The organism is Rugamonas fusca (assembly GCF_014042365.1).
Taxonomy (GTDB): domain Bacteria; phylum Pseudomonadota; class Gammaproteobacteria; order Burkholderiales; family Burkholderiaceae_D; genus Rugamonas; species Rugamonas fusca.
The window spans coordinates 1-57671 of sequence record NZ_JACEZS010000004.1 but is presented as its reverse complement, the minus strand read 5'-3'; the positions used below and the strand labels follow the sequence as shown (position 1 = coordinate 57671).

Annotated in this window: 46 protein-coding genes (1 of these 46 running past the window's edge); 20 read left to right on the top strand and 26 right to left on the bottom strand. The window is 66.1% G+C overall.

From position 1 onward, the window contains the following. A protein-coding gene (locus tag H3H36_RS06550; RefSeq protein WP_182215467.1) for a slipin family protein crosses the window boundary here: on the top strand, positions 1-220 show its end. It extends 563 nt beyond the left edge of the window; the window shows 220 of its 783 coding nt (coding positions 564-783); its start codon lies off the left edge, out of view; its stop codon occupies positions 218-220. An 87-nt stretch (positions 221-307) separates the two neighbouring features. On the opposite strand, the gene H3H36_RS06545 is transcribed toward H3H36_RS06550, so the two are convergent. From H3H36_RS06545 to H3H36_RS06535, 3 genes are all read right to left on the bottom strand, one after another. After that, positions 308-1612: a replication-associated recombination protein A gene (locus tag H3H36_RS06545; RefSeq protein WP_182215464.1), complete on the bottom strand. Its 1305-nt coding sequence runs from the start codon at positions 1610-1612 to the stop codon at positions 308-310. Positions 1613-1684: 72 nt separating this feature from the next. Then, positions 1685-2329: an outer membrane lipoprotein chaperone LolA gene (gene lolA, locus H3H36_RS06540; RefSeq protein ID WP_182215462.1), complete on the bottom strand. Its 645-nt coding sequence runs from the start codon at positions 2327-2329 to the stop codon at positions 1685-1687. A gap of 23 nt (positions 2330-2352) precedes the next feature. Next, the gene (locus H3H36_RS06535) at positions 2353-4707 is read right to left on the bottom strand and encodes a DNA translocase FtsK (protein WP_182215460.1); all 2355 of its coding nucleotides are present in this window, start codon (positions 4705-4707) and stop codon (positions 2353-2355) included. Between the two features lie 270 nt (positions 4708-4977). Here H3H36_RS06535 and trxB point away from each other — a divergent pair, with 270 nt between their 5' ends. The 3 genes from trxB (at position 4978) to H3H36_RS06520 (ending at position 7321) form a co-directional block, all read left to right on the top strand. Beyond that, positions 4978-5931, top strand: coding sequence for a thioredoxin-disulfide reductase (gene trxB, locus H3H36_RS06530; RefSeq protein ID WP_182215457.1), 954 nt, complete (start codon positions 4978-4980; stop codon positions 5929-5931). Between the two features lie 5 nt (positions 5932-5936). Next, positions 5937-6608 carry a Smr/MutS family protein gene (locus H3H36_RS06525; RefSeq protein WP_182215455.1) on the top strand — a complete coding sequence of 224 codons (672 nt, stop codon included), beginning with the start codon at positions 5937-5939 and terminating at the stop codon, positions 6606-6608. An 89-nt stretch (positions 6609-6697) separates the two neighbouring features. Further along, positions 6698-7321, top strand: a complete 624-nt coding sequence (locus H3H36_RS06520) for a trimeric intracellular cation channel family protein (protein WP_182215453.1) — start codon at positions 6698-6700, stop codon at positions 7319-7321. Positions 7322-7402: 81 nt separating this feature from the next. On the opposite strand, the gene H3H36_RS06515 is transcribed toward H3H36_RS06520, so the two are convergent. Both H3H36_RS06515 and H3H36_RS06510 read right to left on the bottom strand, forming a co-directional pair. After that, a complete protein-coding gene (locus tag H3H36_RS06515; protein ID WP_008447011.1) occupies positions 7403-7741 on the bottom strand; it encodes a P-II family nitrogen regulator in 339 nt (112 codons plus the stop codon). A 268-nt stretch (positions 7742-8009) separates the two neighbouring features. After that, on the bottom strand, positions 8010-10058 hold the full coding sequence (locus tag H3H36_RS06510; RefSeq protein WP_182215451.1) for an NAD(+) synthase: 2049 nt from the start codon (positions 10056-10058) through the stop codon (positions 8010-8012). Between the two features lie 101 nt (positions 10059-10159). Between H3H36_RS06510 and H3H36_RS06505 the strand changes: the two genes are divergently transcribed. Next, on the top strand, positions 10160-11368 hold the full coding sequence (locus tag H3H36_RS06505) for a GNAT family N-acetyltransferase (RefSeq protein WP_182215448.1): 1209 nt from the start codon (positions 10160-10162) through the stop codon (positions 11366-11368). On the opposite strand, the gene H3H36_RS06500 is transcribed toward H3H36_RS06505, so the two are convergent. The 8 genes from H3H36_RS06500 to hemC form a co-directional block, all read right to left on the bottom strand. Then, positions 11334-11672 (bottom strand): DUF5335 family protein, encoded by a 339-nt coding sequence (locus tag H3H36_RS06500; RefSeq protein ID WP_182215445.1) that lies wholly within the window; start codon positions 11670-11672, stop codon positions 11334-11336. The two genes, H3H36_RS06505 and H3H36_RS06500, sit on opposite strands and share 35 nt — an antisense overlap. A 208-nt stretch (positions 11673-11880) precedes the next feature. Next, a complete protein-coding gene (locus H3H36_RS06495) occupies positions 11881-13380 on the bottom strand; it encodes a peptide MFS transporter (protein ID WP_182215443.1) in 1500 nt (499 codons plus the stop codon). Between the two features lie 149 nt (positions 13381-13529). Next, the gene (locus H3H36_RS06490) at positions 13530-18620 is read right to left on the bottom strand and encodes a diguanylate cyclase (protein WP_182215441.1); all 5091 of its coding nucleotides are present in this window, start codon (positions 18618-18620) and stop codon (positions 13530-13532) included. Between the two features lie 208 nt (positions 18621-18828). Continuing rightward, on the bottom strand, positions 18829-19371 hold the full coding sequence (gene ppa / locus H3H36_RS06485; RefSeq protein WP_182215439.1) for an inorganic diphosphatase: 543 nt from the start codon (positions 19369-19371) through the stop codon (positions 18829-18831). Between the two features lie 241 nt (positions 19372-19612). Next, the gene (locus tag H3H36_RS06480) at positions 19613-20809 is read right to left on the bottom strand and encodes a heme biosynthesis protein HemY (RefSeq protein ID WP_182215437.1); all 1197 of its coding nucleotides are present in this window, start codon (positions 20807-20809) and stop codon (positions 19613-19615) included. Between the two features lie 2 nt (positions 20810-20811). Continuing rightward, positions 20812-21948, bottom strand: a complete 1137-nt coding sequence (locus H3H36_RS06475; protein ID WP_182215435.1) for a uroporphyrinogen-III C-methyltransferase — start codon at positions 21946-21948, stop codon at positions 20812-20814. After that, positions 21945-22739 (bottom strand): uroporphyrinogen-III synthase, encoded by a 795-nt coding sequence (locus tag H3H36_RS06470; RefSeq protein ID WP_182215433.1) that lies wholly within the window; start codon positions 22737-22739, stop codon positions 21945-21947. Before H3H36_RS06470 ends, H3H36_RS06475 begins: the two co-directional genes overlap by 4 nt. Positions 22740-22744: 5 nt before the next feature. Beyond that, positions 22745-23788, bottom strand: a complete 1044-nt coding sequence (gene hemC, locus H3H36_RS06465; RefSeq protein ID WP_375539578.1) for a hydroxymethylbilane synthase — start codon at positions 23786-23788, stop codon at positions 22745-22747. Positions 23789-23879: 91 nt separating this feature from the next. On the opposite strand from hemC, the gene ppc reads away from it, so the two are divergent. Continuing rightward, the gene (gene ppc / locus H3H36_RS06460) at positions 23880-26702 is read left to right on the top strand and encodes a phosphoenolpyruvate carboxylase (protein WP_182215428.1); all 2823 of its coding nucleotides are present in this window, start codon (positions 23880-23882) and stop codon (positions 26700-26702) included. 277 nt (positions 26703-26979) lie between these two features. Here the strand turns inward: ppc and H3H36_RS06455 are convergent, their stop codons facing one another. After that, on the bottom strand, positions 26980-28344 hold the full coding sequence (locus H3H36_RS06455; protein ID WP_182215426.1) for a S41 family peptidase: 1365 nt from the start codon (positions 28342-28344) through the stop codon (positions 26980-26982). An 86-nt stretch (positions 28345-28430) separates the two neighbouring features. Further along, positions 28431-28664, bottom strand: a complete 234-nt coding sequence (locus H3H36_RS06450; protein WP_182215424.1) for a hypothetical protein — start codon at positions 28662-28664, stop codon at positions 28431-28433. A gap of 602 nt (positions 28665-29266) precedes the next feature. On the opposite strand from H3H36_RS06450, the gene H3H36_RS06445 reads away from it, so the two are divergent. Beyond that, positions 29267-30577, top strand: coding sequence for a sensor histidine kinase (locus H3H36_RS06445; RefSeq protein WP_229219790.1), 1311 nt, complete (start codon positions 29267-29269; stop codon positions 30575-30577). Between the two features lie 7 nt (positions 30578-30584). On the opposite strand, the gene H3H36_RS06440 is transcribed toward H3H36_RS06445, so the two are convergent. The 8 genes from H3H36_RS06440 to nosZ all read right to left on the bottom strand — a co-directional run bounded on the left by H3H36_RS06440 (position 30585) and on the right by nosZ (position 39850). Beyond that, positions 30585-31640, bottom strand: a complete 1056-nt coding sequence (locus tag H3H36_RS06440; protein WP_182215419.1) for an FAD:protein FMN transferase — start codon at positions 31638-31640, stop codon at positions 30585-30587. 83 nt (positions 31641-31723) lie between these two features. Next, positions 31724-32041 (bottom strand): c-type cytochrome, encoded by a 318-nt coding sequence (locus H3H36_RS06435; RefSeq protein ID WP_182215417.1) that lies wholly within the window; start codon positions 32039-32041, stop codon positions 31724-31726. 81 nt (positions 32042-32122) lie between these two features. Next, positions 32123-32653, bottom strand: a complete 531-nt coding sequence (locus H3H36_RS06430) for a nitrous oxide reductase accessory protein NosL (protein ID WP_182215415.1) — start codon at positions 32651-32653, stop codon at positions 32123-32125. Then, positions 32650-33474, bottom strand: a complete 825-nt coding sequence (locus tag H3H36_RS06425; RefSeq protein ID WP_220459671.1) for an ABC transporter permease — start codon at positions 33472-33474, stop codon at positions 32650-32652. Before H3H36_RS06425 ends, H3H36_RS06430 begins: the two co-directional genes overlap by 4 nt. Beyond that, positions 33458-34378: an ABC transporter ATP-binding protein gene (locus tag H3H36_RS06420; RefSeq protein WP_182215413.1), complete on the bottom strand. Its 921-nt coding sequence runs from the start codon at positions 34376-34378 to the stop codon at positions 33458-33460. Before H3H36_RS06420 ends, H3H36_RS06425 begins: the two co-directional genes overlap by 17 nt. Continuing rightward, positions 34359-35627: a nitrous oxide reductase family maturation protein NosD gene (locus tag H3H36_RS06415; protein WP_375539581.1), complete on the bottom strand. Its 1269-nt coding sequence runs from the start codon at positions 35625-35627 to the stop codon at positions 34359-34361. Before H3H36_RS06415 ends, H3H36_RS06420 begins: the two co-directional genes overlap by 20 nt. 44 nt (positions 35628-35671) lie before the next feature. Then, positions 35672-37891 (bottom strand): 4Fe-4S binding protein, encoded by a 2220-nt coding sequence (locus tag H3H36_RS06410; RefSeq protein ID WP_182215411.1) that lies wholly within the window; start codon positions 37889-37891, stop codon positions 35672-35674. Between the two features lie 15 nt (positions 37892-37906). After that, positions 37907-39850 (bottom strand): TAT-dependent nitrous-oxide reductase, encoded by a 1944-nt coding sequence (gene nosZ / locus H3H36_RS06405; protein WP_182215409.1) that lies wholly within the window; start codon positions 39848-39850, stop codon positions 37907-37909. Positions 39851-40213: 363 nt separating this feature from the next. On the opposite strand from nosZ, the gene H3H36_RS06400 reads away from it, so the two are divergent. The 7 genes from H3H36_RS06400 to H3H36_RS06370 all read left to right on the top strand — a co-directional run bounded on the left by H3H36_RS06400 (position 40214) and on the right by H3H36_RS06370 (position 46701). Next, positions 40214-40411 carry a hypothetical protein gene (locus H3H36_RS06400; RefSeq protein ID WP_182215406.1) on the top strand — a complete coding sequence of 66 codons (198 nt, stop codon included), beginning with the start codon at positions 40214-40216 and terminating at the stop codon, positions 40409-40411. A gap of 130 nt (positions 40412-40541) precedes the next feature. After that, positions 40542-41570: a sensor domain-containing diguanylate cyclase gene (locus tag H3H36_RS06395; protein ID WP_182215403.1), complete on the top strand. Its 1029-nt coding sequence runs from the start codon at positions 40542-40544 to the stop codon at positions 41568-41570. Positions 41571-42098: 528 nt separating this feature from the next. Then, positions 42099-43046, top strand: a complete 948-nt coding sequence (locus H3H36_RS06390) for a hypothetical protein (protein ID WP_182215400.1) — start codon at positions 42099-42101, stop codon at positions 43044-43046. Positions 43047-43115: 69 nt separating this feature from the next. After that, the gene (locus H3H36_RS06385) at positions 43116-43646 is read left to right on the top strand and encodes a nuclear transport factor 2 family protein (protein ID WP_182215398.1); all 531 of its coding nucleotides are present in this window, start codon (positions 43116-43118) and stop codon (positions 43644-43646) included. 28 nt (positions 43647-43674) lie between these two features. Beyond that, positions 43675-44676: a lipase secretion chaperone gene (locus H3H36_RS06380; RefSeq protein ID WP_182215395.1), complete on the top strand. Its 1002-nt coding sequence runs from the start codon at positions 43675-43677 to the stop codon at positions 44674-44676. A 20-nt stretch (positions 44677-44696) separates the two neighbouring features. Further along, positions 44697-45467 carry a DsbC family protein gene (locus H3H36_RS06375; protein WP_182215393.1) on the top strand — a complete coding sequence of 257 codons (771 nt, stop codon included), beginning with the start codon at positions 44697-44699 and terminating at the stop codon, positions 45465-45467. Further along, positions 45451-46701 (top strand): MFS transporter, encoded by a 1251-nt coding sequence (locus H3H36_RS06370; protein WP_182215391.1) that lies wholly within the window; start codon positions 45451-45453, stop codon positions 46699-46701. Before H3H36_RS06375 ends, H3H36_RS06370 begins: the two co-directional genes overlap by 17 nt. Positions 46702-46749: 48 nt before the next feature. Here the strand turns inward: H3H36_RS06370 and rpoD are convergent, their stop codons facing one another. Further along, entirely contained in the window at positions 46750-49239 is a 2490-nt protein-coding gene (gene rpoD, locus H3H36_RS06365) for an RNA polymerase sigma factor RpoD (protein ID WP_182215389.1), read from the bottom strand. A gap of 471 nt (positions 49240-49710) precedes the next feature. Between rpoD and H3H36_RS06360 the strand changes: the two genes are divergently transcribed. The 4 genes from H3H36_RS06360 (at position 49711) to H3H36_RS06345 (ending at position 53109) form a co-directional block, all read left to right on the top strand. Next, entirely contained in the window at positions 49711-50187 is a 477-nt protein-coding gene (locus H3H36_RS06360; protein ID WP_182215387.1) for a ProQ/FINO family protein, read from the top strand. Between the two features lie 4 nt (positions 50188-50191). Then, positions 50192-50962: a 3'-5' exonuclease gene (locus tag H3H36_RS06355; RefSeq protein ID WP_182215384.1), complete on the top strand. Its 771-nt coding sequence runs from the start codon at positions 50192-50194 to the stop codon at positions 50960-50962. 145 nt (positions 50963-51107) lie between these two features. Beyond that, the gene (locus H3H36_RS06350; RefSeq protein ID WP_182215381.1) at positions 51108-51827 is read left to right on the top strand and encodes a c-type cytochrome; all 720 of its coding nucleotides are present in this window, start codon (positions 51108-51110) and stop codon (positions 51825-51827) included. A gap of 4 nt (positions 51828-51831) precedes the next feature. Further along, positions 51832-53109 carry a c-type cytochrome gene (locus H3H36_RS06345; RefSeq protein ID WP_182215378.1) on the top strand — a complete coding sequence of 426 codons (1278 nt, stop codon included), beginning with the start codon at positions 51832-51834 and terminating at the stop codon, positions 53107-53109. A 36-nt stretch (positions 53110-53145) separates the two neighbouring features. Here H3H36_RS06345 and H3H36_RS06340 read toward each other — a convergent pair whose 3' ends face one another. Both H3H36_RS06340 and H3H36_RS06335 read right to left on the bottom strand, forming a co-directional pair. Next, a complete protein-coding gene (locus H3H36_RS06340; RefSeq protein WP_182215376.1) occupies positions 53146-54267 on the bottom strand; it encodes a type IV pilus twitching motility protein PilT in 1122 nt (373 codons plus the stop codon). Positions 54268-54401: 134 nt separating this feature from the next. After that, entirely contained in the window at positions 54402-55052 is a 651-nt protein-coding gene (locus H3H36_RS06335) for a class I SAM-dependent rRNA methyltransferase (protein ID WP_182215374.1), read from the bottom strand. A gap of 267 nt (positions 55053-55319) precedes the next feature. Here H3H36_RS06335 and H3H36_RS06330 point away from each other — a divergent pair, with 267 nt between their 5' ends. Next, complete coding sequence (locus H3H36_RS06330) at positions 55320-56123, top strand: head GIN domain-containing protein (RefSeq protein ID WP_229219773.1); 804 nt, start codon at positions 55320-55322, stop codon at positions 56121-56123. A 102-nt stretch (positions 56124-56225) separates the two neighbouring features. Next, complete coding sequence (locus H3H36_RS06325) at positions 56226-57530, top strand: Xaa-Pro dipeptidase (RefSeq protein WP_220459670.1); 1305 nt, start codon at positions 56226-56228, stop codon at positions 57528-57530. Positions 57531-57671 lie beyond the last annotated feature (141 nt).

Here is a 57671-nt window from a genome sequence, read left to right as displayed (position 1 = left end):
CATCCATGCGGAAGGCGAATTGCAGGCGTCAGAAAAACTGTATGAAGCGGCCAAGATCCTGTCCCGACAGCCCCAGGCCATCCAGCTGCGCTACCTGGAAACCCTGACCGTGATCGGTGCGGACAAGAACACCACCATCGTGTTCCCGTTGCCGATGGAACTGGCCGGCTTCCTCAAGCGGGCGTCCGACCCGGCGGAGGGGGCGCCAGCGGAAGGCTGAGCGTCCATGTGGCAGGCCCGGCACCGGATGCCGGGTGCCGGCCAGCACGCTCCATTCCTGGCCCTATTCCTTGCCTTATTCCTTGCCTTATTCCTTGCCGGCATCCTCATCGAGCTTGCGCAGGAACGCCATCTTGTCGGCGATCTTGCTTTCCAGCCCGCGTGGCACGGGTTGATACCAGCCTGGCTCCCCTATCCCATCGGGCAGGTAGGTCTCGCCGGCCGCGTAGGCATGTGGCTCGTCGTGCGCGTAGCGGTACTCGTGGCCGTAGCCCAGTTCCTTCATCAGCTTGGTCGGCGCGTTGCGCAGGTGCACCGGCACTTCGCGCGACTTGTCTTTCTTCACAAATGCCATGGCCTGGTTGAACGCCATGTAGCCGGCATTGCTCTTGGCCGCGATGGCCAGATAAATTACTGCCTGCCCCAGCGCCAGCTCCCCTTCCGGCGAGCCATGCCGCTCGAAAGTGGCGGCCGCGTCGTTGGCCAGCTGGATGGCGCGCGGATCGGCCAGGCCGATGTCTTCCCACGCCATGCGCACGATGCGGCGCGACAGGTATTTGGCGTCCGCGCCGCCATCGAGCATGCGGCACAGCCAGTACAGGGCCGCGTCCGGGTTGGAGCCGCGCACGGATTTGTGCAGGGCCGAAATCTGGTCGTAGAAATTGTCACCGCCCTTGTCGAAGCGGCGCGCGTTCAAGGTCAGCGCGTTCTGGATGAACTCGGGCGTGACGACGTTGGTGCGGGCCGCGTTGGCGGCCGTGCTGGTCTGTTCCAGCAGGTTGAGCAGGCGGCGCGCATCGCCGTCCGCGTAGCCGACCAGGGTGTCGATGGCGGCGTCCTCGATCTGCAGGTGGGACAGCACTTTCTCGCGCGCCTTGGCCACCAGTTGCTTGAGCTCGTCCTCGTTGAGCGATTGCAGGACGTAGACCTGCGAGCGCGACAGCAACGCGGAGTTGACTTCGAACGAAGGATTTTCCGTCGTCGCACCAATCAAGGTCACGAGGCCCGATTCCGCGTAGGGCAGCAGCGCGTCCTGCTGCGACTTGTTGAAGCGGTGAATCTCATCAACGAACAGGATGGTGTGCTTGCCCATCGCCAGATGCTGTTCGGCCTGCTCCATGGCGGCGCGGATATCCTTCACGCCCGAGAACACGGCCGACAAGGCGATGAACTGGCAGTCGAAGGCGTTGGCCGTCAACCGCGCCAGCGTGGTCTTGCCCACGCCGGGCGGGCCCCACAGGATCATCGAATGGGGCTGGCCCGATTCGAACGCCAGGCGCAGCGGCTTGCCCGGCCCCAGCAGATGGCTTTGGCCGATCACTTCGTCCAGGGTCTTGGGCCGCAGCGCTTCCGCCAGCGGCTGGCGCGGTTCGTTGGAGAAAAGGTCTGCCATACTCGTTTGCCGTATCAAAGGAAAAAGCGCCGCTGGCGTTCGCCGCGGCGCATGTCGTCGTGCCGTCCAGCCTTAATTATTGAAGACGTCCGCGCCCTTGGGCATGACGAACTTAAAGCTCGTCGCATTTAAAGCGGGATTACGCTCGATCTTCTTGAATGCCAGCACGGACAACTGGCCGAACGTGTCCTTCAGCTCCATCGCTTCGGGCAAGCCGTTGCGCAGGCCGATGGTGATTTCCTCGAAACTGGTGTCCTTGGCCTTGGGCACGGCCTTCAGCCATTCCACGCCATCCTTGGCGCCCGCTTCGGACAGGGTGAAATTCTTTTCCAGGTCATTGCTGCCGAACAGGATGGCGGCCGGCGAGGAACCGAGCGCGTTGCCCAGCTTCTTGACGGTGACCTGGTTCAAGTCCTTGTCGTAGATGTAGAGCTGGTCGCCATCGGCCTGCAACACTTGCTCGTACGGTTTCACGTACGTCCAGATGAATTTGCCGGGACGGGCGAACACGAAGGTGCCGGTGGACGACGTGGAAGTCTTGGTGCCGCCACTTTCCAGTTTCTTGACCTGGTGCTGGGTGAATTCGCCCTTGGCCGACTTGGTCGTGGCCACGAAGCTCTTGAACTGTTCCAGCGCGCTGGCATGGGCCGCGCCCGCCAGCAGCAGGCCGCAGGCCAGTGCGGCCACGGTTTTGACCATGGCTTTGCTATGTTTCATACTGTTTATCCTGTTTATCCTGTTCATTCCGCGCTGGCGGTCGGCGCCAGAATGTCGCGGTTGCCGTTCGATTGCATCGGCGACACCACGCCGCTCTGCTCCATCTGCTCCAGCAGTCGCGCCGCGCGATTGTAGCCGATGCGCAAATGGCGCTGCACCAGCGAAATGGACGCGCGGCGGTTCTTGAGCACCACCTGCACGGCCTGGTCGTACATCGGATCGGCCTCGCCGCCGCCCTCGCCGGCCGCCGCGCCATCCGCGCCGCCCTCGCCTTCCAGCGTGCCGCCTTCCAGGATGCCCTCGATGTAATCGGGTTCGCCGGTCGCCTTCAAGTGCTTGACGACACGGTGCACCTCGTCGTCGGACACGAACGCGCCGTGCACGCGCACTGGCAAGCCGGTGCCGGGCGGCATGTACAGCATGTCACCCATACCGAGCAGGGTTTCCGCGCCCATCTGGTCGAGAATGGTGCGCGAGTCGATCTTGGACGACACCTGGAACGCGATCCGGGTCGGAATATTCGCCTTGATCAGGCCCGTGATCACGTCCACAGATGGACGCTGCGTAGCCAGAATCAGGTGCAGGCCGGCCGCGCGCGCCTTTTGCGCGATACGGGCAATCAATTCCTCCACCTTCTTGCCGACCACCATCATCAGGTCGGCCAGCTCGTCGATGATGATGACGATGGTAGGCAGTTTTTCCAGCGGTTCCGGCGAGTCCGGCGTCAGGCTGAACGGATTCGGGATGTGTTCCTCGCGCTTGCGCGCTTCCTCGATCTTGGCGTTGTAGCCGGCCAGGTTACGCACGCCGAGCTTGGACATCAGCTTGTAGCGGCGCTCCATCTCGTTGACGGCCCAGTTCAGCGCGTGGCCGGCCTGGCGCATGTCCGTCACCACGGGCGCCAGCAGGTGCGGAATGCCTTCATAGACCGACATTTCCAGCATCTTCGGATCGATCAGGATCATGCGCACGTCCAGCGGATCGGACTTGTAGAGCAGCGACAAGATGGTGGCGTTGATGCCGACCGACTTGCCGGAGCCGGTCGTGCCGGCCACCAGCAAGTGCGGCATCTTGGCCAAATCAGCCACCACGGCCTTGCCGGCGATGTCCTTGCCCAGCGCCACGGTCAGGCTGGACGGGTTGTCGTTGTAGACCTTGGAGCCGACGATTTCGCTCAGGCGCACGATCTGGCGCTTGGGATTGGGCAGCTCCAGCGCCATGTAATTCTTGCCCGGGATGGTTTCCACCACGCGGATCGAGGTCAGCGACAGCGAACGGGCCAGGTCGCGCGCCAGGCCCACGATCTGGCTGCCCTTGACGCCGGTGGCCGGCTCGATCTCGTAGCGCGTGACCACGGGACCGGGATAGGCCGCCACCACCTTGGCTTCCACGCCGAAGTCGGACAGTTTTTTCTCGATCAGACGGCTGGTGAATTCCAGCGTTTCGACCGACACGGTTTCCTGCACCGGCGGCGGTTCGTCCAGCAGCGACAGCGGCGGCAGATGGCTGCCGTCGGCCAGGTCCTGGAACAGGCTGGCCTGCTTCTCCTTCTCCACGCGCTCGGACTTGACCACCGTGACCACCTGCGGCTCGATCTTGACGGGCGGCGCGGCCACGTGTTTTTCCACGTGCTTGGCGCGCTCGCTGACCACCACTTCATCGCGCTTGACGGCCGCCACTTCGCCCTGGCGGCGGTCTTCGCGGTACTGGTAGCGCTGGATGAACCACTCGATGGCCGTCTCGATGCCACCGCCGATGCGCTCGGCCACGGCCAGCCACGACACCTGGAAGAACAGGCTGAAACCGAGCCCGAACAGCAGCAACAGCAGCAAGGTGGCGCCCGTGAAGCCGAGCGCCACGTGGGCCGAATGGCCGATCAACTGCCCCAGCACGCCGCCCGGCGCGCGCGGCAATTCCACCTTGAGCGACCACATGCGCAGGTATTCCAGCCCCACGCTGCCCAAAAACAGCAGCACGAAGCCAATGATGCGGATGATGTATTCGTGCTGGTGTTCCGGCTCCGGCTCTTTGGACAACACGAATTGCTGGGTCAAGCCCGTGTATCCCTTCCACACGAGGCGCAGCAGGCACAGGCACAGCCACCACGCGGAAAATCCGAAGATAAACAACAACAGGTCGGCCAGCCAGGCGCCGGCCCGCCCGCCCAGATTGTGTACCCGCGGCACCACACTGGCATGCGACCAGCCCGGATCGCCCTTGGAATAACTGATCAGGATGAGCACGAAATACACGGCCAGCGCCGCCAGCGCGAGCCAGCGCGCCTCCGACAACAGGCGGACCAGCCGGTTGGGCAAAGGTTGACGTTCAGTCACATTGCGGGTGTAGCTGGATGGTGTCGAGGAGCTGGATTTCGTCATACGTTAGGGGACTCGTGCTGCTGCCGGCGCCGCCGGCTTTTAAGCGTTATTGCAATATTATCGACCAAGAAACAGTCATCCCATCTATTCTACGGCATACAGCCCCTGCCCGGCCCCCTGATTCGTGCCGAATCGCCGCTTGGACTATAATCCTGCATTGCTTAACCGCGTGCAAGAGCTGGCGCCCCTTCGCCGCCCTTGCTGTAGCGGAATTAGCCCCCAATTCGGATACGTTATCCTTCGTCCAACCTCTGAATAAGAAGCCATCCCATGACCACTCCAAAACACGCCCGCGTCTTGATCCTCGGTTCCGGCCCCGCCGGCTACAGCGCCGCCATCTACGCCGCGCGCGCCAACCTGAATCCGATGCTGGTGACGGGCGTCGAACAGGGCGGCCAGCTGATGACCACCACCGACGTGGAAAACTGGCCGGCGGACCCCATGGGTGTGCAAGGCCCGGACCTGATGCAGCGCTTCCTGCAGCACGCCGAGCGCTTCAACACGGAGATGGTGTTCGACCATATCCACACCGTCAAACTGAACGAAAAGCCGCTGCGCCTGATCGGCGACAGCCATGAATACACTTGCGACGCCCTGATCATCGCCACCGGCGCCTCGGCCCAGTACCTGGGCCTGCCGTCCGAGCAGGCGTTCATGGGCAAGGGCGTGTCGGCCTGCGCCACCTGCGACGGTTTCTTCTACCGCAACCAGGAAGTGGCCGTGGTCGGCGGCGGCAACACGGCCGTGGAAGAAGCGCTGTACCTGTCCAACATCGCCAACAAGGTCACCCTGATCCACCGCCGCGACAAGTTCCGCGCCGAGCCTATCCTGGTCGACCGCCTGAACGCCAAGGTCGCCGAAGGCAAGATCGAGATCAAGTACAACCACACCCTGCATGAAGTGGTGGGCAACGACAGCGGCGTGACGGGCGTGAAGATCGCCTCCACCACCGACGGCGCCATCACCGACATCGCCGTGCACGGCCTGTTCGTGGCGATCGGCCACAAGCCCAACACGGACATCTTCGAAGGCCAGCTGGAAATGCACAACGGCTACATCAAGACCCGCACCGGCACCGAAGGCATGGCCACGGCCACCAACATCCCCGGCGTGTTCGCGGCCGGCGACGTGCAGGATCACGTCTACCGCCAGGCCATCACCAGCGCCGGCACCGGCTGCATGGCCGCGCTGGACGCCCAGCGCTACCTGGAAGCCCAGGAATAAGCGGCATGGCGCTGAAGGACTTCGCCGACCTCAAATCCCTGAGCAAGCAGCTCAAGGAACAGGCCGAGGCGCGCGCCGTGGCCAAGGCCGAAGCGGCCAGGCAGGCCAAGGTGCAGGCGGTGGAAGCGAATCTGTTCCACGCCAGCGTGGGCGGCGTGAAGCGCCTGCCGGAGCAGAACCGGCTGGCGCCGGGTGCGCCAAAATCGGCGAGCTTCGCACCAGCCGCTCCCACCCGGCCCCGCACCCAGGCCGAGGATGATGCGGCCGTGCTGCGCGAATCGATGTCGGACCAGTTCGATGTCGAACACTTGCTGGAGACGGAACCGACCGTCAGCTTCCTGCGCAACGGCGTGGGCCAGGACGTGATGCGCAAGCTGCGCAAGGGCCACTGGCCGGTGCAGGATGAGCTGGACCTGCACGGCATGCGGCGCGACGCCGCGCGCGACGCCATCGGCGCCTTCCTGCAGCAGGCCAAGCGGCGCAACGCGCGCTGCGTGGCCGTCATCTACGGCAAGGGCTACGGCTCCGTCAACGGCGAGCCCGTGCTGCGCTCCATGGTGCACAGCTGGCTGGAACAGAAGGAAGAAGTGATCGCCTTCTGCGCCGCCCGCCCGCTGGACGGCGGCGAAGGCGCGCTGATGGTGCTGCTGCGCGCCGCCCTGCAAACGCCGCGCTGACGGCAACAAAACCTCCCCCACGACTGGCTGGCGCGTGCGAGGCGTGTTAACCTACGCGCACCGGCCACTCCGTCATTTCTTTTCCAAGCATGAAGCACATCCCGCACGTCTCCCTCATCACCGTCATTGAAATCGTGGCGATCCTGGTGGGAGCGATGTCGGGCTTCGTGGAGGCGCGCCGCAAGCGCATGGACCTGGTGGGCGTGTTCACGGTGGCCTTCATCACGGCCTTCGGCGGCGGCACGCTGCGCGACATCCTGCTCGATGTACGGCCTTTATTCTGGGTCGAGCACCAGGGCTATGCGATCCTGATCTTCGTGCTGGCCCTGGTGGCCACGCCGCTGGTGCGCACCATCCGCCAGATCGTCTCGGAGCGCATCATCGTGGTGGCCGACGCCATCGGCCTGGGCCTGTTCGCCGTGGCCGGCGTATCGCAGGCGCAGGCGGCCGACATGCCGGTGTTTATCGCGGCCATGATGGGCGTGATCACGGGGATCTTCGGCGGCGTGTTGCGCGACATCGTCTGCAACGAGGTGCCGATGGTGTTCCGCGACGGGAAACCGTACGCGATCTGCGCCTTCTTCGGCGCCTGGCTCTACATCGCGCTGCAGCACACCCACGTGTCGAACGACTTCGCGCTGTGGTTCAGCGCCGCCTTCATCACGCTGCTGCGGCTGCTGACGTGGAAATTCGACATGCGCATCAACCGCTAACGCCAGGAAAAATCGGGGACGTAACACGGTTTTCCCGTGCGGAAAAACCGTGTTACGTCCCCGATTTTGGGGGTGGGCAACTTAGACGGCGTCGGCGCCCGTTTCGCCCGTGCGGATGCGGATCACCTGTTCCACGTTCTGCACGAAGATCTTGCCGTCGCCGATCTTGCCGGTGCGGGCGGCCTTGATGATGGCGTCCACCACCTGCTCGGCCACGCCGTCATCCACCACCACTTCCACCTTCACCTTGGGCAGGAAGTCGACCACGTATTCGGCCCCGCGATACAGTTCGGTGTGGCCCTTCTGGCGGCCAAAGCCCTTCACTTCCGTCACGGTCAGGCCGGTGACGTTGACTTCAGCCAGCGCCTCACGCACTTCGTCCAGCTTGAATGGTTTGATCACTGCGGTAATCTGTTTCATGACATCTCCTCGAATGTAAATCGTATTGCGTAAAACCGGTGCGTCAACGGGAAGGCGCCCGCCGGCGGCGGTGCGGTCCCGGATCTTGAGCAGGCTGGTAACCCATGCCGCGCCGCGCGGCGGGTAGCCGGCGGCCATGACGGCGGCGATCGGACGATGTAATGCACGGTATCCAGACCGCATTGTAAGCTACCCGGCGCCGCTCTCCTACCCACGCGCGCCGATACCGAGGCGCCACTCGGTTATGGCGCCGGCCGTGCACCCCGCCTCAGACAGGAATCCGTTGCAAATCCTGCATCCAGACCACGCTTTGCCCGTCGGTGGGCGCACGCCAGTCGCCGCGCGGCGACAGCGAACCGCCCGTGCCGACCTTGGGCGCGTTCGGCACGCAGGTGCGCTTGAACTGGCTGGTGCGGAAGAAGCGGTCCAGGAAGATACCCAGGTTCTTCTTGATGGTCGCCAGGTCGTACTCGTTGCGCGCCACGTGTTCGCCGTCCGGCCAGCGGCCCAACTCCTTGTCGTGCCACGCGGCCAGCGCCAGGAACGCCACCTTGGCAGGCGCAAAGCCGAAGCGCAGCACGTAGTACAGGTTGAAATCCTGCAGCTCGTAGGGGCCGATGGTGCTTTCCGTGCGCTGTTCCGGCTGGCCGCCGGCCGTGCCGGGCACCAGTTCGGGGCTGATTTCCGTGCCCAGGATATCGAGCAGCACCTGCGCATCGTTGCGGCCGATCACGCCCGATTCAGCCACCCAGCGCACCAGGTAGGAGATCAGCGTCTTGGGCACGCTGGCGTTGACGTTGTAGTGCGACATATGGTCGCCCACGCCGTAGGTGCACCAGCCCAGCGCCAGTTCGCTCAAGTCGCCCGTGCCGACCACGAGGGCGTTGTGATGGTTCGCCAGCCGGAACAAATGGTTGGTGCGTTCGCCCGCCTGCACGTTCTCGAACGCGATGTCGTGCTGCGCCTCGCCCTCCGCGTAGGGGTGGCCCAGGTCCTGCAGCATCTGGATGCAGCTGGGGCGGATGTCGATTTCGGCGGCCGTGCAGCCCACCAGTTTCATCAGCCGGTGGGCCTGGGTCAGCGTGCGCTCGCTGGTGGCGAAGCTGGGCATGGTGTAGGCCAGGATATTGGTGCGCGGCAGCTTGAGCTTGTCCATCACGCGCGCGCACACCAGCAGCGCGTGGGTGGAATCGAGGCCGCCGGACACGCCGATCACCAACTTCTGGATGCCGCTCGCTTGCAGCCGCTGGGCCAGCGCCTGCACCTGGATGTTGTAGACCTCATTGCAACGCTCGTCGCGGCGGCGGCTGTCGGCCGGCACGTAGGGGAAGCGCTCCACGCAGCGCTTGAGCGCCAACGCGCGATCCAGCGGCAGCGCCAGTTCGAAGCTGACCACGCGGAAGCGCGCCACTTCCTCGGCGTGGCGCTGCACGGACTGGCCGAACGTGGTCTGGCGCATGCGCTCGCGCGACAGCCGCTCCAGGTCCACGTCCGCGTAAATCAGGCTGGGCTCATCCTGGAAGCGCTTGGACTCGGCCAGCAGTTCACCATTTTCGCAGATCTGGGCCTGGCCATCCCAGGCCATGTCGGTGGTCGATTCGCCACTGCCGGCGGAGGTGTACAGATAGGCCGACAGGCAGCGCGCCGACTGCTGCGCCACCAGCAGGTGGCGGTAGCCAGCCTTGCCCACCAGCGCGTTGGAGGCCGACAGGTTGACCAGCACCGAAGCGCCGGCCAGCGCCGCGAACGACGATGGCGGCACGGGCACCCACACATCCTCGCAGATCTCGACGTGGAACTTCAGCAGCGGCAGATTGGCCACTTCGAACAGCAGGCCGGAGCCGAACGGCACCGTCTGGCCCAGCAGCGTCATTTCCGTGGCGACCGCGTAGTCGCCCGTGCTGAACTGGCGCGCCTCGTAGAATTCCCCGTAGTTGGGCAGGTAGCTCTTGGGCACCACGCCCTGGATGCGGCCGCCCGCGATCACGACGGCGCAGTTGTACAACTGGTGGCGCACGCGCAGCGGCATGCCCACCACCAGCGCCAGCGGCAGCGCGGCCGACGCGGCCACCACCGAGGCCAGCGCCGCCTCGCAGGCGTCGAGCAGCGCGCGCTGGTGGAACAGGTCGTCGCAGGTGTAGGCCGACAGGCCCAGTTCCGGGAAGGCCACCAGGGCGGCGCCCTGCTGGTGGGCCTCGGTGGCCATGGCGATGGTCTGGGCCGCGTTGAACGCCGGGTCGGCGACGCGGCAGCGGGGCACGGCCACGGCCACGCGCGCGAAGTCATGCGAATACAGGTTGAAGAAATTCTTGGTCATGGACGGCTTTCTCTCCTGCCGGGCGCGCGCCCGGCGGCGACGGGATAATTTGCGTAGAATGCCACACTGGTCAGAGCAAACATGATGAGCGGGCAACAAAAATGAATTATCGCACGGGGATCATTTCTTCTCTCGCCGACGTGGGAGAAGCGGCATGGACGGCCTTGCTGGCCGCCCAGGACGACGCCAACCCTTTCCTGTCCTACGCCTTCCTGCACGCGCTGCACGAATCGGGTTCGGCCTGCGCCGACACGGGCTGGCAACCGCAATACCTGGTGCTGTGGGATGGCCCGGCGCTGGCGGCCGCCATGCCGCTGTACGTCAAATCGCATTCCTACGGCGAATACGTGTTCGACTGGGCCTGGGCCGACGCCTACCAGCGCCACGGCCTCGAATACTATCCCAAGCTGCTGTCGGCCATTCCGTTCACGCCCGTCACGGGCCCGCGCCTGCTGGCGCGCGGACCGGCGGAACGGGCGGCGCTGGTCGAACTGCTGTGCGCCCGGCAGCAGGCGGCCGGCCTGTCGTCCACCCACATCCTGTTCCCGCCCGAGCAGCAGGCGCGCCAGTTGCAGGAGGCGGGATTCATGCTGCGCAGCGGCGTGCAGTTCCACTGGCTCAACGATGGCTACCAGGATTTCGAGCAGTTCCTGGCCACGCTGGAACACAAGAAGCGCAAGAATATCCGCGCCGAGCGGCGCAAGGTGCGCGAGGCGGGCGTGTCGCTGCGCCAGTTGCGCGGGGCGGCCATCACGGAGGCACACTGGCGCTTCTTCCACCGCTGCTACGCCAACACCTACGCCGAGCACCGCTCGTCACCGTATCTGAACCTGGATTTCTTCCTGCGCGTGGGCCGCACCATGCCCGACAACGTGATGCTGGTGCTGGCCGAGCGCGATGGCCGGCCGGTGGCGTCCTCGCTCGTGTTCCACACGGCCGACACGCTGTACGGCCGCTACTGGGGCGCGCTCGAACACATCCCCTGCCTGCATTTCGAGACGGCCTATTATCAGCCGCTGGAATTTTGCATCGCGCAGGGTATCGCCACGTTCGAGGGCGGCGCCCAGGGCGAGCATAAGATGGCCCGCGGCTTCCTGCCGCAACAGACCTGGTCGGCCCACTGGCTGGCCCACCCCGGCTTCGCCGACGCCATCGAGCGCTTCCTGGCGCGCGAAGGAGGCGGTATCGCCGCCTACCTCGATGAACTCAACGAGCGCAATCCCTTCCGCGACCAGGGCGGACGCGGTCGTGGTGATGGTGGCGAGGACGGCGGCGTCAGTGCGGCGCCGTCAGGCGCAGCGGATCGCTGAGCTTGAGGATGTGGCGGTAGTCGTCGGCGTCCACCACTTCCATGCTGCTCACCTGCCCCAGCTCGATATCGACGAACACCGTGCGCGGCGAACGGATCAGGTGGTTCAAGCCTTCCACCATCACGCTGAGGATATCGTCGCGCGGCTCGTACGTCATGCCCAGCAGGGGTATCCACTCCTGCTCCACCTGGCTGCCCAGCGCCAGCGCCTCGACGTCGATTTCCACGCTCTTGCCTTCCAGTTCCTTGGATACGCGGTCGAAATAGCTGTGCCATTCCGCCTTCTCAATTTTCGCGACCGTCATTTCCCGCCTCCTGTCATCGTCAGCATCGCCAGCCGCCGCCAAGCTGCCTGCGCTGCGGACGGCCGGTGTCGGAGTGTCCAGTATGCGCCGCCGCCCCCGCGCACGGTATAAAAAATACTGATCGGTATCAGGTCGCGCAATGAAAAACGCAGCCGGCCGGCAAGGCGCCGGGCGGCTGCGCGCGCGTACCGGCGCGGCCAGCGCCTGGTCAGCCGTTGGCCTGGTAGGTGGCCGTCAGGCGGCGCATCATGGGCAGCGCGGCCAGCGCGATGAGGGTGCAGAGCACGGCGCCAAAGCCCAGCTTGGTAAACAGGTTGGTGTAGATGGGCAAGGTCAGCTCAGGGTCGACGACATCCTTGGGCACGCTGGCGAAATTGGCCACCACCCCGCCCAGGTACTGGGAAATGCCCACCGCCACGAAATAGGCGCCCATCATGAAGCCGCCCATGCGGGCTGGCACGTAGCGCGCCATCACGGCCAGGCCCAGGCCGCCCACCAGCAGCTCGCCGAGCGAATAGAAACCATAACCGGCGATCATGACCCAGGCCGAGGTCTTGCCGCCCACGGCGAACTGGCCGGCGATGCCGTAGATGAAAAAGCCGATGGCGACGATGGAAAAACCCAGCGCGAACTTGCCGGCCAGCGACAAGTCCTTGCCCTTGCTGCCCGCCTTGGCGTAGGCCCAGGCCAGCACGGGACTGAGCAGCATGATCCAGATCGGGTTCAGGGCCTGGAACTGGGCCGGGGCCCAGGTCCACAAATGGGCGCCGAACAGGGAGAAGTCGCCATTGACGTTGCGCAGCGCGAACAGCGACAGCGAGGTCGACATCTGCTGGTAGAAGATGAAGAAGAACACGGTTTGCAGCATCAGGATCAGGGCCGCCGTCAGGCCAGCCCGCTCGCCCGCCGCGCTGCCGCGGATCAGGTGGGCGAAGATGCCCAGCACGACGAACCCGGCCACGTACACGAAGGCGCGCGCCACGCTCTGGTATTGCAGGATGACGGTGGCGCCGACGATGGCCACCAGGCCGCCGCCCAGCACCATGGCCAGCTTGCCCACGTCAAGCGGCAGTTCGTCGGGCCGCGAGCCCACCGCGTTCAGGGTCTGGCGCATCGACAGCACCGTGAACAGGCCCACCACCAGGCCCACGCTGCACACGGCGAACGCCATGTGCCAGCCCAGGCCACTGCCATATTGGGCGTTGACGTAATCCTTGACCCACGGCGTGGCCAGCATGGAGACGGTGGAACCGACATTGACCGACATGTAGTAGATGGTGAAGGCGCTGTCGATCTTGGAATCGTCGCCTTCATAGATCTTGCGTACCAGGTTGGCCGTGTTGGGCTTGAACAGGCCGTTGCCGACCACGATCACGCCCAGCGCGGAAAAGATCTGCCAGGTGTTCTCGCTGGGCACGGCCAGCAAACCATAGCCGATGGCGAGGATCAGCGCCCCCAGCAGCATGCAGCGCTTGGTGCCCAGCACCTTGTCGCCGATCCAGCCGCCGATGGCCGGCGACACATACACCAGGGCGGAGAACGCGCTCCACACCAGGTTGGCGCGGCTGTCCTCGAAGCCGAGGCGCTGCACCATGAAGTAGACGATCAGCGCCTGCATGCCGTAATAGCCGAAGCGCTCCCATAGTTCGATCAGGGCGATGGTCGCGAACGAGCGCGTCTGGGTATAAGTTGGGACGGGAGTATTCATGAGTCTCCAGTGACTTTTTAAGTGTTGTTTAAGTGGCATACATGTGCCGACGCCGCATGCTACGCCACTCCACGTCAACTGGCAATTTCAGGAAGGCAATTTCCTGATTGCAATTCCCTGCCCCCAGGCCGGCAGCGCCGGGCAAGGGCTCAGGCGTGCCGCCGGTCTGCCTCGGCCTGCTCCTGGCCTTCGTCGTTGAGCACGACGCGGTTGCGCCCCAGGTGCTTGGCCCGGTACAGGGCCGCGTCGGCCAGGCGCAGCAGCGCGTCCGTGTCGGTCACGCCATGGCCTTCGGCGCTGGCCACGCCGACGCTGATGGTGACGATGGCGCCGGGCGCCTCGGCGTGCGCGATGGCCAGCTGCGCGATCGCCGCGCGCAGCGCCTGCCCCACCTCCGCCGCCTCGGCGGCGCCGGCGTTGGGCAGCACGATGGCAAATTCCTCGCCGCCGTAGCGGGCCACCAGGTCGGCCGCGCGCCGGGCGCCGCCGCGCAGCGCCTGCGCCACGCGGATCAGGCAATCATCGCCCGTCTGGTGGCCATAGCGGTCGTTGTAGCGCTTGAAGTAATCGACGTCGATCATCAGCACAGCCAGCGGCTGGCCGGCGCGGCGCGCGCGGGCCCACTCGCTGCGCAGCACGTCGTCGAAGTGGCGCCGGTTGGCCAGCCCCGTCAGGCCGTCCGTGACCGACAGCGCCACCAGCCGCGCATTGGCTTCCTCCAGTTGGGCCGTGCGTTCGGCCACGCGCCGCTCCAGGCTGTCGTACAGCCTGGCGTTGGCGATGACGGTGATGGCCTGCGCGCACAGGATGCGCAGGAACTCCACCCGCCCGGCCGTAAACGTCCCTTCGGCCAGCCGGTTTTCCAGGTACAGCATGCCCACGAGCCGCCCGGACTGACGGATCGGCATGCACATGACGGAGCGCGCGCCGGGCTGGCGCAAGTAGGGGTCGGCCGCGAAACGGGGCGAACCGGCCAGGTTGTCCTCGATGACCTCGGCGCCGGAACGGGCCACATAGCGCAGCAGCGACAGCGGGAACATGGGGTCGCTGGCCGCGTCCAGCTCCACGGTGCGCGCCGGCGGCACGGCCGTCATGCCATCGACGGCCTCCACCTCCAGCCGCCAGCCGGCACCGTCCTGCAGCAGCAGGCGCGCCACCTGCGCGCCCGAGTTCTCGCACACGATGGCGATCAGGCGCCGCAGCACATGGACCAGCCCCACTTCGTGCGACAGCGCCTGGGCCGCCTTCAACAAGGTCATCAGGTCCAGTTCCGCGTTGGCGCCGGCGCGCCCGCGCGTGGCCCAGACGGGCGTGGACGGCGCCGCCCAACCCGCTACCGCGTGGCCGGTCAGCACCGGCCCAAGGCGCGCGCTCATCACGCTGACCTTGCCGTCCGCGCCCCACTGGCGGTAGCGCGCCAGCGCGTCCGTCAGGTAAACCGTGGCCACGCGCGGTTGCCCCTGTTCCAGCCAGCATTCGCCGCACAGCTCATTGCCCAGCGCCAGCAGCGGCACGCTGCCGGCCGCCGCATCCAGCCCGCGCTGGTAATGGCCGGTGGCCAGCGCCAGGTCCTGCGCGCCGCGCGCCAGTTCGGCCAGCACCAGATGATGGTGCGCCACGAACAGGGCCGGTCCCAGCGCGGCCCAGCGCGCCAGCTTGTCCTGCAGCGCGGCGATGCGCTCGCGCACGGCCGGTGCGTCGGGCCGCGCCGGGTCGCGCCGCAAGGCCCGGATCCAGATCAGGGCCGCGTAGAACGTGGCGTCGGGCACCTTGGCCTGGCCGCGCATCATTTGCGCCACCAGCTCCAGCTGGCCGGCCAGCGCTTCGGCGTCGGCGCCATCGAACAGGAAGGCGTTGCGGATCTTGCCTTGCAAAAAATAGGCACGGAACAGCTTCGAGTCGCCGTAGCGCTCCAGGAAGCGGGCCTCGCTGAAGCCCTCGTCGTCGTAGCTGGCACCGGCGGCCGTCTGGCCCATCAGGCATTTGATCGGCTGCACGGCCGCCGCCACGCAGCAGTCGGCCATGGCTTGCTGGCCGTTGGCGCGCATCAGCAGCAGGTCGTGCGCGATGGCCAGCTTCAGTTCGGGCAGGTAGTCGCCCAGGATCAGGCGGTCGGTGGCGCGCACGGCCGCCACCACGCCCACCTGCACGTAATCGGCGATCTCGAGCGCCCAGCCGAAGGCTTCGTCGTACAGCGCGTCCGAGCTGCGCAGCGAACGCACCCAGTGGTTGCACAGGGCCGCGAACATCAGGCCGGTCAGGGTGCGGGTCTGCAGGTTGGCGCGCCGGCGCGCCAGCGCCAGCGCCATCTCGCCGAAGCGGTAGGCCAGGTCCATGTCGTCCGTGCGCAGGGCCAGCATCAGCGCGTGGCCCACGTAGGCCACGGAACTGAAATCGCTGGTGCCGGTCCGCATCGACAGCTGCGTCATCGACAGCACCATGTGCACGCTCAGTTCCTGCTGCCCGGCGTAGTAGGCCGCCATCCACATCGACTGCATCATCTGCATGGCGGCCAGCGCCGGGCCGTCGTCCAGTTCGGGCGCGTCCAGCAGGGCCTGGGTATCGCGGGCCAGCGGATGGCGCTCGATTTCCGCGTACAGCGCGTCCGAGCGCGCGCTCAGCTCGGCCACGTCGTGCGCAACGGGCATGCCCAGCAGCGCCAGTCCCGCGCGCAGCACGGCGATGGCGTCCGGCAGCCGCCCCTGCAACTGGTACTGGTGGGCCTGCACGGCGATGCAGCGCACCTGCTCCAGCGGCGCCGCGTGGCCCATGATCAGCGGGTAGATGGCCTCGGCCCGCTCGAACTGGCCACACAGGTAGGCCGCTTCGGCCACGCCCAGCTGCAATGCCAGCCACAGCGCGCCGTGCGCCTGCCATGGCTGCTCCGGCAACAGCGCCAGGCCGATGCCCATGTGTTCCAGCGTGGCCTGGAACGCGGCCGAGCGGCGCGCCTTGCCACCGGCGCGGCAATTGAGCTGCGCCAGCTGCAGCCGTTCGCCCGCATCGTCCAGCAGCGCCCGGCCCAGGTTGAGCTGTTCGACGATGGCGAACAGCTCGTCCTCGAGCTGACGCTCGCCCGCGTGGCGCAGCAGCAGCCGGCCGATGCGCAGGTGCAGCGCCGCGCGCGCCTCGGCCGGCACCAGCGCGTAGGCGGCCTGCTGCACGCGATCGTGCAGGAAGCGGTAGCTGACGTCGGTGCCGGCGGTGTCCGCGTCCAGGTATTTGTAACGCAAGTCGCGCGGCTGGATCAGGCCGGCCCGCAGGGCCGGCCACAGCGTCTGCTGGGCCTGGGCCGGGGATGCGTCCACCAGCACGGCCAGCGTATCGAGCCGGAACTGGTTGCCGACGGCGGCCGCCAGTTGCAGCAATTGCTGGGCCGGCGCCGGCAGGCGGCGGATTTTCTCGACCAGCAGCTCGACCACGTTGTCCGTGTAGGCGGCCTGCTCCAGCACGGCCAGGTCCCAGAACCAGCAATCGAGGGCTGGCTGGTAGACCAGCTGGCCGGCGTCGTGGATGGCGTGCAGGAACTGGTTGAGGAAGAAGGGATTGCCGCCCGTCTTGCGCTGGCACAGCCGGGCCAGCGGCGCGGCCGCCTCGGCCGGCACGTGCAGGCTGTCGGCCACCAGTTGCGCCACGTCGTCCTCGGCCAGCGGCGCCAGCGCCAGCCGGGTCAGGCGCGCGCCCTGCCGTTGCAGGCGCTCCCACAAGCCCGTCAGCGGGTGGGCGGCCGGCACCTCGTTGTCGCGGTAGGCGCCGATCAGCAGCAGGTGGCCCCCTTCGCGCTCACGCAGGAACAGCTCCACCAGGCGCAAGGTAGGCGGGTCGGCCCACTGCAGGTCATCGAGGAACAGCACCAGCGGGTGCTCGGCGGTCGCGAACACCTGCACCAGCCGTTGGAAGGCGCGGTCCAGCCGGGCCTGGGCCTGGTCCGGCGCCAGCGCGGCGCCCGCGTCGGCCGGGCCGGCCACCAGTGCCAGCTCCGGGATCAGTTCCTGCAGCACGCCCAGGCTGTCGCCCAGCGCCGCGCGCAGCCGCTCGGCCCAGCGCCGCACGCCTGGCGCCGGCTCGCTCAGCAGCAGCTGCAGCAATTGCTGGAACGCCTGGATCAGGGGCGCATAGGGCACCTCGCGCCGGTACTGGTCGAACTTGCCCGACAGGAAACAGCCACGCCGGGCCACGATGGCCGGCTGCACCTCGTCCACCACGGCCGACTTGCCGCTGCCGGCCGGCCCGGCCACCAGCAGCAGTTCGCTGGCACCGCTGGCCGTGCGCTCGAAGGCCGCCAGCAGCGCCGCCGTTTCGCGCGCGCGGCCATACAGGCGCTGCGACACGTTGAACGGCCGGTGGCGGTCGGCCAGTCCGGCCAGCGGCATCGCGAGGCCGGCGTCGCCCGCGCCCGCCGCCGCGTCCGCGCGACAGGCTTGCAGGTCCAGCGCCAGCGCGTGCAGGGTCTGGTAGCGCTGCTCGGCGTTCTTTTCCAGCAGGCGGCGCAGGATGGCCGTCAGTGCGGCCGGCGCGGCCGCCAGCGCCGGATGCGACCAGTCGGGCACGCGCGCGATGTGGCTGTGCACCAGTTCCATGGCGTCGCTGCCGGCGAACGGCGGCTGGCCCGTCACCAGTTCGTAGCAGGTGGCGCCCAGGCCGTAGTAGTCGGCCCGGTAATCGACCCGCCGGTTCATGCGCCCCGTGCGCTCGGGCGCCATGTAGGGCAAGGTACCTTCCAGCGCGTACGGGTGGACGATGCCCTGCACTTCCTGCGCCAGCTCGCCGGCGATGCCGAAATCGATCAGCTGCAGCTGGCGCCGCGCGCCGCTCCAGACGATGTTGGACGGGGTGATGTCATGGTGGATGATGCCCTGGCCGTGCACGGCGTCCAGCGCGGCGCACAGTTGCAGCGCAATGGCGAAGAAGTCGTCCATGGCCAGGCCGGGCTGGCCGGCGGCGGCGCGGTCGCGCAGCAACACGCTGAGCGCCGTGCCGCCGATATCGTCCTGCAGCATGACCCAGCGCCCGCCCTGCTGGGCCAGCGCCAGCGGCCGCACCACGCCGGGATGGGCGCAGCGGCGCGCCAGCGCGAATTCGCGCTTGAAGCGCGACACTTCCTCGTGCGAGGGACAATCGGTGTTGGGAATCTTGACGATGAGCGGCGCGCGCTCGGCCGTGGAGCAGGCGCGGTAGACCAGGGAACGGGCACTGGCATGCAGTGGTTCGATGATCTCGTAGTCAATTAGGGCGCGCACGGACTTCCAGTCGTAAATAGGGCGAGACAACGCGGCCATGCCGGTTGCTGGCAACCAACTAGTGACCTTCACCGCTATATTACGTTAGCGCGACGACAATTACTATTAAGAAAAACAACTTAAGGCAAAACAAGTTGACGCGACGTTCAAAACACGCAACCGGGCCAGCGCCGGCGCCGGCGCCGGCTGCGCGTTCACCGGGCCGGGCTTAGCCTTCCGGATTTTCCTTCTGGTAGTTGGCCACGCCGCTCAGGATTTCAGCCTTGGCTTCTTCCGGACCGTACCAGCCGTCGATCTTGACCCACTTGCCCTTCTCCAGGTCTTTGTAGTGCTCGAAGAAGTGGGTGATCTGGCGCAGGCGCAGTTCGTTCAGGTCTTCCGGCTTCTGCCAGTGGCTGTAGATGGACAGCACCTTGTCGACCGGCACGGCCAGCACTTTGGCGTCTTCACCGGATTCGTCGGTCATCTTCATCACGCCGATCGGACGGCAGCGCACCACCACACCAGGGATCAGCGGGAACGGGGTGATCACCAGCACGTCGACCGGGTCGCCGTCGGCCGACAGCGTGTTCGGCACGTAGCCGTAGTTGCATGGGTAGTGCATGGCGGTGCCCATGAAACGGTCGACGAAGATGGCGCCGGACTCCTTGTCCACTTCGTACTTGATCGGATCGGCGTTCATCGGGATTTCGATGATCACGTTGAAATCGTTGGGCAAATCGCGGCCCGAAGGCACTTTATTCAAGCTCATGAAATTTCCTTGTTATGCAGGCGGATGGTTTAACCGCGCCATTATAGCGAAAGCATGCCGGCTTGTGCGTCGCAGCACAAAAAACGGGCACGTCAGCAAGCCGTAAGCACCGTATGCGCCAGGCGCAGAGGAAAAGAATTGCGGGACGGAAAAATCGGGGACGGACCCCAATTTTCGCTATGCGAAAATTGGGGTCCGTCCCCGATTTTTCCGTCCCGCAATTTCTCGGTCCCGATATTTCTTACAGGATGGTCGCCAGCGCGCACTGGCGGAAGTGGCTGGCCGCCTCTTCGGGCTGCTGCAGCGCTTCGTGCAACTGGGCCAGCTTGAGGTGGGCTTCGCGCACCATGCGCGCGTCGCTGGCGTCCGACAGCGCCTGCTCCAGGTAGCGCTGGGCCTTGCCCCACAGCTTCTGCTTCAGGCACAACGAGCCAAGCGTGAGCGCCAGCTCGGCGTCGGCCGGACGCTGGGCCACCCATTTCTCGCAATGCTCGATCTGCTGCAACAGCGCCGAAGAACCGGCCGGCGCGGCCGCCTCGCGGTAGGCGCGCACCACGCGCTCGTCCCAGTCGGCCGCCAGCGATTCCTCGGCCACCAGCCGCGCTTCGTCGTGCAGGCCGCGCGCATTGAGGGCGGTGGCCGCGCGCGAGGCGACGAAGGGCTTGATGCGGTCGGCCGTGGGCACGGTGGCCCACATGCGCTGCAGCGATTCGGCGTCGTGGCTGCTGTCGGCCAGCATGTCCTCGTAGGCCATCTCGCGCAGGCGGGCCGACAGGGCCGGATGCAGGGCCCGATGCTTGTCGAGCGAACGCACCAGGCGCAGCACTTCAGGCCAGTTCTTCGCTTGCTGCTGGGCCTTGAGCGACCATTGCAGGGCGTGGATGTGGCGCGTGCCGCTGGCGTTCAGTTCGGCCACGGCTTGCAGCGCCGCTTCCGGCTGGTGGTCGTCCACCAGCAGTTCCGTCATCGTCATCAGGCGCGCCGTCTTCATGGAGGCGTCGCCGCTCAGGCGGGCCAGCCAGCCGTCGCGGCGCTCGCCCTGGCGCATGCGGTGCGCGGCGCGGGCGCCGATCAGGGCCGCCACGCCGGCGTTCTCGGGCAGCTCGGCGGCGCGCGCGGCCGCTTTTTCCGCGTGGCCAAAGCGGCCTTCGAACAGGGCCTTGAGCGCTTCGCGCAAGCCCTTGTTGCCGTCGCGTTCACGCTTGCGCAGGCGGTAGGCGGCCACCCGGGCCGGCATCTTGAGCGTGGCGCGGAAGGCGCGGATCAGCACGTAGAGCAGCGCGAACAGCGCCACTTCCAGCACCACGAAGAAGTTCAGCGACAGGTCGATGCGGTGCGGCGGGTAGAACAGCACCACGTTACCGGGGTTGAAACGGGCCGTCACGGCGATGCCGATGGCGGCGGCCATCAAGGCCACTAACCAGAGGAATAAACGCATGGTTATGGCTTCGCCTTGTAGTTACGTACCGCGTTCAGGCTGTCGGCCAGGGTCGGCATCTCGATGGCGAGGTTGCTGCCCTGGACCTGGCGCAGCAGCGCCTGCACGGTCTGGGTGGACTTGGCGCGGGTGTCGAAGTATTTGAGCAGCGCATCCTGGGCCGCCTGCAAGTCGCTGCGGAACGCACCTTCATTGCGCGACAACAGGGCCATGCGTGCGTTGAGCAGGCGCAGCTTGAGGTTCTCACGCAGGAAATAGGCCTGGGTGGGCGAGAGCATCAGCGCGTCCGGCGTTTCCACGCTGCGCACGCGGATCAGCTGGCGCACGTCGAGCCACATATCGCTGCTCCAGCTGGTCCACACGTCCTGCAGTTTCAGCAGCCACGGATTGGGCGCTTCGGCCGGCGCGGCGGCCTTGGCGCCAGGCTTGGCCTTGGCGACCTTCTTCTCGGGCGGCGCGGGCAGGGTCGGCTTTTCGTCGGCCAGCATCGGCAGCAGGTCGATCTGGGCGATCACGTTATCGAGGCGCAGCGCCAGGCCGACGGAATCGACACTGGGCAGGGACTTGAGCTTGTCCATGTCCTTGGCGATGGCGCGGCGGATGGTGATGAACTGCGGCTTGTCCGAACGCGACAGGCTGCGGTCGGCGTTCTGCAGCGCGATCAGCGCGCCGGGCACGTTGCCGGCCAGCTGCAGCTGCTGGCTGGCCGTGGACAGCACTTGCTCGATCTCCGTCAGCGCCCACTCGTCGCGGTTCTTGGACAGGTCCTGGTACAGCTGCTCCAGCGCCAGTTGCTGGCTCTGGGCTTCCACCTGCTTCGATTCGAGCAGCGCCACCTTGGCTTGCAGTTCCTTGCTGGACTCCTGGACGTTACGGGCCAGCGTACCCGTCTCGGCGTTGGAGGCGTCGTTCTTCTGCAGGCGGCGCGCCATCTCCTCGCGCAGGTTGCGCACCTGGGCGTGGGTGGACCAGGTCTGGCCGGCCACCACGATGCCGAGTGCGACCACGGCGCAGCCCAGCACTTGCGGCTGCAGCAGGGTTTCCATCCAGGTCGGCGCCGGCGGCGTGGGCGGCGTAGGCGTCTCCGCGGCCGGGCCGGGAGCGGTGGCAGGGTCAGGTAATGTAGGCAATTCGTTCATGGGTGTGATTGTAACGCGGCGAGCAGTCGTTCGTCGCCTGATCCTGTGAGCGTCAGTCGGGTAAAGCCCAAATGGCTTGCCGTTTCGGCAATCCGGGCGTGCGGGATAATCAGATGCTGTTGTTGCATCATTACAACATATTTCGAGCCATTGGCGCCAGCGTTTTCTTGCCGCCCCAGCTGTTCCAGCAAGCCCACTAGTCCGCGCAGCGCCTCGGAACTGGTGATGATCCAGTCGTTGGGCTGGGCCAGCAGGCCGCGCAGCTGGTCGGCCAGGGCCGGCGTCAGGGCCGGCACGGCGCGCCGGTACGCGGCCACCACGGTGACCTCGGCGCCGGCCGCGCGCAAGCCATCGGCCATCAGTTCCCTGCCCTGCTCGCCGCGCACGATCAGCACGCGGCGCCCGCGCAGGGCCGCCAGGTCCAGCGTTTGCAGCAAGTGTTCGGAATCGCTGTGGGCCGTATCGGCCGGGCTGACGATGGTGGCGTTGGCCGGCGTGATGCCGTGCGCGGCCAGGGCCGCGCGGCTGCCCTCGCCCAGCACGGCCAGCGTCACGCCGTCCGGCCAGTGTGTGATGTGCGCGAAAGCCGCGTCAATCGCGTTGGGCGACACGAAGGCCACCATGGCGTAACCGGCCAGGCCGGCCAGTACTGCCTGCAGCGGGGCCGGATCGGCCAGCGGCGCGATTTCCAGCAGCGGCAGCAGCGCCACATCGCGCCCGCTGGCGGCGATGCGGGCCGCCAGCGCCCCGGCCTGCGCCGCGGGCCGCGTGATGACGACCGTGCCGGCCATCCGACTCAGGCGGCCGGCTGGTCGTCGGCCGGCGCCGCCGTGGCGCACACGGCCAGGATGGCTTCCGCGTCCTGGCCGCGCAGCAGCTCGGCCACCTGCTCGCCCAGCTGTTCCGGGGTGGTGGCCGGGCCGCTCACTTCGGCGCTGGCCATGCGGCTGCCGTCCGGCGTGGCCACCATGGCGCGCAGGCGCATCTGGCCCGCATCGACGGTCGCGAAGGCGGCCAGCGGAATCTGGCAGCTGCCGCCGAACACCTTGGACACCTTGCGCTCGGCCGCCACGGCTTGCGCCGTGGCCTCGTGGTTCAGCGGCGCCAGCAGCGCGTGCAGGTCCAGGCCGTCGTTGCGTTCGGCGATCTCGATCGCCATCGCGCCCTGGCCAGCGGCCGGCAAGCTCGTTTCCGGCTCCAGCAAGGCACGGATGCGCTGCGGCAGGCCGAGGCGCTTCAAGCCGGCGGCGGCCAGGATGATGGCCGCGTAGTCGCCCCGGTCCAGCTTGCCCAGCCGGGTATCGAGGTTGCCGCGCAAGGGCTGGATCACCAGGTGCGGATAGCGGGCCGCGATCAGCGACTGGCGGCGCAGGCTGCTCGTGCCCACCACGGCGCCGGCCGGCAGTTCAGCCAGCGAGGCGTAATCGTTGGAGACGAAGGCGTCGCGCGGGTCTTCGCGTTCCAGCACGGCGGCCAGCGCGAAGCCCTCGGGCAGCTCCATCGGCACGTCCTTGAGCGAATGGACGGCCAGGTCGGCCCGGCCTTCGGCCATGGCCACTTCCAGTTCCTTGACGAACAAGCCCTTGCCGCCCACCTTGGACAGGGCGCGGTCCAGGATCTGGTCGCCACGGGTGGTCATTCCCAGAATCTCAATGCTGCACTGCGGATATAATGCAGCTAAGCGTGCCCGCACGTGCTCGGCTTGCCACATGGCAAGACGGCTTTCGCGCGACGCGATGATCAATCTGGACGGGAGAGGTTGGACCAATTCGGAAGTTTTCAAAACCAGTTCTTTCGCTGTAGCCGACGCTAACCGGCGGTGGCCAGTTATTTCGCGCATGTTTAAGATCATAAATTTTATCATGGGCGCCTCTTGCAGAACCGGGCCACAAGCCTTTGCACCGACATACATCATTTTTGCGACTCATCACATGGCAAAACAATCTAGTGCAATAGACGAACAACCGGGCGTGGACGCGCAAGCCGACAAGGACGCGCCGCTCAAGGAAGACATCCGCCTGCTGGGCCGCCTGCTGGGCGAGGTGCTGCTCGAACAGGAAGGCGAGGAAGTGTTCGCCGTGGTCGAGACCATCCGCCAGACGGCCGTGCGCTTCCGCCGCGAGGCCGACGCCGGCGCGGCCAAGGAACTGGACGGCATGCTCAAGATACTGACACGCGAGCAGACCATCTCCGTGGTGCGCGCGTTCTCCTACTTCTCGCACCTGGCCAACATCGCCGAGGACCAGCACCACATCCGCCGCCGCCGGGCGCACCTGCTGGCCGGCTCGGCGCCCCAGCAAGGCAGCATCAATTTCGCGCTGGGCAAGCTCAAGGACGCCGGCGTGGCCCAGGACACGGTGGCCACCTTCTTCCAGGACGCCCTGATTTCGCCCGTGCTGACGGCCCACCCGACCGAAGTGCAGCGCAAGTCCATCCTCGACGCCGAGCACGACATCGCCCGCCTGCTGGCCGAGCGCGACCTGCCGCTCACGCCCAAGGAGCGGGCCGCCAACGTGCACCTGCTGCGCGCGCGCGTGGCCACGCTGTGGCAGACCCGCATGCTGCGCTACTCCAAGCTGACCGTGGCCGACGAGATTGAAAACGCCCTGTCCTACTACCGCATCACCTTCCTGCGCGAGCTGCCCGGCCTGTACGACGACATCGAAGCCGACATCGCCCAGCACTACCCGGCCACCGAAGGCACCGCCATCAACGCGCCCTACGTGCAGATGGGCAGCTGGATCGGCGGCGACCGCGATGGCAACCCCAACGTCAACGCCGGCACCATGCAGCACGCGCTGGAACGCCACGCCACCACCATCCTCGACTTCTACCTGGAAGAAGCGCACACCTGCGGCGCCGAGCTGTCCGTCTCGACCCTGATGGTCGCGTGCAGCCCGGAATTGCAGCAATTGGCCGACAGCTCGCCCGACACCTCGGCCCACCGCAGCGACGAACCGTACCGCCGCGCCCTGATTGGCATCTACGCGCGCCTGGCCAGCTCGGCCCGCGCGCTGGGCGCCACCAACATCCTGCGCAAGGAAGTGGGCCACGCGGAACCGTACGCCACGGCCGCCGAATTCTCGGCCGACCTGCAAGTGCTGATCGATTCGCTGGAAGCGAACCACGGCGGCATGCTGGTCAAGCCGCGCCTGTCCACGCTCAAGCGCGCGGCCGACATCTTCGGCTTCCACCTGGCGTCGCTGGACATGCGCCAGAGTTCGGACGTGCACGAGCGCGTGCTGACGGAATTGTTCGCCCAGGCCGGCGTGCTGCATGACTATGCGGCGCTCGATGAAGAAGCCAAGGTCGACCTGCTGCTCAGTGAACTGAGCCAGCCACGCCTGTTGTACACGCCCTACATCAGCTACTCGGCCGAGACGGAATCGGAACTGACCATCCTGCGCGCGGCGCGCCAGATCCGCGCCCGCTACGGCGCGCGCGCGATCCGCAACTACATCATCTCGCACACGGAGACCGTGTCCGACCTGCTGGAAGTGCTGCTGCTGCAAAAGGAAATGGGCTTGCTGCGCCTGGCCGAGCCGGAACTGGACCTGATGGTGATCCCGCTGTTCGAAACCATCCCCGACCTGCAGCGCGCGGCCGGCATCATGGAAGCCGTGATGGCGGTGCCGCTGGTGCGCCAGCTGATCGCCAAGCAAGGCGAGATCCAGGAAGTCATGCTGGGCTACTCGGACTCGAACAAGGACGGCGGCTTCCTGACCTCGAACTGGGAACTGTACAAGGCCGAAACCCACCTCGTGACCGTATTCGAAAAGGCCGGCGTCAAGCTGCGCCTGTTCCACGGCCGCGGCGGCACGGTCGGCCGCGGCGGTGGCCCCAGCTACGAAGCCATCCTGGCCCAGCCGCACGGCACCGTCAACGGCCAGATCCGCCTGACGGAACAGGGCGAGATCATCGCCTCCAAGTTCTCCAACAAGGACATCGGCCGCCGCAACCTGGAACTGCTGGTGGCGGCCACGCTGGAAGCGAGCCTGATGCCGCAGTCGGAAGACAGCGCCCACCAGGCCCGGCTGCGCGGCTTCGAAGCCGTGATGGCCGAGATTTCCGACCGCGCCTACAAGGCTTACCGCAACCTGGTCTATGAGACGCCCGGCTTCACCGACTACTTCTTCGCCGCCACCCCGATCGCCGAGATCGCGGAACTGAACCTCGGTTCCCGTCCCGCCTCGCGCAAGTCGACCAAGCGCATCGAAGACCTGCGCGCCATTCCATGGGGCTTCTCGTGGGGCCAGTGCCGTTTGCTGCTGCCGGGCTGGTACGGCTTCGGCAGCGCCATCGGCGGCTGGATCGCGGACGGCGACCAGGAGGAACGCGTGGCCCAGCTGCGCGCCATGTTCCAGCACTGGCCATTCTTCGCCACGCTGCTGTCGAACATGGACATGGTGCTGGCCAAGACCGACATGGCGATCGCCTCGCGCTACGCGGAACTGGTGCAGGACAAGGAACTGCGCGAGCGCATCTTCAAGCGCATCACGGAGGAGCACGACCACACGCTGCGCATCCTGCAAAGCATCACGGGCGCCACCGAGCGGCTGGCGGGCAACCCGCTGCTGGCGCGCTCGATCCAGAACCGCTTCGCCTACCTGGATCCGCTCAACCACTTGCAGGTGGAACTGATCAAGCGCCACCGCGCCATCAGCAAGGAGCCAGGCAAGGTCGATGAACGCGTGCACCGCGGCATCCACCTGTCGATCAACGGCGTGGCGGCTGGCCTGCGCAACACGGGCTGACGCCAGCGGTTGGGCCATGGCGGGGGCGTGACACGGTCGATGAACGGTGTCATGTCCCCGATTTTTTTGGGCAGCAAACCTTCGGTATCAAGCCGGCATCAAAAGTCGGTGTCAGGTCTGTCATTTGGACACAAGGACAATACCCTTGTGCTTTCTCAATCGCGGCACATTCAATTGTGATAGGCGATCTCTCATCACAGCTATCCTAAAATTCGATGGGCGTCATGAGAAAACTCAACAAGGCGCCGCAACTGTCCGAAAGACAGACCTGACACCCTCATCTCCTGCTGGCGCAAGTTGCCGACTGGTCCGCCTGCACTTCAAGCAAGTCCGCTGGCGCAGTCGCAACCGGCGGCGCCAGCACGAAGCGCGGCACCCATAAGACCAGTTTGGAATTGGGCAAGACAAATCGGCGCACGCCACCCGATTGCGTCCGGCGCGCCGCGCCGCCATGCCCCACCAGGGTGCCAAAGCAGAAGTCGTGCATGACGTTGGCGAACAGTACAGCGGACGAGTATGTTCCCGGCCCGATGGCGACCAAGGTTTTACCCTTGAATAACAGGTCACCGTCCAGCTGCGGCGTATGCCATGTCGAAATTGAACCAGTGACCACTTGCCCAGCGACTTCGCCCCGTTCGACGTTCGCTTCCACCACTCTTTTCTTGTAGGTGGAGCCGGTCCGGTAGGCGCTGGTGGCCAGATAGGGCATCAAGCCATCGAGCCACATGGCATCGTCCCCGCCGCCATTCCTGCTGATGTCGATGGTCAATTGGCCCGTGCCCGCCTGTCGCAGCCGGGCGAAGGCATCACGCGTAAAGGCAAGGAATTTGCCGCGGTCGGCAGGGGCGAAGCTATCAATGGTCAGGATGGCGCTCCCGTCCGGCTGGAAGGCGAAATGAAACTGCCGGTCGAATGCGGCGGCATCGCGCAACAGCAATGGCAACTCCTTGCTGCCCATGGTTTCAATGGAAAAGGTCCGGCCACCCTGCGCCATCGTCAGCCGGTAGCTGGGGGGGACCCCGTACATTTTCCAGTAGTAGAACCACCAGCGTTGGGCCAGCAAACCGGAACGGAACAAGGCCGTTTCGCCGTGCATGCGTCGCATCAGCGCGGCGGTCACCAAGTCCGCCGGCTCGCCATTGATGGCAATGATGCGGGCGCCTTGCAACGGCGTCGCGGCGCCGCCCAACAGCGCCCCGATATGCAAGCCATCGTCATCCAGGCTGACCTCATAGGGAAACAAAGTAGCGCCTTCGCGCAGGTGGGCGATGGCGGCCGTTTGCCAGTCAGGAAAGCCCACCGACAGGTGCCCGTCCGCGAACAGCGGGTTCAACGTCGCAAGACGTCGCCACGCCTCGTCCTGGCTGATGGGCGTCCGCGTGTCGCTGGCAAGGGCGCGTATCGCCGCCTCCAGCGCTGCCACATCACTGGAAAACTGGAGGTCGGGATGACTTTGCATCAAGGTGCGGCGCAGGAAGTCCAGGTCCTCACGGAATTGCGGGACGGTGATCGGCGCTTCGACGGGCGCCGCCCAGGCACACGTTGGCGATCCCATGAGAATCGCGATGACGGTTAGTAAAAGTAAGCGCAGCATAGTGTTCAGCGCAGGGGGGCCCAGACTATGGCATTCTTCGACAAGCATTGATGGCTTCAGTCCCCTTGTCCCGCACCGGAGGGCGACAACAGGGGAACCGGGCATGGCCGGCACCGCGACATGCGCCGGTGACATCAACTGAGCGCCGCCTCGGTAATGCGGACGTGCGCATCGGTCACATGGACGCCGTAGGTCTCTATGTCATCCAGGCATTCATTGGCGTCAACGCCTGGTGTGTGTGCATGTCGGTTCAGTTCTATCGTCTTGAACGCCGTCCAAGGCGCATATTTTCCCGGCAGGTTGTCACCAGTTGGCGCCAACGTGAAGCCGAATACCCGGCCGGGCCCTCTGAAGATATGTATTTGCATGTGCCGTTCCGGTAGTGACGGTGTGTGTTGTGTGGTGGAACATTCAGCGACCTCCTTCCTCCAGAGTTGTCCAGTCCGCATGTCCCTGGGGACAAAACACATATGATATTAAAAGAAAGACAAATCAATCAAATAATCATTACAATACAACAACACCCAGCCGCAGCTTGCCGCCAGGCACGGACGGCGCACCTGGTCTGATCCCTTTGCATTTTCCGCAATGAATGGGCGAATCTGCGAATCCGAATCTGTGTCAGGTCTGTCATTTGGACTCACGGCTCACACCTTTGAACTTAATCAAACAATGTAGCAGTCGCATGTGCCTAACAGCGTCCAAACGTAGCCATTAGAACAATCAAAACGACGCGCCATGAGAAACATCAAAGGTGTGCGGCGACTGTCCGAATGACAGACCTGACACCGGCCAACCCGCGGCACACCGCCGACGAATGACTAGGGAATCGGTGAATCTCCCCCAAAGGATTTATTACATTAAAAGAAAGACAAATCAACCAAATTATCATTACAATACCCCAACATTTCGCCGCGCCATGTCGCCAGGCGCGGACGATGCCCTTGGTCCCACCCCTGCTTTTTCCGTGATGAACAATTGGTCGACTCTCCTCCTGCGCCCGGCAAGTGCCGGCGCAGCCCTGCTGCTGGCCGGCTGGCTGGGCGGGGCCGCCTGGGGCCATCCCGCCCTTGCCGACGCGGGCTACCTGGTCGCTAGCGGCATGTCGCTGCTGGCTGGCGTGTTGCTGTGGCGCCGGCACGTGGCCGACGTGCGCCAGCGGGCCGATGCCGCCGCGCACCTGGCCGCCGCCCAGGCGAACGCCAGCGCCGAACTGCAACTGCGCGAAATCGTCGCCATGCTGCCCGCACCGCTGTTCATCAAGGATGGCCAGTCGCGCTTTGTGATGATGAACACGGCGTGTGAGGAATTATTCGGCGTGCCGTTCGCGCTGCTGGAGGGCCGCCGCGGCAGCGCCTATTTCCCTTCCGAGCAGATGGAAGGCTTCCTGGCCCATGACCGCGCCGCCTTCGCCGGCGGCCAGTTGATTGTCAACGAGGAGTTCGTGTGGTGTGCGGGGCGCGCCGAAAACCGCCAGATGCAGACCTTCAAGAAGCCCGTGTTCGACGCTGACGGCCAGCCGCAACTGTTGATCGGCATGTGCTTCGACATCACGGACCGCAAGCGCACCGAGGCCGCCTTGCAGCGCACGCTGGACCAGCTGCGCGCCATGACGCTGCACCAGGACCGCATCCGCGAGGACGAACGGCGCCGCATCGCGCTCAACATCCATGACGAGCTGGGCCAGAACCTGCTGGCCATGCGGCTCGATGTCGCCCGACTCCACGCGCGCACGGCCGCGCGCCACGCGGCACTGCACCGCCAGTCCGGCCAGGTGCTGGCCACGCTGGACGCCACCATCAAGTCGGTGCGCGAAGTGATCAACGACCTGCATCCGAGCACGCTGGACCTGGGCCTGTGCGCGGCCATCGAATGGCTGCTGGGCCAGCTGGAACAGCGCGGCGGGCTGCGCTACCGGCTGCAGGTGCTGGACGACAGCGCCAACGCCCTGTTGCCCCTGGACCTCACGTCCAGCCTGTTCCGGCTAGTGCAGGCGGCCCTCACCAGCATCGCCTGCTTCGCGCGCGCGGGCGCGGTGACCGTGTCGCTTAACCTGAAGGCCGAGGCCATGACCATCGTGCTGCACGCGGACGGTGCCGGCATCCTGCAGGCCGAGCAGGCCACGCGGGACGCCTTCGGCATCCGCGCCATCAAGGAGCGGGTGGCGGCCATGGGCGGCGAGATGGTGCTGGCGCGCAGCCAGGGCGGCAGCATGATGACGCTGCTGCTACCCGGCGTGGCCGCCGGGCAGCCAGCATCGCCGCAGGCCGCGCCGGCCTGACGGCCCGTCAGTGCGGCCGCCCGCCATCCATGCGGGCGCGCATGGCCGGCGTCATTACCACGTTGTGGTGGGCATCGACCAGCATCACTTCCTTCAGGCCCAGGCGCCGGGCCATCGCTTCCCAGCCGGCCGGTCCCGTGATGAACAGCGGCTTGGAATTGCCATCCGAGCGCAGGCCCGGATCGCTGCCGCCCGAGGCGATGACGGTGACGGATGCGACCAGATCGATCGTCTGGCCCGTGCGCGGGTCGATGATGTGCGGATGGCGCTTGCCATCCTTCATGAAGTAGCGCTCGTAATCGCCGCTGGTGCCGATCGCCTCGTTATCGCGCAGCGACAGCGTGGCCAGCGTGCCATCGCCGCGCGGGTCGCGGATGCCCACCTGCCACGGCCGCTTGCCGGGCTGGCCGATGGCGAGGATGTTGCCGCCCACGTTGATCAGGGCCGCGTTCACGCCGGCATCGCGCAGGATGCGGGCGGCCCGGTCCAGCGCGTACCCCTTGGCATAGCCGCCCAGGTCGATCATCACGGCGCGGTTGGTGCTCGTGATCGTGTTGCCCTGGTAGCGCAGGTCCGACAGGCGCGGATTGGCCGCCACCCACCGTTCAATTTCCCCGGGCGCCGGGCCCTGGTCCTGGATGTCGCTGCTCTGGAAGCCCCACAGCCGGATCAAATGGCCGATGGCGGGATTGAACAGGTAGTCGGACTTGGCCGACAGGACGGCCGCCGATTGCAGCAAGCCCACCAGCTCGGCGTCCGCCTCGAACGGCCGGCCGGCCGCGATGGCATCGTTCAAGCCCGTCAGCATGCTGGGCTGCCAGGCGTGCAGCTTGTGGTGCAGCCGGTCAAATTCCTTGAGCACGGCGGCGCTGAGGGCGTCGGCCCGCTGCGGCGTCTCGCCGTAGATACTGATCTCGACCACGGTGCCGAACACGTGGCCCTGGGTCTTGTAGGTGTGGTATTCGCGGGCACAGCCCGACAACAGGCCGGACCACAGCGCCAGCGCGAGCAGTGTCGCCAGCCAGCCCGGCAATCCGGCGCGCTTTTTCTGACTACCTTGCATGTGCGCCCTCCTTGCGGTGAGGGACCGGGCGGACCCGGTCCCGTGGTCATCCTGCCGCCCCGATGGTGGCGGCAAGTTCAAACTCAGCTCGACTTGGTCGCCATGAAGTCAACGGCGGCCTTCACTTCGTCATCCTTCAGCGCGGCATTGCCGCCATGGGGGGGCATCATCTTGAAGCCGTCCAGTGCGCTCTTGTAAAGCGCCGGCATACCCTTGGCCACGCGTGGTTTCCACGCGGCCTTGTCGCCGAACTTGGGTGCGCCCATCACGCCGGCGCCGTGGCAGGCGAGGCAGGTGGCCTTGTAGATCTTCTCGCCTTTGGCCAGGTCAGGAGCGGCCTGGGCGGTACCGGCGGCGCAGACGGCCAGCAGCAGGGAGGACAGGATAGTTGCAAATTTCATGGGGATAGACTCTCAATTAAAAAAGAACAAAAAAACACGGGGGCGATGGTGATGATGGTCAACGCATGATTGCCCCCTTTCTCAGTGCGACATGGCGTCGTCGTGGGCGGCGCTGCCACCCATGCTGACCATGTCACGACCGATCTGCTCGAAACGCAGCACCTTGCCGCCCTGGGCGGCGGCGAAGTCCTGCGCCCCCTGCAAGGTGGCGAAGGAACCGAAGGTCGGGCCCATCGAGCCCAGCTTGCGGCTGCCCGTCACGTAAAAGGCGCTGCGCGCTTCGATCCAGTTGCCGCTGGGGTGGTCCCAGTCGGCCTTGCTCATGTCCTGCACGTACAAGCCGGCCACGGCCCGCTTCTGCTCGGGGCCGAGCACGACGGCGAACAATTCCATCAGGTCGCAGAAGTAATCAGGCTTGCCTTCCGCGTATTGAATCTGGGCCTTGGGGCCGGGAAAATCGCGCAGCACCATGCCGTCCAGCGCGCAGGCCGTGTCGGCGCCCGGTTCCTGGGCCGCCACCTTGGGCGTGTTGGGCGTGCAGGCCGCCAGCAGCAGCACGCCCACGAACAGGGCGCGGCGGGCGGCCGGCGCCGCCAATGTAGTGAACTTCATTTGAACCTCCGGATTGCGAAAAGGAAGGGCACTGCGATCCAGCCCAGCATGATGGCCAGCAGCACCAATGGATCGGTGAGCGCGCCCGGCATCACGGTCGACAGGCCATACATGGTCTGCACCTGTTCCGAGCTGAAGATATTGAGCAGACGGAACACGTCGGCCGGGTTGAACATGAGAATGGCGCCGAACAGCGCGCTGCTCAGCTTGCCCTGGCTCATCACGAGGCCGCCCATCAGCAACAAGTCGAAAATCAGCACGTAGAAGAACCACAGGCCGATCGCCGCGCCGCTGGCGCGCACACGGTCGCTGGCGATCACGGACAGCAGCACGGAAATGCTGAGGAAAGCCATGCCCATCAGCACGGCGCTGAGCACGAAACCGGCGTAGTGGTAGCCGTCGCGCACCGTCAGCTCGGCCGACAGCGGCAGCAGCCCGGCGCCAAAGCCCACCACGGTGGCGCCAGCCAGCGCACCGGCCAGGCCCAGGTACTTGCCGAGCAGGATTTCAGCGCGCGTGATCGGCATCGATTGCAGCAGTTCCAGCGAGCCGCGTTCGCGTTCGCCCACGATGGCGTCGTAGCCGAGGATCAGCGCGATCAACGGCACCAGGTAGATCACCAGGCTGACCAGGCTGGCCACCGTGGCGTCCACGCCGTGGAAGCCCACCTCGCCCTGCTGGGCCGCGCCGAAATAGGCGATGGCCAGCGCGAACAGCGCGAAGATGATGGCCACGGCCAGCACCCAGCGGTTGCGCAGGCGGTCGCGCAGCTCCTTGCTGGCGATCACCTTCACTTGTGACCATTCAATGCGCGTGGACATGGGCGCCTCCGTGGCCGAGGAACAGTTGTTCCAGCGTCGGTTCGTGGATGGTGACGTCCAGCGCCAGCGCCGACAGCGCCGCCAGCACGGCCATCTTCTCGCCGGACTGGCAGGCGATGGTGGCCTGGGCGCCGTCGAGCCGCAGGTCGGGGCCGTCCAGCGGCGCCAGCGCGGCCTGCAACTGGTCCGCCGTGCCGGGCCGCAGCGTGGCCACGATGTGCGACGGCAGCACCATGCGCGAGCGCAACTGGGCCAGGGTGCCCTGCTCGGCCACCTTCCCCGAATGCATGATCACCAGCCGGTCCACCCGGTCCTGGATCTCGGCCAGGATGTGGGACGTGATGACGATGGTGGCGCCGCGCGCGCGCACCTCGCGCAGGATGCGGTAGAAGTCGGCGATGCCTTCCGGGTCCAGGCCGTTGGTGGGCTCGTCGAGGAAGATCAGGTCCGGGTCACCGAGCAAGGCCTGGGCGAAGCCCAGGCGCTGGCGCATGCCCTTGGAATAAGTGTGCACGCGGCGGCCGGCGGCCAGGCTCATGCCCACCTGCTCCAGCACGCCGGCGCAGGCACGGCGCGGCACGTGCTTGAGGTCGGCGAACAGTTGCAGCACTTCCAGCCCGGTCAGGTTGTCGTAGGTGACGAAGCTTTCCGGCAGGTAGCCGATGCGGCGCCGCACCTGGCGGAACTCGGGGCTGGCCGTGTCCACGCCTTGCACGCGCACGGTGCCGGTGGTGGCCGGCAGCAGGCCCAGCATCAGCTTGAACAAGGTGCTCTTGCCGGCGCCGTTGTGGCCGATCAGGCCGAACATTTCGCCCTGGGCCACGGACAGCGACACGCCCCGCAGCGCCTGCACGGCGCCGAAGGACTTGCTGACCTGCGCCAGTTCAATGGGGGAGGATGTCATTCCAGCGTCTCCAGTTGGGGTTCAGGGGGCGGGTGCGGGGATGGCGGTCGACGATGCTCGGTGCGCGCAGCAGCGGGAACTGGCGCGCCACGAAACGCAGCGTCTGCACCGAGGGGCTCGACAGCACCAGCTTGACCAGCGGGTACTGCCAGTTCAGCCGGTCCACCAGGTCGTTGGCTTCGTAGGGCACGTCGCCCACGCCGTCGCCATCCTGGTCCCAGCCGCTGTAGTTGCTCCAGTAATTGCCTTGCTTGCGGCCCCACTCGACGTCGCGCGCGGCGACGAACTTGACCTGTTCCTCGTTGCCGATGAAGTCGTTGCCATCCACTTCGTTGTTCGAGGAACCGGCCGACAGGTGCACGCCGATGCGGTTGTGGCTCACCAGGTTGTCGCGCACCACGTTGAATTCCGCGTCGTAGATGAAAAAGCCGCGGCCGTTGCCGGCCACCACGTTGTGTTCGATCACGGAGTCCTGGATGGTGCGCAGCATGATGCCGTGGTCCGTATTGCCCCAGGCGACGTTGTTGCGCACGATCAGGTTGCGCACTTCCATCAGGGCCAGCCCGCCCCGGTTCAGGTAGGACTCGTTGTTTTCCCACGTGCTGTGGTTGGTGTTCATGTAGTGGGTGCCATAGCGCACGTGGTGAATCTTGTTACCCCGGAACAGGGCGTCACGCGACACGTCCACGTAGATGCCGTCGCGGGTAAAACTGATGTTGTTGTCGATGATCTGCGCACCGCGCGTGTTGTAGACCTGGATGCCATTGCCGCGCTTGACGGACATCAGGTCGCGCCGTCCCGTGATGACGTTGCGCAGCACCTTGGCGTCGTCCGAGTTTTCCAGCCAGATGCCGAACAGGTTGAACACCAGCGCGCAGTCGGCGATGGTGACGCGGTGGGCGCCGGGGACCACGTACACGCCGGCGTTCTGGGCATCGAGGTCGAGGCCGCTGTCGCGCACGTTGAAGCCGGCGATGGTGACATCCTTGCCCGTCACGCGGATCACGTCGCCCGTGCCGCCGCCGCTGATGGTGGGGTGATCGAGGCCGCGCAGCGTGAGCGGCTTGTCGATGCGCAGGTGCTCGCGGTAGTCGCCGCGTTCCACCTCCACCGTGTCGCCGGGCGCGGCGCGCGCCACGGCCGCCGCGATCGACTGGTCCGGCGTTACCCGCAACACGGCGGCCGCCCCATCGGCCGCCGTGCCCAGGATGGCGAGGCCGCTGGCGCATGCCAGCAGCCAGACCCGCAGCCGGTGCGCTAACACCGGCCGCGTCTCGCCCCGTCTGTGCGTGGTCACAGCGACTCCTGTTCGGCGGCCGGACGCCGCTCTTTCAGGGTGCTGCGCAAACTGTCGAGGGAAATGAAGTAGCCCTGGTCGTTGATCGGCGTGAGCGCCTGGCCCGCGTTGGTGCGGCGCTTGCGCTCCTTGACCAGCGGTGGGCAGGCATGGTCGTCGTAGTACATGACCATGCAGTCCAGGCACAACAGGCATTCCATCTGGTCGATCTTGCCGTTCTTGTCGATCGCGTGCGAGCCGCAACCGGCCGCGCAAGCGTGGCAGGTCTGGCATTCGGCCTTGCGCTTCAGGCCGAACAGGCGGAACTTGCTCGGGATGGCCAGGCCGGCGCCCATCGGGCAGATGTACTTGCAGTACGGCCGCTCGGTGAACATGGACAGGCCCAGGATACCGCCGATGAAGATCCAGAACGGCCACGTGCGGTTCCACACGCCCACCAGGAAGGTGGTCTTGAACGGCTCGATCTCGGCCAGCTTCTCGGCCATTTCCATCGAATAGAACGACACGCCCAGCAACACGAAGAACACGCCGTACTTGATCCACTTGAGCTTGTCGTGCAAGGCCTTGGGCAGCAGGCGCTGGTATTTCTTCAGCCCGACGATGGCGCCGAATTTCAGGGCCAGGTGCTGCAGCGAGCCGAACGGGCACAACCAGCCGCAGAACAGGCCGCGGCCCCACAGGAACACGGTGCCGATGATGAACCACCAGAACGTGAAGATGTACGGGTCGGACAGGAACAGCTCCCACTTCCACTGATGCAGGATGGAGTGGAACCACGTCATGATCTGCGTGATGCTGGGCTGCGCCTTCAGGTAGAAGCCGAAGAAGCCCACGCTGATGATCCACAGCGCCGTGCGCGGGCCGCTGATCAGGGGCTTGTGCTTGCGCTTCGAGGCGCGCACCAGCTGGTCGCGGCGCGCATACCAGAACGCGGCCGCGCCCAGCACCACCACGAAGGCGGCGCCCACCAGCGCGTTGTTGCGCCACAGGGCTTTCCAGGCCGCTTCCGGCTGCACCACTTTCGGCCGGCCACCTTCGAGGTAGCGGTCAGCCAGCCAGTATTGCTGGTCGAAGTGGACGAAGGCCTTGCCGCCATGCTCGGGGTCCGGTTTGTTGGCCAGCATGGTGAGCTGCCACGGCCAGGCCGGGTTGAAATCCTTGGAACGGATGATGAAGATGCCCGACTCCTTGAACTCCGGTACGTCCTTCGGCTCCAGCCGGTACAGGTTCAGGTAGTCCGTGTCGCGGAAAGTGAACGTGACGGGGTCCTGGCGCACCTGGATGCGGTCATAGATACCGCCGCGCACGAAGCCCGAACCCTTGAACGAGGTCTGGCCCTTGGCGATCACGAAGATCGCGTGCTCATTGGGTTTCAGGTCTTCCATCAGGCGCTGGTAGCCATGCTCGCCCAGGATGCTGTTGCCGATGGTCGGCACGTTGAGGTAGCCGAAATACAGGTCCATGTAGGGACCGCCGCTGTCGCTGGCGCCCACCTCGGCGGCCGGCACCAGCAGGTGGCCGATGCTGCCTTCGGCGGCCAGCTTGGCCCAGTCGAGCCGCTCGTTGAGCGCGGTGAAGTGCGCGGGCGGCCGCTCGGCCGTGGTGAAGATGCCGACCTGGCGCCCGATCTCGTAGGCGCTGCGCGAGATGACCTGGTTTTCCGCGATGGCGGTGACGGTGGCGCCGCTGATGGCGTCCAGCCCGACGGCGCCGGTGGCCGCGTCGCCATGGCCGATCTCGAGCTTGGCGTCGCCCTTGCGGCCCACGTACTGGCCGATGAATTTCAAGAGCGCCGACTCGGGAATGCCGGCCAGCAGGATGGGTTCGGAGTGTTTCAGTACGCGCACCCCCGTGATGACGCCCTGGCGGTCCATGCCGATCAGGGTCACGACGGGTTTGCCGGAATAAGCGGGAATATCGACCACGTCGGTCGAGAGGAACACATAACCCAGCAGTTTCTCATGCTGGTCCGCGCCCTTGCCCCACGCTTCCACGTAGGCAGGCGCGCCTTTGCGCTGCGAAAAGCGCGTGGCCTGCGGCAGCACGTCGGCGCACGGCGCGTAGGCACACAGATCCGGGCCGTGCAGCAGCGCCGGAGGCAGCTCGGCGTCGTAGACCGTGGCGCGCGCCGGGATGGCGCACAGCACGGTCAACAACGCGCCGAGCAGCACCAGGCAGTGCCGCACGACACGGGGCAAACGAAAACTGATTGTCATCGTCAGCCCGGCTTCTTACGCTTCCACCAGCAGACGACTGCGCATTTCCAGGTGCAGCGCGTGGCAGAAGTGGGTGCAGTAGATCCAGAACGCACCGGCATGGTCAGCCTTGAAGGTGACCGACTTGGTCTCCTGCGGGTTGACGATGAAGCAGATGTCGTAGGTCGGGATCGCGCAACCGTGGGTCAGGTCTTCCACCTTGTCGTGGTTGGTCAGGATCAGCGTCACTTCGTCGCCCTTCTTGACCTTGATCTCCGGCAGGCTGTAGTTCGGCGCCACCGACATCATGCGCACGGTGACCTTGTTGCCCTGGCGGGTGATGCCGGCGTTCTCCGGTTTCACGGCCAGCGGGAAGTCATCCATGTTGTAGATCTGGCGCGTCTTGACCACGTCGCGGCGCACGATGATGCCGTCGTGCGGTTCCGAATACGCCGTGTGGTCGGCCACCAGCTTCATGGTCGCGCCGCTGATGTCGATCAGCTGTTCCGTTTCCGGATGCAGCGGGCCGACCGGCAGGAAACGGTCCTTGGAGAACTTGTTACCCGAGTTCAGGTACTTGCCGTCCGCTTCCTTGGTCTCGCCCATCGAGGCGTAGTTGTGGCCGGGCTGGTAGTGCACGTCCATCTTCTCGATGATGACCTTGGCGTTCTTGTCGCCCTTGTACTGGGCGATGGCGGCGTCCACGTTCCATTTCACGCACTGGCTGTCCAGGAACAGCGAGGTGTAGGCATTGCCGCGGCCGTCGAAGGCCGTGTGCAGTGGGCCCAGGCCGATTTCCGGCTCGGCCACCACGGCGTCGCGTTCGGTCTTCAGTTCGCCGGCGAACCACTTGAGCACCAGCGACAGGTCGATCACGGTGGCCGTGGGCGACAGCTTGCCCGAGCAGACGAAGTACTTGCCGTCCGGGCTGGCGTTCACGCCGTGCGGATTCTTGCCGACCGGGACGTAGCAGGTGAGGGCCGATTTCGGATCGCCATTGGCGGCCTTGCGGCCATCGACCACGGGCACCTTGGAGCTGCCGATGGTGACGAATTTGCCGGCCTTGACCATCGCTTCAATGCGGGCCACGTTGAAGAACACGCAGGCGTCGCGCTCGGCCGACATCATGCTCGTCAGGTCGTGGCCGTTTTCCGTGTTGTACTGGTTGGAGGCGGCCAGCTTGCCGTCGTACGAGGTGGCCACCAGGTCCATGTTGCCGTCCACGCGACACTGCCATTTCACTTCCATGGAGTCGGCGTCCACGCAGGTGAACAGGCAACCCCATTTGTCCGGATCGTTCACATCGTGGCCATCGTTGGGCAGCGGGATGTGGAACTCGGCGCCGCAGAACACCCGGGTGGTGTAGTTGATCTTCGGATCGACCGGGTCGCACTTGTCCGGGAAGATGCCGTGGAAGCCCATCACGTTGGGCAGCTTGGTGATCTTGTCGCATTCCATCGTATCCATGCGGATGCGGGCCAGGCGCGAATGGATCTTGTCGTTGACCCACAGGAAGCGGCCGTCATAGGTGCCGTCCTTGTAGCTGCCGTGCACGTGGTGGGTGTCGCCGGTCTTGTATTCGAGCGAACCATCGGCCTTGGTGCCGATGATCTTCTTCGATTCGTTGGTGATACCCCAGCCGACCATGCAGTCGATGTTGAACACGGGGATGCGTTTCAGCGTGCGGCCCGATGGCAGCCCGATGATGCGCGCTTCGCCGCCGTGGCCGGCGCTGGTGAAGGCATAGTAGTCATCCAGCTGGCCCGGTGCGATTTCGTGGCCACCGCCGCCCTTGGCCGCGGCTGCCGCCGACGCGGAGGCGCTGCCCTTGGCGGCACTGCCCTCTTCCTTGCAGCCGGCCAGCCCCAGCGTGGCGCCAGCCAGGCCCAGCATCGCGCTCTTGCCGAGGAAACCGCGTCGTGCGTTGACGACTTCGGTATCCAGTTCATTGCCTGCCTTGTTGCTGCTATCCCTATCCATCTGTTTTTCTCCTGAGTGTGCAAACATCGGTACAGCGGGTTGCCGCGCGACGCGCGGTCCCGGGCCAGCGAGCATTGTCTTGCTTCAGCAGGGCAATCTTGAATGATCTGGGTCAAGGAATTCCGAAGCCAAAACAATGCGCTGACCGACCTGGGCAGTGTAGGGAGCCTGGCGCGCTGGCGCTATCGGTGAATAGTGGGTCCGGTGGCGGCAATGGGAACTAGCACAGCTAAGCATTAGGGACTAGTCACACGCAGCGGAAGGCGTATTGCGCGCGGGGCCGCGCGTGCCGTAGCATGGCCGCTCGCCTACCGCTCCGATCTGCAGGCAGCGCCGGGCGCCACGAAAGAGGAAGTGCGTCTGATGAACGAGCATGTACCAAGCCAGGGGCGCGAATCGGCCCTGAACATCACGATAGACCGCGACGGCACCCGCATCCACCGCCTGGTCGATGACGTGATCTATCCCGTGCGCGCCAGCCGCGCCATCGCCCGCCGCGATCCCATGGTCGAAGCGCTGTTCGGCGCGCCCAAAGTGCGCCGCTCCAGAAACAAGCAATAGCGCGGCGCCGCACGGCTGGCGGCATCAATCAATCCATCGGGTGGCCATACCGCAATAGCAATAATTAATTGCCTTTTTGCATTATGTAAGTCACACTGACATGATGTGATTTTATGTGAGAATTCAGTCCATGGAGCACCTGCCGCGGTTCCTGCGCCTTGATACGGCCACCCTGCTCGAGGTGATACGAACCCACACGGAAATCGCCCGCTGCGGCCTGGACCTTGGCGGCGTGATGGCGCTGGTGTGCGAACGCGCCCAGGCGCTCACCCACGCCACCGGCGCCATCGTGGAAATCGCGGAAGGCGAGGAGATGGTCTATCGCGCCGTTGCGGGCAGCGCCGGCGCGCAACTCGGCCTGCGCATCCGCATGGTCGGCAGTCTGTCGGGACTGTGCGTGCGCTCCAGGCGCATCCTGCTGTGTGTGGACTCGGAAACGGACGAGCGGGTGGACCAGGCCGCGTGCCGCAAGGTGGGCCTGCGCTCGATGGCGGTCATACCACTTCTCCATGAAGACGTCGCGGTGGGCGCGCTCAAGGTGATCTCGACCGAGGTCAACGCCTTCAATGAGCGGCACACGGCGGTGCTCGAACTGATGTCCGAACTAATCGGCGCGGCCATGTTCCATGCCGCCAAGCTGGAAACCAACGCGCTCTATCACAGCGCCACGCATGACGCGCTCACCAATGTCGCCAACCGGGCGCTCTACTACGACAGGTTACGGCATGGCATCGCCCTGGCCAAGCGCCGGCATGAACGATTCGGCGTGCTGTGCATCGATATGGACGGGCTGAAGACGATCAACGACCACTTCGGCCACCGCGCGGGCGATGCCGCCATCCGGGCGGTGGCACAGCGCATTACGGCCACGATCCGGGACTCGGACCTGGTCGCGCGTGTCGGTGGCGACGAGTTTTGCGTGATCCTGTCAACTGTGCAAACGGCCGCCAACCTCGAGCAAAAGAAGCTGGCGCTTTGCGACGCGATCGAACGCGGGTTTGAATTCGAAGGCCATCGCCTGAATCTCGGCGCCAGCATCGGCGCCGCGCTCTACCCGGATGACGCCAGCCACCTTGAACAGCTGCTCGAGGCGGCCGATCAACGCATGTACACCTCAAAACGCATGCGCAAGCAGCAATCGCTGCCCGCCCTGAGTTGAACCATGGCCAGCCGCCGTGCCCGGCCTTGGCCCGCTTGCCATCTTCAACTGTCTTAATTTTTCAACAGAGCCACGAAAACAATAGCAAATGTAAAATATTTCAGTAAAATGAACTCACAACATCGCAGCAAAGCAACACCATAACAATCAAATCTGCTCGCGCCACAAGCGCAACCGCAGTGCCGCACAATCTCATCGGGAGAAGCACATGTTGTTGAGCACCTTGAGTTCCGTTTTTGGCACCATCCGCCTCGCGCACCTCTTCCATCCCGTCAGTCGCCCCCCACGCACCCCCGCGTAGCCGCTTTATTGCGCCGCCACAAATCATTTAACGCATAAGCAATGCCCGTTCTCTTGATGGCAAGAGACGGTGCGCAGCCGCAGCATTTTTTCGCGCTCGCCAACAGACGAGAGCGTTAAAATATACTCACGCTTGTTGACGCATGGCAGCATGTAGACAGCGGAGTAAGAGCAGATTGTCCGTTAGCAGGACAACTTTGATGTTCCACACCCCATGGAGAAATCGACATGACTTTGCGCCTCAAACTTACTTTGCTCGCTGCCGGCCTGGCATGCGCCACCGCCGCCCATGCCGGCGTCATCAAGGAGTCCAAGGACTCCATCTTCAAACCGACCGGCAAAGGCTGGGGCGAACTGGACCTGGACTCCATGAGCCACCCGGAGAAAGCGGCCACGCTCAAGGCGCGCCGCACCTCCAACCTGACCTACCAGGGCGGCCCCGTGATGGTCGCGCCCACCACCAACGTGTACTACATCTGGTACGGCAGCAACTGGGACAGCGGTAACGGCCCCGCCTCGAAGAGCGTGTTGAGCACGCTGGCGCAAAGCATCGGTGGCTCGCCTTACTTCAACATCAACACCACCTACTACAACGGCAGCAACACCCACGTGAGCAACAGCGTCAAGCTGGCCGGCAGCATCACCAACTCCGGCACCCTGGGCACCCAGCTGACGGACGCCAACATCCAGACCGTGGTGACCAACGCCATCTCGTCGGGCGCCCTGCCGCTCGACAGCAACGCCGTCTACTTCGTGATGACCGACAGCGCCACCACGGCCACTTCGGGCTTCTGCACCCAGTACTGCGGCTGGCACACCAACACCACCGTGAGCGGCCAGAACATCAAGTACGCCTTCGTGGGCAACCCGGAAACCCAGTGCCCGTCGGCCTGCGGCGCCAACACGCCGAGCCCGAACAACACGCCGGGCGCCGACGCCATGGCCAGCATCTTCGCGCACGAGCTGGAAGAAGCTGTCACCGATCCGGATGGCAACGCCTGGTACTCGCTGCAAAGCGGCATGGAGAACGGCGACAAGTGCGCGTGGACCTTTGGCACCACCTACCTGGCCTCCAACGGCGCCAAGTACAACGTGACGCTGGGCGGCCTGAAGTACCTGATCCAGCAGAACTGGACCCTGCTGCCTTCCCAGGCGTGCACCATGCAATATCCCTAAGCGGGATGGTGTAGCATGAAGTCAGGCCGCCGCGCACCCAGTGCGGCGGCCATTCTTACCGGAACCCGTATGCCCAAGTACCTGCTGAAGTTGCCGACGTTGCTCACTCTGCTGTCCCTGGCCGCCCAGCCTGCGCTGGCCGCCGAAGCGCAAAAGCGCATCGTCCCCACCGTGACGCTGACGGTGAAACAATTCTCGGAGCTGGAAGAAGACTGGCTGCAGGCCATCCGCCAGCACGACACGGACACCCTGAACCGGCTGGTGGCCGACAACTTCGAACTGCGCACGGCGGCCGCCCCCGGCCGCCCCACGGCGCGCGCCGAATGGCTCAAGCAGGCGCAGTCCGGCGCCCCGTTCGACTCGCGCATCGAGCAGATGGCCGTGCATGAATATGGCCCGCTGATGGTGGTCAGCTTCCTGTGGAAACTGGACGTGCCCAAGACCTCGCCCCTGCCCCAGCAAGTGTTCGTGATCGACACCTGGAAACAGGGCGACAATGGCTGGCAGGTGGTGACCCGCTATGCCGCGCCCGTGCAGGCCGGCGCCAAGGCCGTGCCGGGCGCCGAACCGGGTCCGCCGGCCGTCGACAAGAAGATCTGAAACCGCGCCACGCAGCGGCGAGCCGTCCATGCACCTCAGCTCCTATCTCCGCCAGGGTGGCTACGTGGCCGCCGCGCTGGCCAGCGCCGGCCTGATCTGGTACTGGCAGGCCGGCGCGCCGGCCGATGCGCCTGGCGAAACCGGCGCCCCGCCCGCCACGGCCGCATGGAATGGGCCCATCGGCCCCGGCACGCTGAGCGGCGCGCCCGGCAACGCCGCGCCAGCCGTGGACACGGACGAACCGCCGCCAGACGGATTCACCATCGGCAACGGGGGGCAATTGCAGGCCAACCGCCAGCTGCGCGCCAGCTTCGACTATTTCCTGATCCGCGGCGACGGCGCCGACCTGGCGGCCCGCGCGGCCCAGCTGCGCGCCTACCTGAAGCAGCGCCTGCCCGCCGGCGCCGCCGCCCAGGCCGAAGCGCTGCTGGCCCCGTACGTGGCCTACATCCGCGCCCACGACGACCTGCTGGCGCGCCAGCAGCTCACCCTGGCCCCAGGCGCCGTGCCCGACGCGCAGCAAACGGAACGGCTGGCCACGTGGCAGGAACAGCGTGCGCGGTTGCGCCAGCAAAGCTTCCCGCCCGCGCTGCAACGGGCCTGGTTCGGCGACGACGATGACGTGCTGGCCGACGCCGTGGCCGAGCTGCGCGCGCGTAACGCCGACACAGGCAGCGCGACGGACGCTGCCAGCCATGCCGGCCGCCCCGGTTCGGGCGGCGCGGCGGACGCCGAACCGGACTCCAACACCTTGCGCCAGCAACGCCTGCACGGCGCCACCGAGCAGGCGGCGCGCGACGCCGAACTGGCCGAAGTGGCGCGCGACGCCACCCGTTCCTACGAGACGGCCGCCGCCGAGGAAAGGCAGTGGCGCGTCCATTACGCGCGCTACCGCGCGGCCGCCAGCCAGCTGCAGGGCGACGCGGCCAGTCCCGGCGACGCGCGCCGCCGCAAGCTCGCAGCGCTGCGCACCGAACTGTTCCCCACCGAGGGCGAGCGCCTGCGCGCGCGCGCCAGCGGCATCGAATGACCACACCACAAGGATAGAACATGAAGCACAAGTTAGCGCTGTCGGCGGCACTGGTGTTGGCCGCCACCCAGCCGGCGCTGGCCCAGGCCAGCGCGGAAACGCCAACCGAAGCGCGCATCCACGCCCTGATCGAACCGCGCATGGGCATCAACATCAAGGTCGATGGCGTCAGCAAGACGCCCTACGGCGGCCTGTATGAAGTGCGCACCAACGGCGACGTGTTCTACACGGACGAAAACGCCAGGTACCTGTTCGTCGGCAAGGTGGTCGACACCACCACCTACCAGGACCTGACGCGCGCCCGCGCCGACCAGTTGGCCACGATCCGCTTCGCCGACCTGCCGCTGGAAACGGCCATCAAGACCGTGCGCGGCGACGGCAAGCGCGTGATGGCCGTATTCGAAGACCCCAACTGCCCCTACTGCCGCAAGCTGCACCAGACGCTCAAGAACATCGACAACGTCACCATCTACACCTTCCTGCTCGACATCCTGTCCGAGGATTCGGCCGTCAAGTCGCGCAACATCTGGTGCGCGCCCGACCGCGCCCAGGCCTGGCGGGCCTGGATAGAGGATAGCAAGGCCGCCCCCGCCGCACCGGCGGGCTGCACGGCGCCGCACGAGCAGGTGCTGGCACTGGGCAAAAAGCTGCACGTGATCGGCACGCCCACCGTGTATTTCGCAGACGGCACCCGCACCGGCAGCGCGTTCGACGTGCGCGCGCTCGAAGGCCGATTGACCGCCGCGGCCACCCTCAAGCCGCACGCCGCCAGCGATGCCGGAGCGCCCTGATTCCACCCCGCCTGCCACGGCGGACGATGACGGGCAGCGTCCCGCATCGCCGCCGCAGGCCCCGCCGGCACCCGGCTGGCGCGGCCTGCATCCCGACATCCTCAAGCTGGGCCTGGTCAGCTTTTTGACCGACCTCAGTTCGGAGATGATCTTCTCCGTGTTCGCCATCTTCTTCACCACCGTGGCCGGCGCCTCCAGTTCACTGCTTGGGCTGATCGAAGGGCTGGCCGATTTTTCGTCCGCCTCGCTCAACTACCTGTCGGGCTGGCTGTCGGACCGTGGCGGCCGCCGCAAGGCGCTGGTGGTGGCCGGCTACGGTTTTTCCACCCTGGCCAAGACCATCCTGCTGGTGAGCACGGCCATCACGGCCCTGAGCCTGTTCCGCGTGATCGAACGGCTGGGCAAGAGCTTCCGTGGCCCGCCGCGCGACGCCTGGCTGGCCGCCATCGCCCCATCCAGACGGCGCGGCTACGCGTTCGGCGTGCACAAGGCGCTGGACAAATCGGGCGCCGTGGTGGGCCCGCTGGTGGCGTGGGCCTTATTGAAATGGCTGGGCGAAACGGGCGACGCCTACCGGCTGCTGTTCTGGGTGGCCGTGGTGCCGGCCGTGGTCAGCGTGATCGTGCTGGCCACGGTGGACGAGCGCTCCGCCGCGCCGCACGCGCGCGAAAGCGTGTGGCAGAACTGGCGCGCGCTCAGTCCCGGCTTCAAGCGCTTCCTGCTGCCGGGCGGGCTGTTCGCGCTGGCCTACTACAGCCTGGGCTTCCTGCTATTGAAGGCGCACGACGTCGGTTTTGGGGTGGCGCAGATCGTGCTGCTGTATGCCTTGTTCAACGTCACCTGCGTGCTGGCCGCGCCAGCGATGGGACGGCTGGGCGACCGCATAGGCCGGCGCCGCGTGATCGTGCTGGGCTACCTGCTGCATGGCCTGCTCAACGCATGGCTGGCGCTGGCCCATGGCAAGTGGCAGATGGTGGCTGCGTTCGGCGTCTACGGCCTGTTCTACGCCATCGACGAAGCCCAGAGCAAGGCCTACATCGCGGACCTGGAACCGGAGCGGCGCGCCTCGGCCATCGGCATCTACAGCTTCGTGACGGGGGCGCTCTACCTGCCCGCCTCGCTGCTGGCGGGCGCGCTGTGGAGCATCAACCCGGCCTGGACCTTCGGCGCGGCCGCCCTGCTGTCGCTGGCCGCCATCATCGTATTCACCTCGCTGCGCCGGGCGCCGGAATGAAAAAAGGGAGGCTCGCGCCTCCCTTCCCCTCACCAGCGTCTGCCGCGCTTAGTGCGTGGTCAGGAAGGTCTTCAGCTTGTCCGAACGGGACGGCTGGCGCAGCTTGCTCATGGCCTTCGCTTCGATCTGGCGGATACGCTCGCGCGTCACGTCGAACTGCTTGCCCACTTCTTCCAGCGTGTGGTCGTTCGACATTTCCACGCCGTAGCGCATGCGCAGCACCTTCGCTTCGCGCGGGGTGAGCGAATCGAGCACTTCCTTGATCACGTTGCGCATCGAAGCGTGCAGCGCGGCGTCCAGCGGCGCCAGCGTGGTGTTGTCTTCGATGAAGTCGCCCAGCTGCGAATCGCCATCCTCGCCCATCGGCGTTTCCATCGAGATCGGCTCCTTGGCGATCTTCATGATTTCGCGCACCTTGTTTTCCGGCATTTCCATCTTGACGGCCAGGGTCGCCAGGTCCGGTTCGCTGCCCGTTTCCTGCATGATCTGGCGCGAGATGCGGTTCATCTTGTTGATCGTTTCGATCATGTGCACCGGCACCCGGATGGTGCGCGCCATGTCCGCGATGGAGCGGGTGATGGCCTGGCGGATCCACCACGTGGCGTAGGTCGAGAACTTGTAGCCACGGCGGTATTCGAACTTGTCCACCGCCTTCAGCAGGCCGATATTGCCTTCCTGGATCAGGTCGAGGAACTGCAGGCCGCGGTTGATGTATTTCTTGGCGATCGAGATCACCAGGCGCAGGTTGGCCACCGTCATTTCACGCTTGGCCTGGCGGGCGCGCTTCTCGCCGGCCGCCATCTGCTTGTTGATCTTGCGCAGGTCGGCCAGCGGCAGCGCCACGCGCGCCTGCAGGTCGATCATCTTCTTCTGCAGCTCTTTCACGGCCGGCACGTTACGGCCCAGCACGGCGCTGTAGGGATAGGCGCAATCGACTTCCAGGTCCACCCAGTCCAGGTCGCACTCGTTGCCGGGGAAGACCTTGATGAAGTGGGCGCGCGGCATGCCGCACTTGTTCACGCACAGTTCCAGCACGGCGCGCTCGATGTGGCGCACTTCCTCCATCTGGCCGCGCAGCGTGTCGCACAGCTTCTCGACCACCTTGGCCGTGAAGCGGATGCCCAGCAGCTCGTTGGAAATGGCTTCCTGCGCCGCCACGTAACCCTTGGAGCCGTAGCCGCCCGTGGCCTTGCGCATCTTGTCGTACTGGGCCGAGATGACGGCGAATTTTTCCAGCGCCGCCTTCTTCAGCTGCACCAGCTGCTCGGTCGAGAAACCGGCCGCGCCGCCATTGGCGTCGCCGTCCTCTTCCTCTTCCTCGACGTCCTCTTCCTCGTCGTCGTCCGACGCGGTGGCCGCGGCCGTGCTGACGGCCGGCGCGTTGTTCGCTTCGTTGAGGTCGACGAAGCCGTCCACCACTTCATCCACCTTCATCTCGTCCGCTTCGATCTTCTTGGCCAGCGCCACAATCTCGGCGATCGTGGTCGGGCAGGCCGAGATGGCCTGGATCATGTCCTTCAGGCCGCCTTCGATACGCTTGGCGATCTCGATCTCGCCTTCACGCGTCAGCAGCGCCACGGCGCCCATCTCACGCATGTACATGCGCACCGGGTCAGTGGTACGGCCAAAGTCGGAGTCGACGGTCGACAGCGCCGTGGCGGCGGCCGCCTCCACTTCATCGTCGCTGGTGACGGTGGCCACGTTGTCGGTCAACAACAGCGATTCCGCGTCGGGCGCGCGCTCGTAGATGGCGATGCCCATGTCGTTGAAGGTGGCGATGATGCCTTCGATGGCTTCCGGATCGACGATGTTCTCGGGCAGCTGGTCGTTGATCTCGGCATAGGTCAGGAAGCCGCGCTCCTTGCCCATGTTGATCAGGTTCTTGATCTGCTGGCGGCGGCGTTCCAGGTCCTCGGCCGACGCTTTCGGGTCCATGCCCAGCAGGTCGGCGCCCCCCTTGGCCTTGCGTTCGCGGGCCTTGGAGACGGCCTTCAGCTCGGCGCGCTCGACGGCGTTCAGCGCCGCCACTTCATCGTTTTCCGGCGTGAATTCGCTCGGCTTGCGGCCACGGCGGCCCGGCACCTTCACGCTGGGCAGCAGGTAGCCGGAGGTGTCGATCGAGGCCAGCGTGGCCGCGTCCGTCACCTGGCTCACGGCCGGGCCGGCCGTCACGATCACCACAGGCGCCGGCTCAGCCTTGGCCTTGACCAGCTTGGACTTGGGCGCGGCAGCCGGCTTGGGGCCGGCCGGCGCGGCCAGCGACACGGCGGCCGAGGCGGCGCCGGCCTTGCGGGCCACTTTCACGGTCGGGGTCTTGGCTGGCGCTTCCGCCGCCACGCCCGCTTCGGCGGCGGCCGCTTCCGCGGCGGCCACAGCGGCCAGGCGCGAGCTCTTTTTCTTGACTACCGTTACTTTGCCCGCTGCCTCTTGCGCATTCTCGATGACATAAGATAAAGTCGTCTTCGGCACCACCAGCGGCGCGGAGCTGGTACGGTTAGCCTTGACGGACAACGTTAAAGTTTTCGGCGTTTTTGTCATTAAATTTCTCTCTATGCGAGACCCAAGGGCCCATACCCCAATGCCATAGTCCGGCGCTCACCGCATGCGGTCCGCCAGGTTGTGGGCAATGTTGTAAAAAAGTTGACGATGTAGCTGCGGAATAAAAAAAGCCCGCTACCTGATCAACGGGCTTCTATCTATTTTTCAGTGAAGAATAGAGGAGAGGGCAAATTATGCCGTATCGCGAGACATCAAGATAATTGATAAATCAAATATCCGTTATCTAAAAACCACATAACAAGGGCTAGCGCCCTGTTAAATCTTCCTGTACCAAACTGAAATCGCACCCCCTGCATTTGGTGCGTCAGTCATTATACAAGGTTTGGCGCGCAAAAGCACCTGCTCCGGCCGCATGAAAAACGTGGTCGAAACGACATGATGACTCAAAAGGCACTGCATTGATGGGGCACGCATGATATGCTGGCGCCTCTCGCTTTAACCTATGATTCGATGAACACTAGCCTCACCCCCCAGCCGCCAGCCGGCGACGTTGCCTCCACCGCCGCCACGCCGAGCGCCACCGCGCCGGCGATGTCCCCGCGCAGCCTGCTGAAAAAGCTGCAAGCGGAATTCCCGGCCTTCCGCGATTGCCTGCCACTGTCCATCGGCATCGACAAGCAACTGCTGGCCCGCATGCCCGACCTGGACCGCAAGACCATGCGCACCGCGCTGGGCATCCACACGGGATCGCTGCGCTACCTGAAAGTGATGGAAAAGGCCAAGGTGCGCTACGACCTGGACGGCACCGCCGGCGCCGAGGTGACCGATACCCACCGCGCCCACGCCACCCAGGTGCTGCAGGAGCGCTTCAAGAAGGAAGCGGAGCGCAAGAAGGCCGAACGGGCCGCCGCCGCCGCCGAGGAAGCGGCCCGCGTGCGCAACGAAAAACTCCAGCAGCTGACCGCGAAATTCTCGCGCAAGGGCTGAGTTGATGGTGGAAGCCGTGCCGGCCGGCGCGCCCGACGCGCCCGAGCTGCCGCCCTACCAGGGCATCACGCTGCGCGATGTGCGCGTGGTCACCACGCCGGCGCAGGCCGAGGCGGCCCGCGACGACTTGCTGGCCTCGGACGCCATCGGCTTCGACACGGAATCCAAGCCCACTTTCCTCAAGGGCGAAAAGTCGACCGGCCCGCACCTGATCCAGCTGGCCACGGACCGCATCGCCTACCTGTTCCCCATCGGCGCCCATCCGGCGCGCGAGGTGCTCAAGGCCATCCTGGAATCGGAGCAGACCATCAAGGTCGGTTTCGGCCTGTCCGACGACGTCAAGCGCCTGCACGCGAAGCTGGAGATCCAGGCCAGGAAAGTGCTGGACCTGTCGGTCGCCCTGCGCACGCCGGGCCAGCGCAACGACCTGGGCGCGAAGACGGCCGTGGCCAAGTTCTTCGGCCAGAAGCTGCAGAAGTCGAAGAAAATCTCCACCACCAACTGGGCCAGTGCGCGCCTGAACGAAAAGCAGATCCTGTACGCGGCCGATGATGCGCAGGTGGCGCTGCGTATCTTCCGCCACTGGATCGCGCAAGGGGGCAAGGTCCCGCCGTTCAAGCCGCCCAAGCCGCCGCGCCAGCACCGGCCGGGCAATCGCCGCCCCGCCGCAGAATCGGCCACTGTCCCCGCCGCAGTTGCCGCACCGGCCGCCGCACCGGCGACCACCGCCCCCACCGCCCCCACCACGACACACGGCCAGGCCGGCAAGCACTGAACGCCGGCGCGCCAGCGCCCAATTGCGGCGCTGCGTCTGTCATTATTCGGCAGCACGGTATATGCTTGCCAAACCACCAAACTTGCAGGCGGCGCTTTTCCGTGGCGCTTTGCCTGCGTCGTTTTGCTGATAACCGGAATAGCACATGCCCAAACCCTCGACCGTGGCACGGCATGCCACGCTGGCGCTGGCACTGTCGTGCGCCGCGCTGGCGCCGGCGGCGCGCGCCGCCACGCCAGCCACGCTGCCCGACACGCTGGAACAGCGCGTGGCCGCCTGCATCGCCTGCCACACCATGAAAGAGCGCGGCGACGCCTTCTTCCCCCGCATCGCCGGCAAGCCGGCCGGCTACCTGTACAACCAGCTGCGCAATTTCCGCGACGGCCGGCGCCGTTATCCCATGATGACCTACATGGTGGAGCACTTGTCGGACGACTACCTGCGCGAGATCGCGCAGTACTTCGCCGAACAGCATCCGCCCTACCCGCCGCCGGCCGCCAGCACGGCCAGCGCCAGCACGCTGGAACGGGGCCGCACGCTGGTGCGCCATGGCGACCCGGCGAAAAAAATCCCGGCCTGCGTGGCCTGCCACGGCGAGCCGTTGACGGGCGTGGCGCCCGCCATTCCCGGCCTGGTCGGCCTGCCGCACGATTACATCAACGCCCAGTTCGGCGCCTGGCGCAACAAGGTGCGCCGCGCCGCCGCGCCCGATTGCATGGCCGAGATCACCAGCCGCCTGTCGGACGCCGACGTGGCCGCCGTCTCATCCTGGCTGGCCAGCCAGCAAGCCGATGCCACCGCCCGCCCCGCCACCACCATCGCCATGCCGATGCCGCTCCAGTGCGGCAGCGTGCCGGCCCCATGACCACATGAAGAAACTCACGCCCATCCTGGCCGGCGCCGGCGCGCTGCTGGCCACCGTGCTCGCCATCGCCCTGTGGCCCACCGACGATGCCGGCCCGCCGCCCGCCGCCACGGCCGCGCTGGCGCCGGCCGAGCGCGTGGCGCGCGGCGCCTACCTGGCCCGCGCCGGCGACTGCATGGCCTGCCACACCACGCGCGGCGGCGTGCCTTACGCGGGCGGGCGCGCGCTGCCCACGCCGTTCGGCACCATGGTCACGCCCAACATCACGTCGGACCGCGAGACGGGCATTGGCGCCTGGAGCGCGGACGACTTCTGGCGCGCCCTGCACAACGGGAAGTCGAAGGATGGCCGCCTGCTCTATCCCGCCTTCCCGTACCCGAACTACACCAAGGTTTCGCGCGACGACGCCGACGCGCTGTACGCCTACTTCCAGAGCGTGCCGGCCGCGCATCAGCCGAATCGCCCGCACCAGCTGCGCTTCCCGTACAACCAGCCATTCATGCTGGCCCTGTGGCGCACGCTGTACTTCAAGCCGGCCGTGTTCCGCCCGCAGGCCACGCAATCGGCCGACTGGAACCGGGGCGCCTACCTGGTCGAAGGCCTGGGCCATTGCGCCGCCTGCCACAGCGAGCGCAATACCTTGGGCGCCACCAGCGACACGCTGTCGGGCGGCATGATCCCCGTGCTGGGCTGGTACGCGCCGTCGCTGACGGCCGACGCGGAAGCGGGCCTGGGTGATTGGAAACCGGAGGACGTGGCGGCGCTGCTGAAGACGGGCGTGTCGCCGCGCGCCACCGTGTTCGGGCCTATGGCTGAAGTGGTGCGGCAAAGCCTGCAGCACCTGGACGATGCCGACATCCACGCGATGACGGTGTACCTGCGGGCGTTGCCCGGCGCGGCGGAGAAACCGGATGATGAACGCGACACCTCGGCCCAGGCCAAGGAATTCCTGCTGGCCGGCGCGCGCCTGTACCACCAGCATTGCGTGGACTGCCACGGCGCCAACGGCAAGGGTTTGCCGCCCGGCGTGCCGCCGCTGGCCGGCAACCGGGCGCTGACGATGGCCGAAGCCGTGAACCCGATCCGCGTCGTGCTCAATGGCGGCTTCGCGCCCGGCACGGCCGGCAATCCGCGCCCCTACGGCATGCCGCCGTTCGGCCATGTGCTCAATGACACGGAAGTGGCGGCCGTGGTCTCCTACCTGCGCAGCGCGTGGGGCAACAACGCCCCGCCCGTCACGGGCCAGGACGTGAACCGCTACCGCAACGTGCCGCTCGATTAAAGAGGTGAAGTGAATGGGGCCGCGCGCGGCCCCGGCTCAGGCGCGCTCGATCAGGCCGACCCGGTTGGTGCTGGCGTTGCGCGCATCTTCCGCGCTGACCTTGCCGGCGGCCAGCAGCGCGCGCAGCGAGGCGTTCATGGTGTGGCAGCCGGGCGCCGACTTGCCTTCCATCCAGCCGCGGATGGCCGACACGTTGCCGCTGGCGATCATCTGCACCACTTCCGGATTGGAGGTCAGGCATTCCGTGGCCAGGTGGTAGCGCTCGCCCTCGACGGACGGCAGCAGCGCCTGGCACAGCACGCCGCGCAGCGCATGGGCCAGCGCCTGCGATTGCGGTTCCGTGTTACCCAGCAGGCGCACCATCTTCTGCAGCCCCAGCTCGGTCGAACGGGCGTGCAGCGAAGCCAGCACCAGCGGCCCCGATTCGGCCAGCGCCAGCGCTTCCTGCGCCGTCTGGGCGTCGCGGATCTCGCCGATCACGATCACGTCGGGCCGCTCGCGCAGCGCGTCGAGCGCGCCCAGGTAGAAGCTTTCCACGTCGCCGTCGAAGCCCACCTCGCGCTGGGTGATCACGCATTTGCGCTGCGGGATCAGGGTTTCCACCGGGTCTTCAATGGTGATGATGTGACCCGAGCGGTTCTTGTTGATCTCGTCGAGCATGGAGGCGATGGTGGTCGACTTGCCCTGGCAGGTGTCGCCGATGATCAGCACCAGGCCGCTGGAGAGCTTGGCGAAATCCTGCTCGTCCTGGCGCAGGCCCAGCTGGCCCAGCGCCATCGGCTCCTTGGGGAAGCGCCGGATCACGCAGCCAAGCCGCTTCTTGCCCTGGAAGGTGAAGCAGTTGGCGCGGATGCGGGCCGTGTGCAGGTCGATCGAGCGGTCAAACGCGCGGTCCTGGATGCGCTCGGCCCAGTTGGGCTCGACCACCTCGAAGAATTCTTCCAGCTCCTCGCGCGTGATGGGCGAATCCGTCACGGCCACCAGGCCCTTGGGCTGGCGCAGCAGCAAGGGACTGTTCTGGTGGATCAGGATGTCGCTGAAGATCAGCTTGGAGTTCAGCAGGTGCAGGATCTGCTCGACCAGCGTGCCGAACACGGGATGGTCTTCGTTCTCCACGTAGGACAAGGTACGTATTTGCGACGACAAGTGGTGTTCCATCTTTGCTCTGCTCTCCGGGTCCGTTACGCCGTTGGACTACCGTCTCCAACCGCTACGGCGATTATAAGACCAGTGTCAAAGATTGCCATCAGAAAATTATTTTTCTGGAACTTGGGCGCAACAGGGGCAGGACGTCAGCGCGGCTGGCGGGTCTTGGGGTACTCGAAGCCGGTGCGCAAGTCCATCTGCCAGCGCTGGCGGGCGTCCGTCACCTCGGCCCGGTCCGGCGGCGCGTCGCCGGCCAGGGCGCCCGAGAACAGCGGCAAGCCTTCGCCCTTGCGCACCAGTTCCTCGCAGCGCTCGTAGACGTTGGGGCAGCCCGTCTCGGCGATCAGGGCTTGCACGATGGGTACCTTCCACGCATCGACGCCGCCGGCCTGGAAGCGGCAGATCAGGTAACCCGACGGGCCGCCGTAGCTGTCCACCAGCAGGCCCGGCAAGCCATCCTCCTCGCCCAGCACCAGCGGCACCAGGGCCGTGGCTTCGGCCTGGCGCCAGCCGGCGGCGCGCTTGTCGATGGCGGCCTTGACGCGGCGCTTCATCAGCGCATGGTCGATCGGCTCGTCCTCGCGGAAGCTCCACACGCGGGCGCGGATCTGCGATTTGGCGTTGTAGGCGGCGCGGGCCAGGAACTGGCGCGACGAGGTTTGCACGATGGCGGTCGAACCGGGCTTGGCTTTTTCCTGCGGCTTGCCGTCCACTTTTTCGATCGCGGACGCGTAAATCCACGGTTGGCCGGCCAGCAAGCTCTTTTCCTTGCCCTGTTTGATGGTGATGATCAGCATGGTATTCCAGTGAGGGTGACCGGCCTGGCCGGTCAGGGTGACGTGGCGCCGCCGGGCGGCGCGATACCGGCATGATACCGCATGGCGGGCCCGGCGCCGCCGCCTGCGGCCCGTCCGGCCCTTCCAGGGCGCGCCCCATGCATTCTGCTCCCCCGCTTGTGCAGTCTGTCGCAACGCCGTGGGATCGCGCGCGGGCAGCCGCTAGGATGCCGTATCAGCCGCCCAGCCAGCGTCCGCGCGGCTCACCGACAATCCAAGGAGTCCACCATGCCCGCCAGTACCACCATGACATCCTCATCTTCGTCCTCGCGTCCCGTGCTGCGCGCCCTGTTGCTGGCCGCCGGCATGCTGGCCGCCGCCCTGCCCGCCGTGAACGCGGCCGCCTCGCCACTGGCTTGGTTCAGCGGCGACCGGGTCCAGGGCAGCGGCAACGTCACCCGGCAAACGCGCCAGGTGGAGCATTTCACGGCACTGTCGCTGAGCATGGGCGGCAACGTCGAAGTGCGGCTGGGCGCCACCGAGGGCGTCACCATCGAGGCGGACGATAACCTGCTGCCCCTGATTGAAACGTCGGTCGAGAATGGCACGCTGCGCATCCGCCCGGCCAAGCGCGACCTGCAGCTTGAACCGCGCACGCTGAAAATCATCGTCCAGGCGCGCACTGTAGAACGATTGACCGTGGCCGGTTCCGGCACCGTCACGGCCGATGGCATGCATGGCCGCAACCTGGCGTTCGACGTGGCCGGCTCGGGCGGCATCAAGGCTTACCATTTGGACGGCGAATCCGTCTCCATGTCGCTGGGCGGCAGCGGCACCCTGCAGGCAGGTGGCAAGGCGGAGCGGCTGCAAGTGTCCGTCGGCGGCTCGGGCAAGGTGCAAGCCGGCGAGCTGGCCGCGCGCGAGGCCATGGTCAGCCTGAGCGGCTCGGGACAGGCCCAGGTCTGGGCCAAGGAGGCGCTCAACGTGAACGTGGCCGGATCGGGCGAGGTTGGCTATTACGGCGACCCGCGCCTGACCCGCAGCGTGGCCGGATCGGGCAACGTGCGGCGGCTGGGCGCGGCGCCGCAGTGAGCGCGGCCGCAAAAAATATACTTTAGGATTAAACCAGTCAGGTGCGCCGTGCGGAAATGGCGCTTTATACTCTCCACTCGAATAACACACGAGGAGACTTATTTGAACCGCACGACCACCTCCAGCACTTTGCTCCGCGCGCTGGCGCTACCCGCCCTGCTGCTGGCCTGCGCCGGTGCCTGGGCCGCCGATGCCGCACCGGTCCCGCACATCGTCGCCGTCAAGGCGGCCCACATGCTCGACGTGCGTGGCGGCGCCATGGTCGACCAGGCCGTGGTGCTGATCGCTGACGACCGCATCACGGCCGCCGGCAGCAAGCTGGCCATCCCGGCCGGCGCCCAGGTGATCGACCTGGGCGACAAGACCCTGCTGCCCGGCCTGATCGACATGCACACCCACCTGACGGGCAATCCCGAGGATGCCGGCTACGCCAGCGTGGCCATCTCCGTGCCGCGCGCCACGCTGACGGGCGCGCGCAACGCGCTGCGCACGCTCAACGCCGGCTTCACCACCGTGCGCAACGTGGGCGCCGAAGGCTACGCCGACATTGGCCTGCGTGACGCCATCAACGCCGGCGACGTGCCCGGCCCGCGCATCTCCGCTTCCGGCCCCGCCCTGGGTATCACGGGCGGCCACTGCGACGACACCATGCACGCGCCCGAATACAAGCTGCAGGCCGAGGGCGTGGCCGATGGCGTCGATGAAGTGCTCAAGCGCACCCGCCAGGTCATCAAGTACGGCGCCGACGTGATCAAGATCTGCGCCACCGGCGGCGTGCTGTCGTTCGGCGACGATCCGCGCGCCTCGCAATACACGCTGGAGGAAATGAAGGCCATCGTCGGCGAAGCGCACCGCCTGGGACGCAAGGTGGCGGCCCACGCCCATGGCGGCGACGGCATCCGCCTGGCCGTACTGGCCGGCGTGGACTCGATCGAACACGGCTCCTACATCGACGACGAGGACATCAAGCTGATGAAGGAGCACAAGACCTGGCTGGTGCCCACGCTGTACCTGGGCGACTGGCTGATCGAGAACGCGGAAGCGATCAAGCTGCCCAAGCCGCTGCTGGAGAAAGCCAGGGTGGTGCTGCCGGCGGCGCGCCGCAACGTGGCGCACGCGATCCAGCAAGGGGTGCCGGTGGCGCTGGGGACGGATGCGGCCGTGTACCCGCATGGCTTGAACGCACGCGAATTCGCCGTCTATGTGAAACTGGGCATGACGCCGCTGCAGGCGATCCGCAGCGGCACCGTGAACGCCAGCCAGCTACTGGGCTGGAGCGACCGGGTGGGCGCCATCGAAGCGGGTAAGTTCGCCGACCTGATCGCCGTGAACGGCAACCCGCTCAAGGACATCACGGAACTGGAACGGGTGCAGTGGGTGATGAAGGGTGGCGCCGTGGTGCGCTGATCGCTCCCTGCTCCATATCGGCATAGGGGCGGCCAGCATAGCTGACCGGTCCCCTGCCACACCACCCGGCATGCGGGTCCGCACCGGGCGGTTCGAGTAGTTGAGGTTAAGACAGGCGTGGTACGCCCAACCGGTCGAAGT

Bases quoted from the DNA above. Each gene is read 5' to 3' on its own strand.
- H3H36_RS06545 (WP_182215464.1), bottom strand. From the start codon at position 1,612: ATGGCAGACCTTTTCTCCAACGAACCGCGCCAGCCGCTGGCGGAAGCG.
- lolA (WP_182215462.1), bottom strand. From the start codon at position 2,329: ATGAAACATAGCAAAGCCATGGTCAAAACCGTGGCCGCACTGGCCTGC.
- H3H36_RS06535 (WP_182215460.1), bottom strand. From the start codon at position 4,707: ATGACGAAATCCAGCTCCTCGACACCATCCAGCTACACCCGCAATGTG.
- trxB (WP_182215457.1), top strand. From the start codon at position 4,978: ATGACCACTCCAAAACACGCCCGCGTCTTGATCCTCGGTTCCGGCCCC.
- H3H36_RS06525 (WP_182215455.1), top strand. From the start codon at position 5,937: ATGGCGCTGAAGGACTTCGCCGACCTCAAATCCCTGAGCAAGCAGCTC.
- H3H36_RS06520 (WP_182215453.1), top strand. From the start codon at position 6,698: ATGAAGCACATCCCGCACGTCTCCCTCATCACCGTCATTGAAATCGTG.
- H3H36_RS06515 (WP_008447011.1), bottom strand. From the start codon at position 7,741: ATGAAACAGATTACCGCAGTGATCAAACCATTCAAGCTGGACGAAGTG.
- H3H36_RS06510 (WP_182215451.1), bottom strand. From the start codon at position 10,058: ATGACCAAGAATTTCTTCAACCTGTATTCGCATGACTTCGCGCGCGTG.
- H3H36_RS06505 (WP_182215448.1), top strand. From the start codon at position 10,160: ATGAATTATCGCACGGGGATCATTTCTTCTCTCGCCGACGTGGGAGAA.
- H3H36_RS06500 (WP_182215445.1), bottom strand. From the start codon at position 11,672: ATGACGGTCGCGAAAATTGAGAAGGCGGAATGGCACAGCTATTTCGAC.
- H3H36_RS06495 (WP_182215443.1), bottom strand. From the start codon at position 13,380: ATGAATACTCCCGTCCCAACTTATACCCAGACGCGCTCGTTCGCGACC.
- ppa (WP_182215439.1), bottom strand. From the start codon at position 19,371: ATGAGCTTGAATAAAGTGCCTTCGGGCCGCGATTTGCCCAACGATTTC.
- H3H36_RS06480 (WP_182215437.1), bottom strand. From the start codon at position 20,809: ATGCGTTTATTCCTCTGGTTAGTGGCCTTGATGGCCGCCGCCATCGGC.
- H3H36_RS06475 (WP_182215435.1), bottom strand. From the start codon at position 21,948: ATGAACGAATTGCCTACATTACCTGACCCTGCCACCGCTCCCGGCCCG.
- H3H36_RS06470 (WP_182215433.1), bottom strand. From the start codon at position 22,739: ATGGCCGGCACGGTCGTCATCACGCGGCCCGCGGCGCAGGCCGGGGCG.
- hemC (WP_375539578.1), bottom strand. From the start codon at position 23,788: ATGCGCGAAATAACTGGCCACCGCCGGTTAGCGTCGGCTACAGCGAAA.
- ppc (WP_182215428.1), top strand. From the start codon at position 23,880: ATGGCAAAACAATCTAGTGCAATAGACGAACAACCGGGCGTGGACGCG.
- H3H36_RS06455 (WP_182215426.1), bottom strand. From the start codon at position 28,344: ATGCTTGTCGAAGAATGCCATAGTCTGGGCCCCCCTGCGCTGAACACT.
- H3H36_RS06450 (WP_182215424.1), bottom strand. From the start codon at position 28,664: ATGCAAATACATATCTTCAGAGGGCCCGGCCGGGTATTCGGCTTCACG.
- H3H36_RS06445 (WP_229219790.1), top strand. From the start codon at position 29,267: ATGAACAATTGGTCGACTCTCCTCCTGCGCCCGGCAAGTGCCGGCGCA.
- H3H36_RS06440 (WP_182215419.1), bottom strand. From the start codon at position 31,640: ATGCAAGGTAGTCAGAAAAAGCGCGCCGGATTGCCGGGCTGGCTGGCG.
- H3H36_RS06435 (WP_182215417.1), bottom strand. From the start codon at position 32,041: ATGAAATTTGCAACTATCCTGTCCTCCCTGCTGCTGGCCGTCTGCGCC.
- H3H36_RS06430 (WP_182215415.1), bottom strand. From the start codon at position 32,653: ATGAAGTTCACTACATTGGCGGCGCCGGCCGCCCGCCGCGCCCTGTTC.
- H3H36_RS06425 (WP_220459671.1), bottom strand. From the start codon at position 33,474: ATGTCCACGCGCATTGAATGGTCACAAGTGAAGGTGATCGCCAGCAAG.
- H3H36_RS06420 (WP_182215413.1), bottom strand. From the start codon at position 34,378: ATGACATCCTCCCCCATTGAACTGGCGCAGGTCAGCAAGTCCTTCGGC.
- H3H36_RS06410 (WP_182215411.1), bottom strand. From the start codon at position 37,891: ATGACAATCAGTTTTCGTTTGCCCCGTGTCGTGCGGCACTGCCTGGTG.
- nosZ (WP_182215409.1), bottom strand. From the start codon at position 39,850: ATGGATAGGGATAGCAGCAACAAGGCAGGCAATGAACTGGATACCGAA.
- H3H36_RS06400 (WP_182215406.1), top strand. From the start codon at position 40,214: ATGAACGAGCATGTACCAAGCCAGGGGCGCGAATCGGCCCTGAACATC.
- H3H36_RS06395 (WP_182215403.1), top strand. From the start codon at position 40,542: ATGGAGCACCTGCCGCGGTTCCTGCGCCTTGATACGGCCACCCTGCTC.
- H3H36_RS06390 (WP_182215400.1), top strand. From the start codon at position 42,099: ATGACTTTGCGCCTCAAACTTACTTTGCTCGCTGCCGGCCTGGCATGC.
- H3H36_RS06385 (WP_182215398.1), top strand. From the start codon at position 43,116: ATGCCCAAGTACCTGCTGAAGTTGCCGACGTTGCTCACTCTGCTGTCC.
- H3H36_RS06380 (WP_182215395.1), top strand. From the start codon at position 43,675: ATGCACCTCAGCTCCTATCTCCGCCAGGGTGGCTACGTGGCCGCCGCG.
- H3H36_RS06375 (WP_182215393.1), top strand. From the start codon at position 44,697: ATGAAGCACAAGTTAGCGCTGTCGGCGGCACTGGTGTTGGCCGCCACC.
- H3H36_RS06370 (WP_182215391.1), top strand. From the start codon at position 45,451: ATGCCGGAGCGCCCTGATTCCACCCCGCCTGCCACGGCGGACGATGAC.
- rpoD (WP_182215389.1), bottom strand. From the start codon at position 49,239: ATGACAAAAACGCCGAAAACTTTAACGTTGTCCGTCAAGGCTAACCGT.
- H3H36_RS06360 (WP_182215387.1), top strand. From the start codon at position 49,711: ATGAACACTAGCCTCACCCCCCAGCCGCCAGCCGGCGACGTTGCCTCC.
- H3H36_RS06355 (WP_182215384.1), top strand. From the start codon at position 50,192: ATGGTGGAAGCCGTGCCGGCCGGCGCGCCCGACGCGCCCGAGCTGCCG.
- H3H36_RS06350 (WP_182215381.1), top strand. From the start codon at position 51,108: ATGCCCAAACCCTCGACCGTGGCACGGCATGCCACGCTGGCGCTGGCA.
- H3H36_RS06345 (WP_182215378.1), top strand. From the start codon at position 51,832: ATGAAGAAACTCACGCCCATCCTGGCCGGCGCCGGCGCGCTGCTGGCC.
- H3H36_RS06340 (WP_182215376.1), bottom strand. From the start codon at position 54,267: ATGGAACACCACTTGTCGTCGCAAATACGTACCTTGTCCTACGTGGAG.
- H3H36_RS06335 (WP_182215374.1), bottom strand. From the start codon at position 55,052: ATGCTGATCATCACCATCAAACAGGGCAAGGAAAAGAGCTTGCTGGCC.
- H3H36_RS06330 (WP_229219773.1), top strand. From the start codon at position 55,320: ATGCCCGCCAGTACCACCATGACATCCTCATCTTCGTCCTCGCGTCCC.